The 57,671-nt window shown below is 60.0% G+C and carries 50 protein-coding genes and 1 pseudogene (2 of these 51 only partly in view); 24 read left to right on the top strand and 27 right to left on the bottom strand.

Annotation, left to right across the window (positions count from 1 at the left end; translation table 11 throughout):
- A protein-coding gene (locus tag PS14A_RS03950) for an FUSC family protein (protein ID WP_212615362.1) crosses the window boundary here: on the bottom strand, positions 1 to 1,309 show its 5' portion. It extends 884 nt beyond the left edge of the window; 1,309 of the gene's 2,193 nt are visible here — the first part of the coding sequence; it begins with the start codon at positions 1,307 to 1,309; the stop codon falls past the left edge of the window.
- A gap of 139 nt (positions 1,310 to 1,448) precedes the next feature.
- Positions 1,449 to 2,948, bottom strand: coding sequence for an efflux transporter outer membrane subunit (locus PS14A_RS03945; RefSeq protein WP_212615361.1), 1,500 nt, complete (start codon positions 2,946 to 2,948; stop codon positions 1,449 to 1,451).
- Between the two features lie 272 nt (positions 2,949 to 3,220).
- Here PS14A_RS03945 and PS14A_RS03940 point away from each other — a divergent pair, with 272 nt between their 5' ends.
- The 4 genes from PS14A_RS03940 to PS14A_RS03925 all read left to right on the top strand — a co-directional run bounded on the left by PS14A_RS03940 (position 3,221) and on the right by PS14A_RS03925 (position 7,394).
- Complete coding sequence (locus tag PS14A_RS03940; RefSeq protein WP_039759257.1) at positions 3,221 to 4,189, top strand: LysR family transcriptional regulator; 969 nt, start codon at positions 3,221 to 3,223, stop codon at positions 4,187 to 4,189.
- Between the two features lie 415 nt (positions 4,190 to 4,604).
- Positions 4,605 to 4,979: a DUF6124 family protein gene (locus tag PS14A_RS03935; protein ID WP_212615360.1), complete on the top strand. Its 375-nt coding sequence runs from the start codon at positions 4,605 to 4,607 to the stop codon at positions 4,977 to 4,979.
- 790 nt (positions 4,980 to 5,769) lie between these two features.
- Positions 5,770 to 6,744: a D-glycerate dehydrogenase gene (locus PS14A_RS03930; RefSeq protein WP_212615359.1), complete on the top strand. Its 975-nt coding sequence runs from the start codon at positions 5,770 to 5,772 to the stop codon at positions 6,742 to 6,744.
- 140 nt (positions 6,745 to 6,884) lie between these two features.
- Entirely contained in the window at positions 6,885 to 7,394 is a 510-nt protein-coding gene (locus PS14A_RS03925) for a DUF2165 domain-containing protein (protein ID WP_137215462.1), read from the top strand.
- Between the two features lie 18 nt (positions 7,395 to 7,412).
- Here PS14A_RS03925 and PS14A_RS03920 read toward each other — a convergent pair whose 3' ends face one another.
- The gene (locus tag PS14A_RS03920; RefSeq protein ID WP_212615358.1) at positions 7,413 to 8,315 is read right to left on the bottom strand and encodes a DMT family transporter; all 903 of its coding nucleotides are present in this window, start codon (positions 8,313 to 8,315) and stop codon (positions 7,413 to 7,415) included.
- Positions 8,316 to 8,455: 140 nt separating this feature from the next.
- Here PS14A_RS03920 and PS14A_RS03915 point away from each other — a divergent pair, with 140 nt between their 5' ends.
- The gene (locus tag PS14A_RS03915) at positions 8,456 to 9,331 is read left to right on the top strand and encodes an AraC family transcriptional regulator (RefSeq protein ID WP_212615357.1); all 876 of its coding nucleotides are present in this window, start codon (positions 8,456 to 8,458) and stop codon (positions 9,329 to 9,331) included.
- Between the two features lie 200 nt (positions 9,332 to 9,531).
- Here the strand turns inward: PS14A_RS03915 and PS14A_RS03910 are convergent, their stop codons facing one another.
- The 6 genes from PS14A_RS03910 to PS14A_RS03885 all read right to left on the bottom strand — a co-directional run bounded on the left by PS14A_RS03910 (position 9,532) and on the right by PS14A_RS03885 (position 15,939).
- Positions 9,532 to 11,961: a TonB-dependent receptor gene (locus PS14A_RS03910; RefSeq protein ID WP_212615356.1), complete on the bottom strand. Its 2,430-nt coding sequence runs from the start codon at positions 11,959 to 11,961 to the stop codon at positions 9,532 to 9,534.
- A gap of 212 nt (positions 11,962 to 12,173) precedes the next feature.
- Complete coding sequence (locus tag PS14A_RS03905; RefSeq protein ID WP_212615355.1) at positions 12,174 to 13,163, bottom strand: FecR family protein; 990 nt, start codon at positions 13,161 to 13,163, stop codon at positions 12,174 to 12,176.
- Positions 13,160 to 13,726 carry an RNA polymerase sigma factor gene (locus tag PS14A_RS03900; RefSeq protein WP_212615354.1) on the bottom strand — a complete coding sequence of 189 codons (567 nt, stop codon included), beginning with the start codon at positions 13,724 to 13,726 and terminating at the stop codon, positions 13,160 to 13,162. The genes PS14A_RS03905 and PS14A_RS03900 overlap by 4 nt, the downstream gene beginning before the upstream one ends.
- Before the next feature lies 1 nt (position 13,727).
- Positions 13,728 to 14,054, bottom strand: a complete 327-nt coding sequence (locus PS14A_RS03895; protein ID WP_212615353.1) for a DUF3325 domain-containing protein — start codon at positions 14,052 to 14,054, stop codon at positions 13,728 to 13,730.
- Entirely contained in the window at positions 14,054 to 15,637 is a 1,584-nt protein-coding gene (locus tag PS14A_RS03890; protein WP_212615352.1) for a PepSY-associated TM helix domain-containing protein, read from the bottom strand. The genes PS14A_RS03895 and PS14A_RS03890 overlap by 1 nt, the downstream gene beginning before the upstream one ends.
- The gene (locus tag PS14A_RS03885; RefSeq protein WP_212615351.1) at positions 15,634 to 15,939 is read right to left on the bottom strand and encodes a DUF3649 domain-containing protein; all 306 of its coding nucleotides are present in this window, start codon (positions 15,937 to 15,939) and stop codon (positions 15,634 to 15,636) included. The genes PS14A_RS03890 and PS14A_RS03885 overlap by 4 nt, the downstream gene beginning before the upstream one ends.
- A gap of 146 nt (positions 15,940 to 16,085) precedes the next feature.
- Between PS14A_RS03885 and PS14A_RS03880 the strand changes: the two genes are divergently transcribed.
- The 3 genes from PS14A_RS03880 (at position 16,086) to fecA (ending at position 20,027) form a co-directional block, all read left to right on the top strand.
- Positions 16,086 to 16,616 carry a sigma-70 family RNA polymerase sigma factor gene (locus PS14A_RS03880; RefSeq protein ID WP_249121153.1) on the top strand — a complete coding sequence of 177 codons (531 nt, stop codon included), beginning with the start codon at positions 16,086 to 16,088 and terminating at the stop codon, positions 16,614 to 16,616.
- Positions 16,613 to 17,545, top strand: coding sequence for a DUF4880 domain-containing protein (locus tag PS14A_RS03875; RefSeq protein ID WP_212615350.1), 933 nt, complete (start codon positions 16,613 to 16,615; stop codon positions 17,543 to 17,545). Before PS14A_RS03880 ends, PS14A_RS03875 begins: the two co-directional genes overlap by 4 nt.
- A gap of 148 nt (positions 17,546 to 17,693) precedes the next feature.
- Positions 17,694 to 20,027, top strand: a complete 2,334-nt coding sequence (gene fecA / locus PS14A_RS03870; protein ID WP_212615349.1) for a TonB-dependent Fe(3+) dicitrate receptor FecA — start codon at positions 17,694 to 17,696, stop codon at positions 20,025 to 20,027.
- 482 nt (positions 20,028 to 20,509) lie between these two features.
- Here the strand turns inward: fecA and PS14A_RS03865 are convergent, their stop codons facing one another.
- Positions 20,510 to 20,917, bottom strand: coding sequence for an HPF/RaiA family ribosome-associated protein (locus PS14A_RS03865; RefSeq protein WP_130910818.1), 408 nt, complete (start codon positions 20,915 to 20,917; stop codon positions 20,510 to 20,512).
- Positions 20,918 to 21,117: 200 nt separating this feature from the next.
- A complete protein-coding gene (locus tag PS14A_RS03860; protein ID WP_016771630.1) occupies positions 21,118 to 22,065 on the bottom strand; it encodes a LysR substrate-binding domain-containing protein in 948 nt (315 codons plus the stop codon).
- A gap of 135 nt (positions 22,066 to 22,200) precedes the next feature.
- Between PS14A_RS03860 and PS14A_RS03855 the strand changes: the two genes are divergently transcribed.
- Both PS14A_RS03855 and PS14A_RS03850 read left to right on the top strand, forming a co-directional pair.
- Complete coding sequence (locus PS14A_RS03855) at positions 22,201 to 23,577, top strand: L-serine ammonia-lyase (RefSeq protein WP_137215471.1); 1,377 nt, start codon at positions 22,201 to 22,203, stop codon at positions 23,575 to 23,577.
- 264 nt (positions 23,578 to 23,841) lie between these two features.
- Complete coding sequence (locus PS14A_RS03850; protein ID WP_016771632.1) at positions 23,842 to 24,159, top strand: DUF3509 domain-containing protein; 318 nt, start codon at positions 23,842 to 23,844, stop codon at positions 24,157 to 24,159.
- Here the strand turns inward: PS14A_RS03850 and PS14A_RS03845 are convergent.
- Entirely contained in the window at positions 24,156 to 24,656 is a 501-nt protein-coding gene (locus tag PS14A_RS03845; protein ID WP_016771633.1) for a phosphate-starvation-inducible PsiE family protein, read from the bottom strand. The two genes, PS14A_RS03850 and PS14A_RS03845, sit on opposite strands and share 4 nt — an antisense overlap.
- Before the next feature lie 347 nt (positions 24,657 to 25,003).
- Here PS14A_RS03845 and PS14A_RS03840 point away from each other — a divergent pair.
- Positions 25,004 to 25,243: pseudogene (locus PS14A_RS03840) on the top strand (YebG family protein); the annotation flags it as partial.
- Positions 25,244 to 25,427: 184 nt separating this feature from the next.
- Here PS14A_RS03840 and PS14A_RS03835 read toward each other — a convergent pair.
- Complete coding sequence (locus PS14A_RS03835; protein WP_130910820.1) at positions 25,428 to 26,447, bottom strand: Glu/Leu/Phe/Val dehydrogenase dimerization domain-containing protein; 1,020 nt, start codon at positions 26,445 to 26,447, stop codon at positions 25,428 to 25,430.
- A gap of 184 nt (positions 26,448 to 26,631) precedes the next feature.
- On the opposite strand from PS14A_RS03835, the gene PS14A_RS03830 reads away from it, so the two are divergent.
- A complete protein-coding gene (locus PS14A_RS03830; protein ID WP_130910821.1) occupies positions 26,632 to 27,435 on the top strand; it encodes a transglutaminase family protein in 804 nt (267 codons plus the stop codon).
- 90 nt (positions 27,436 to 27,525) lie between these two features.
- On the opposite strand, the gene PS14A_RS03825 is transcribed toward PS14A_RS03830, so the two are convergent.
- The 4 genes from PS14A_RS03825 to hmgA form a co-directional block, all read right to left on the bottom strand.
- Entirely contained in the window at positions 27,526 to 28,896 is a 1,371-nt protein-coding gene (locus tag PS14A_RS03825; RefSeq protein WP_212615348.1) for an aromatic acid/H+ symport family MFS transporter, read from the bottom strand.
- 160 nt (positions 28,897 to 29,056) lie between these two features.
- A complete protein-coding gene (maiA, locus tag PS14A_RS03820) occupies positions 29,057 to 29,692 on the bottom strand; it encodes a maleylacetoacetate isomerase (protein WP_212615347.1) in 636 nt (211 codons plus the stop codon).
- Positions 29,693 to 29,704: 12 nt separating this feature from the next.
- The gene (gene fahA, locus PS14A_RS03815; protein ID WP_212615346.1) at positions 29,705 to 31,009 is read right to left on the bottom strand and encodes a fumarylacetoacetase; all 1,305 of its coding nucleotides are present in this window, start codon (positions 31,007 to 31,009) and stop codon (positions 29,705 to 29,707) included.
- A 3-nt stretch (positions 31,010 to 31,012) separates the two neighbouring features.
- Positions 31,013 to 32,317 carry a homogentisate 1,2-dioxygenase gene (hmgA, locus tag PS14A_RS03810; RefSeq protein ID WP_130910824.1) on the bottom strand — a complete coding sequence of 435 codons (1,305 nt, stop codon included), beginning with the start codon at positions 32,315 to 32,317 and terminating at the stop codon, positions 31,013 to 31,015.
- Positions 32,318 to 32,480: 163 nt separating this feature from the next.
- Here hmgA and PS14A_RS03805 point away from each other — a divergent pair, with 163 nt between their 5' ends.
- The gene (locus tag PS14A_RS03805; RefSeq protein WP_130910825.1) at positions 32,481 to 33,260 is read left to right on the top strand and encodes an IclR family transcriptional regulator; all 780 of its coding nucleotides are present in this window, start codon (positions 32,481 to 32,483) and stop codon (positions 33,258 to 33,260) included.
- A 42-nt stretch (positions 33,261 to 33,302) separates the two neighbouring features.
- On the opposite strand, the gene PS14A_RS03800 is transcribed toward PS14A_RS03805, so the two are convergent.
- From PS14A_RS03800 to PS14A_RS03785, 4 genes are all read right to left on the bottom strand, one after another.
- Positions 33,303 to 36,758 carry a DUF6543 domain-containing protein gene (locus tag PS14A_RS03800; protein WP_212615345.1) on the bottom strand — a complete coding sequence of 1,152 codons (3,456 nt, stop codon included), beginning with the start codon at positions 36,756 to 36,758 and terminating at the stop codon, positions 33,303 to 33,305.
- A gap of 153 nt (positions 36,759 to 36,911) precedes the next feature.
- Positions 36,912 to 39,467, bottom strand: coding sequence for a LuxR C-terminal-related transcriptional regulator (locus PS14A_RS03795; protein WP_212615344.1), 2,556 nt, complete (start codon positions 39,465 to 39,467; stop codon positions 36,912 to 36,914).
- 139 nt (positions 39,468 to 39,606) lie between these two features.
- Entirely contained in the window at positions 39,607 to 40,974 is a 1,368-nt protein-coding gene (locus tag PS14A_RS03790) for a DUF1329 domain-containing protein (protein ID WP_212615343.1), read from the bottom strand.
- A gap of 23 nt (positions 40,975 to 40,997) precedes the next feature.
- Positions 40,998 to 42,791, bottom strand: coding sequence for a DUF1302 domain-containing protein (locus PS14A_RS03785; RefSeq protein ID WP_212615342.1), 1,794 nt, complete (start codon positions 42,789 to 42,791; stop codon positions 40,998 to 41,000).
- A gap of 645 nt (positions 42,792 to 43,436) precedes the next feature.
- On the opposite strand from PS14A_RS03785, the gene PS14A_RS03780 reads away from it, so the two are divergent.
- Together PS14A_RS03780 and PS14A_RS03775 are read left to right on the top strand one after the other, a co-directional pair.
- Complete coding sequence (locus PS14A_RS03780) at positions 43,437 to 45,584, top strand: S-type pyocin domain-containing protein (RefSeq protein ID WP_249121152.1); 2,148 nt, start codon at positions 43,437 to 43,439, stop codon at positions 45,582 to 45,584.
- A complete protein-coding gene (locus PS14A_RS03775; RefSeq protein ID WP_130911336.1) occupies positions 45,581 to 45,841 on the top strand; it encodes a hypothetical protein in 261 nt (86 codons plus the stop codon). Before PS14A_RS03780 ends, PS14A_RS03775 begins: the two co-directional genes overlap by 4 nt.
- A gap of 43 nt (positions 45,842 to 45,884) precedes the next feature.
- Here PS14A_RS03775 and PS14A_RS03770 read toward each other — a convergent pair whose 3' ends face one another.
- From PS14A_RS03770 to PS14A_RS03755, 4 genes are all read right to left on the bottom strand, one after another.
- Entirely contained in the window at positions 45,885 to 46,796 is a 912-nt protein-coding gene (locus tag PS14A_RS03770; protein WP_212615341.1) for an SDR family oxidoreductase, read from the bottom strand.
- A 154-nt stretch (positions 46,797 to 46,950) separates the two neighbouring features.
- Entirely contained in the window at positions 46,951 to 47,853 is a 903-nt protein-coding gene (locus PS14A_RS03765; RefSeq protein WP_212615340.1) for an alpha/beta hydrolase, read from the bottom strand.
- Positions 47,853 to 48,635, bottom strand: coding sequence for a class II aldolase/adducin family protein (locus tag PS14A_RS03760; RefSeq protein WP_016771646.1), 783 nt, complete (start codon positions 48,633 to 48,635; stop codon positions 47,853 to 47,855). Before PS14A_RS03760 ends, PS14A_RS03765 begins: the two co-directional genes overlap by 1 nt.
- Positions 48,636 to 48,810: 175 nt before the next feature.
- Positions 48,811 to 49,266: a flavodoxin gene (locus PS14A_RS03755; protein ID WP_130911338.1), complete on the bottom strand. Its 456-nt coding sequence runs from the start codon at positions 49,264 to 49,266 to the stop codon at positions 48,811 to 48,813.
- A gap of 153 nt (positions 49,267 to 49,419) precedes the next feature.
- Here PS14A_RS03755 and PS14A_RS03750 point away from each other — a divergent pair, with 153 nt between their 5' ends.
- Together PS14A_RS03750 and PS14A_RS03745 are read left to right on the top strand one after the other, a co-directional pair.
- Positions 49,420 to 49,896: a PAS domain-containing protein gene (locus tag PS14A_RS03750; protein ID WP_130911339.1), complete on the top strand. Its 477-nt coding sequence runs from the start codon at positions 49,420 to 49,422 to the stop codon at positions 49,894 to 49,896.
- 54 nt (positions 49,897 to 49,950) lie between these two features.
- The gene (locus PS14A_RS03745; protein WP_024011639.1) at positions 49,951 to 50,556 is read left to right on the top strand and encodes a hypothetical protein; all 606 of its coding nucleotides are present in this window, start codon (positions 49,951 to 49,953) and stop codon (positions 50,554 to 50,556) included.
- A gap of 3 nt (positions 50,557 to 50,559) precedes the next feature.
- Here the strand turns inward: PS14A_RS03745 and PS14A_RS03740 are convergent, their stop codons facing one another.
- Positions 50,560 to 51,519 carry a MerR family transcriptional regulator gene (locus PS14A_RS03740; RefSeq protein WP_130911340.1) on the bottom strand — a complete coding sequence of 320 codons (960 nt, stop codon included), beginning with the start codon at positions 51,517 to 51,519 and terminating at the stop codon, positions 50,560 to 50,562.
- A 211-nt stretch (positions 51,520 to 51,730) separates the two neighbouring features.
- Here PS14A_RS03740 and PS14A_RS03735 point away from each other — a divergent pair, with 211 nt between their 5' ends.
- The 5 genes from PS14A_RS03735 to PS14A_RS03715 all read left to right on the top strand — a co-directional run bounded on the left by PS14A_RS03735 (position 51,731) and on the right by PS14A_RS03715 (position 54,241).
- Positions 51,731 to 52,300, top strand: coding sequence for an antibiotic biosynthesis monooxygenase (locus PS14A_RS03735; protein WP_130911341.1), 570 nt, complete (start codon positions 51,731 to 51,733; stop codon positions 52,298 to 52,300).
- Positions 52,301 to 52,358: 58 nt separating this feature from the next.
- Entirely contained in the window at positions 52,359 to 53,069 is a 711-nt protein-coding gene (gene folM, locus PS14A_RS03730; RefSeq protein ID WP_130911342.1) for a dihydromonapterin reductase, read from the top strand.
- 72 nt (positions 53,070 to 53,141) lie between these two features.
- The gene (gene folX, locus PS14A_RS03725) at positions 53,142 to 53,513 is read left to right on the top strand and encodes a dihydroneopterin triphosphate 2'-epimerase (protein ID WP_016771653.1); all 372 of its coding nucleotides are present in this window, start codon (positions 53,142 to 53,144) and stop codon (positions 53,511 to 53,513) included.
- A gap of 99 nt (positions 53,514 to 53,612) precedes the next feature.
- Positions 53,613 to 53,906: a DUF1244 domain-containing protein gene (locus PS14A_RS03720; RefSeq protein WP_076565887.1), complete on the top strand. Its 294-nt coding sequence runs from the start codon at positions 53,613 to 53,615 to the stop codon at positions 53,904 to 53,906.
- Positions 53,903 to 54,241, top strand: a complete 339-nt coding sequence (locus tag PS14A_RS03715) for a HopJ type III effector protein (protein WP_130911344.1) — start codon at positions 53,903 to 53,905, stop codon at positions 54,239 to 54,241. The genes PS14A_RS03720 and PS14A_RS03715 overlap by 4 nt, the downstream gene beginning before the upstream one ends.
- 191 nt (positions 54,242 to 54,432) lie before the next feature.
- Here PS14A_RS03715 and trxB read toward each other — a convergent pair whose 3' ends face one another.
- The gene (trxB, locus tag PS14A_RS03710; protein ID WP_016771656.1) at positions 54,433 to 55,395 is read right to left on the bottom strand and encodes a thioredoxin-disulfide reductase; all 963 of its coding nucleotides are present in this window, start codon (positions 55,393 to 55,395) and stop codon (positions 54,433 to 54,435) included.
- A 312-nt stretch (positions 55,396 to 55,707) separates the two neighbouring features.
- Here trxB and cysZ point away from each other — a divergent pair, with 312 nt between their 5' ends.
- Both cysZ and PS14A_RS03700 read left to right on the top strand, forming a co-directional pair.
- The gene (cysZ, locus tag PS14A_RS03705) at positions 55,708 to 56,460 is read left to right on the top strand and encodes a sulfate transporter CysZ (RefSeq protein WP_212615339.1); all 753 of its coding nucleotides are present in this window, start codon (positions 55,708 to 55,710) and stop codon (positions 56,458 to 56,460) included.
- A gap of 40 nt (positions 56,461 to 56,500) precedes the next feature.
- Positions 56,501 to 57,671: the 5' portion of a glycosyltransferase family 1 protein gene (locus tag PS14A_RS03700; protein ID WP_212615338.1), read on the top strand. Its footprint extends 29 nt past the window's final position; only the first 1,171 of its 1,200 coding nucleotides appear in the window; its start codon is at positions 56,501 to 56,503; the stop codon falls past the right edge of the window.

Here is a 57,671-nt window from a genome sequence, read left to right as displayed (position 1 = left end):
CGGCGGAAAGGCCGACGGTGGCGGCGGCGATCAGGGTCATGGTCGCCCCGCTCGGCCACGCGGTGGCGACCCAATAACTGCCCAACACAATCAGGATGAACGAGGCACGAATCCCCGACGCGGCCGCCGCCCACCAGTTGGTTTGCGGGGTGAACGGCTCGTCCCAGCGCTCACGTTCGTGGCGGTGCTCGGCCAAAGACGCGTGGGTCTGTGCATAACTGTGCAAGTCATCGACGAAGCGGTAGAGCAATTCGTAGGCGGTGTGGAAATCCAGTTGTTCGGCTTCGCTCGGAGCAGTGTCCTGAAAGATCCCGCGCAGGGTTCGAACGCGTGCCGGCAGACCTTCCTTGTAGCTGGCCAACGCGGTCGCCAAACGAGCCGCATCGGGGCTGGTCAGGGCGCGACCGCTGAAGCCGTCGAGCACTTCGGCGAGGTCCTGCAAGCCCGGTTTGATCGCTGCCACGACGTGCTCTTCGCCATTGCCGTGCAGGCGTTCGAGCAACTGATGCAAGGCGTTGAAACGCGTGGTGATGCCCATGAACTCGCTGTTCAATCGGCTCAGACGACCGTTGCGCCGGCGCATGTGCGGGTCTTCGAACACGGTCACGCTACGCAAGCCTTCCAGGCCGACGGCTTCGGCAATGAAGCGCACGTTGCTGGCTTCGAACGCCTCGGCTTTGCTGCGCCCGCGCAAGCCATCGGTGACGAAGAGCGCGAACACACCGAAGCGCTGATACAAAGCGTTGCGCATCGCCGCGCTGGCGGTCTGCGGCAGGATCCCAGCGCTGATCAGGGTTGAGCAGAGAATCCCCAGCGAGATCTCCAGCACCCGCCACACCGCGGCCATGAAGGCGCCGTCGGGATGCGCCAGCGCCGGCAGACCGACCATCGCTGCGGTGTAACCGGCAAGGACAAAACCGTAGGCGCGAAAGTTACGGCAACGTGCGGCACCGGCCGAGCAGATGCCGACCCAGATCGCCAGCGAGCCGAGAAACAGCTCCGTGTTCTGCGCAAACAAAGCGATCAGCGTGACCATCATCGCCGACCCGGCCAGCGTGCCGAGGAAGCGATAGAAACTCTTGGCGAACACCTGACCGCTCTGCGGCTGCATGACGATAAACACGGTGATCATCGCCGTGCGCGGTTGCGGCAATTCCAGACGCATCGCCAGCCATAAGGTGAGAAAAGCGGCGAGCAACACCTTGAAGATATACACCCAGGTCACGCCGTCGCTGCGTGCCCAGTCGAAGAAACCGCGACGCCATTCAAGGGAGTGGAGCCAGCGCAGGGGGGCGGGCAAGGAGGTCATTGGAAATACTCAGGCATGCAATGCGGACTCGAAACCTGTGGGAGCGAGCCTGCTCGCGAAAGCGGCGTGTCAGGCAACATGTTCATTGACTGATACGCACTCTTCGCGAGCAGGCTCGCTCCCACAATGGAGGCTGTGTTCAACGCAAGAGAACCGGTGTTTTCGGGGCTTGGGTCTGCTCGGCTGTCGGCACGTCATCACCGGCACCAAGGCCGCCACCCAATGCCGTCACCAATTCGGCATGCGCACTCAATCGCGCCGCCTGCACCTGCTGCTGCACTTGCTGCTGTTTGAACAGCAATGTCTGCGCATTGAGCACGTTGAGGTAATCGGTGAGGCCGCGTTGGTAGGCGATCATCGCGATGTCGTAAGTCTTCTTTGCGGCAGCCACGGATTCGGCCGCGAAGTCCTGCTGCTTGTCGATCGACTCGCGGCGGATCAACTGATCGGAAATGTTCTTCAGCGCGTTGATCAGGGTCTGGTTGTAGTGCGCCACGGCGATGTCATAACCGGCCGCCGCTTCGCCCAGTTCGCCACGCAGTCGACCGCCGTCGAAGATCGGCAACGAGATCGCCGGGCCGACGTTGTAGTTGAGTTTCTTGCCAGTCAAAAACTCCAGCGCGCCGCCGCCAGTGGCCATGTAGCCGAGGCTGCCGACCAGATCTACATTGGGGTAAAACCCGGCGTGAGCGACATCGATACCGCGCGCCTGCGCCGCCACTTGCCAGCGACTGGCGACCACGTCCGGACGCTGGCCGAGCAGTTCGGCGGGCAATGCCGAGGGCAACTTCAACGGCGCCGCGAGGGACAGCGTCGGCCGCTGCAGTTGCGCAGCTGCGCCCGGGCCTTTACCGGCCAGCGCGGCAATCTGGTTGCGGCTCAGGGCGATTTCTTCGTCCAGCGCATCGAGCTGGCGATGGGTTTCCGGCAACGGCGTTTCGGCCTGGCTGACTTCGAAGTGCGTGCCGATCCCGCCGCTCAGGCGTTTCTGCGCCAGATCGAGAATCTGCTGTTGCTGCTGGAGTGTCGCCGCGACGATGTCGCGCTGGGCGTAATGCAGCGACAATTCGATGTAGGCGCGGACGATATTGTTCTGCAATTCCAGCTGCGCCAGTCGTGCTTCGGCGACGCTCACATGCGCCAGATCCACCGCCCGTTCGCTGGCATTACGCTCCCGCCCCCAGAGGTCGAGGGCGTAGCTGAAGCCGAGCGCTGCGTTGTTGTCCCATGTGGTGGTGTTGGCCAGATCGCCGGGGCCGTAGAACTGGTCGGTCGGCCAGTTGTGGCGCTTGAGGGTCGATTCGCCATTGATCTGCAACGCCTCGGCTGCTTCGGCAACACCGGCCATGGCCTTGGCCTGACGCACCCGCGCGGCGGCGATGGCCATGCTCGGGCTGCCCTGCACGGCGAGGTCGATCCAGCGATTGAGTTGCGGGTCGCCAAACGCTTGCCACCATTGCGCAGTGGGCCAATGGGCGTCCTTGGCTGCGTCGGCAATGGCTGCATCGGTGGCCAGTGAATCGGCCGCAAGCGTTTCGCCGTGAGGGGCAATGCCTTGGGTTGAGATGCAGCCGCCGAGAGCCAGGGTTAAAGCCAGAACACTGAGCGGCAAAAGCGCTCTGTTGATGCGACGCGGCACAGCTGCGAATTCCTGAGAAAGGGATCAATCGAGGGATTTGTGTAGGAGCTGCCGAAGGCTGCGATGTTTTGATGTTGTCTTTTAAAAGATCAAAAGATCGCAGCCTTCGGCAGCTCCTACAGGGATTGGCGCAATTCTATGGAGCTGCCCTGACGGCGATAAGTCGGGTTTTCTGTGAATCTTTGTTACGGTTAACGAGATAATCCCTTGGTCGGGGGTCTCAGCCCCTGAAACTTCGTGTCACAATTTGCCATCTCCCTTGAGAGCACACCATGGACACTTTGCAAAACATGCGCGCCTTCAGTTGTGTTGCCGAAGCGGGCAGCTTCACCGCCGCCGCCGTGCAACTGGACACCACTACCGCCAACGTCTCGCGCGCGGTCTCCAATCTGGAAGCCCACCTGCAAACCCGCCTGCTCAATCGCACGACCCGGCGCATCGCCCTGACCGAGGCCGGCAAGCGCTACCTGCTGCGCTGCGAACAGATCCTCGCCTACGTCGAAGAAGCCGAAGCGGAAGCCAGCGACGCCCACGCGCGCCCGGCCGGCCAACTGAAAGTGCACACCATGACCGGCATCGGTCAGCACTTCGTCATCGACGCCATCGCCCGCTACCGCAAGACCCACCCCGACGTGACCTTCGACCTGACCTTGGCCAACCGCGTGCCGGACCTGCTCGACGAGGGCTACGACGTGTCCATCGTGCTCGCCAGCGAACTGCCCGACTCGGGCTTCGTCTCGCAACGCCTGGGCATCACCTACAGCATCGTCTGCGCCTCGCCGGCCTACGTAAAAGCCAACGGCGCCGCACAGAAACCCAGCGACCTGCTCAACCATGCCTGCCTGCGCCTGGTCAGCCCGGTGATCCCGCTGGAGAAATGGGCCTTCGACGGCCCGGACGGCCAGGAAACAGTCACCATCAACAGCTCGCCATTCCTGGTCAACTCCGCCGACGCCATGAAAACCGCCATCACCAGCGGCATGGGCGTCGGCGTGCTACCGGTCTACGCCGCCATCGAAGGCCTGCGCAACGGCACCCTGGTGCGTGTTATGCCGAACTACCGCTCGCAGGAACTCAACCTCTACGCGATCTACCCGTCTCGGCAGTACCTGGATGCGAAGATCAAAACCTGGGTGGAGTACTTGCGTGGGTCGTTGCCGGAAATATTGGCGGCGCATCAGGCGGAACTGGTCGCGTATGAACTGACCGGGAGTTTGGCAGGCGTCCGGGTCGCCACCTAAGTTTTAAACACTCGAAGGTTTCGTGTAGGAGCTGACGAGTGCAACGAGGCTGCGATCTTTTGATCCTGCTGTTTAAAAATCAAAAGATCGCAGCCTACGGCAGCTCCTACGTTGGGGTGTTTACGGGGAAGTTTCCGACAGGTTTTGCAGGTTGTCCGTCGGAAGTGCGCTGGCTAGGATCTGGCGGTTGCTGACGAATCAGCGACCGGGTCTGGAAAACCCGCAGGATCACAGCGCATGACATAATGCCGCGCTCTTTCAGCGCCGGTATTCAGTTATGGCGGCTGTACGTGGGAGACCTTCGGGTCTGCCGGGTTTGATCCTTTGCCGGTTTTTCCAGTCCGCGTACAGCTGCCACCCCTTTCGCCTGGAAAACGAAAAATGGCAGCTCCATTAATCCAAAAGGATCTTTGCCATGTTCAAACCCACACCCAATCCCCCCGAATCCGCAAGCACCTCACCCTACCAATCCCCCGACTCGAACAAACTCCACGACGCCGCCGAGCGCGCGCTGGATCACTACCTCAAACCGGCCACCACCGCGCAGCAAAGCCACAAACCCAGCACCATGTTCCAGGTCGCCCCGGACCAGGACAACGAAAGCCTGCTGGCCCACGCCTGCGAATCCCTCGCCTCGGCGAGCATCATGAGCAGCGACATCGCCGCCCACGTCGACAGCCCACAGCGGCACACGATATTGGCCATCCAGCAGGTGATCATGCTGGCGGAACTGGCGGTGAATCGGGTACTGGATAATTACGAAATCCATCAGCCCCCGTCACGCAGCTGACCTTCCGGGAGCGAGCCCGACCGCGAGGGCTTCGGCACATTCAACATTCGAGGTGTCAGATAAACCGCCTTCGCGAGCAGGCTCGCTTCCACAGAAAGCAAAAGCAAGATCAAAAGATCGCAGCCTTCGGCAGCTCCTACAGTTTGAATCGAGTACATCAACGAGAAACAGGTCGGCTGTCAGGCCGCCTTCGCGAGCAGGCTCGCTCCCACAGAAAAGCAAAAGCAAGATCAAAAGATCGCAGCCTGCGGCTGCTCCTCCAGTTTGAATCGAGTACATCAACGAGAAACAGGTCGGCTGTCAGGCCGCCTTCGCGAGCAGGCTCACTCCTACAAAAGCAAAGGCAAAGCAGCGCAGCTGCCCGCGGCGAAGCCGCCCCACTCAACAATGAGCGCAAGCTCGAGTGCTCTTGATCTTGACTCACCGGCGACGTCGGAAGGCTGAGTGGAGGGATTGATCCGGGCGTGGGAGCGCAGCGACCGTCTGGCGCAGCCAGACACAGCGGAAGGAGGTGCAGCGAAGCAAACCGGAGCCGCTGCGCCCGGATCAGTCCCGGAGCGAAGGAACCCGAGCCTGCGAGGGCCGAACGTAGGAGCAAGCCTTTTGGGTTACCTTTTTGGCGTTTGAAAAAGGTGACCCGCCGTAAGGGCGGAACCGTAATCAGCAACACCCGAAGAAACGGATATTCACCCAAAACCCCAAGAACCTGGTCGGCCCAGAGGCCGCCAAGACAACCCGAGCGAGAAAATGTTAGCGTGCTTGCAATCAAGCCCCGACGAGCCTAAGCCCAATGAAAAAAACAGTCCTGGCCTTCAGCCGCATCACCCCGCCCATGATCGAACGCCTGCAAGAAGAATTCGACGTCATCGTCCCCAACCCCAAGACCGGTGACATCAACGCCCAGTTCGACGAAGCCCTGCCCCACGCCCACGGCCTCATCGGCGTCGGCCGCAAACTCGGCCGCGCACAACTGGAAAGCGCAACCAGACTCGAAGTGGTCTCGAGCGTCTCGGTCGGCTACGACAACTACGACCTCGACTACTTCAACGAACGCGGGATCATGCTCACCAACACCCCCGACGTGCTCACCGAAAGCACCGCCGACCTCGCCTTCGCCCTGATCATGAGCAGCGCCCGCCGCGTCGCCGAACTCGACGCCTGGACCAAGGCCGGGCAATGGCAGGCCAGCGTCGGCGCCCCGTTGTTCGGCAGTGATGTGCACGGCAAGACCCTCGGTATCGTCGGCATGGGCAACATCGGCGCCGCCGTCGCCCGCCGTGGCCGTTTCGGCTTCAACATGCCGGTCATCTACAGCGGCAACAGCCGCAAGACCGAGCTGGAACAGGAACTCGGCGCGCAGTTGCGCAGCCTCGATGAGCTACTGGCCGAAGCCGACTTCGTCTGCCTGGTGGTGCCACTCAGCGACAAGACCCGCCACCTGATCAGCCACCGCGAGCTGGCGCTGATGAAGCCGAGCGCGATCCTGGTCAACATCTCGCGCGGCCCGGTGGTCGACGAACCGGCACTGATTGAAGCCCTGCAAAACAACCGCATCCGTGGCGCCGGGCTGGACGTCTACGAAAAAGAACCGCTGACCGAATCGCCGCTTTTCCAGTTGAAAAACGCCGTGACCCTGCCGCACATCGGCTCGGCCACCACCGAAACCCGCGAAGCCATGGCCAACCGCGCACTGGCCAACCTGCGCAGCGCCCTGCTCGGCGAACGGCCGCAGGATCTGGTCAACCCGCAAGTCTGGCGCGGTTGAAAATAAGGGCCAGCGCAACATTGCGCTGGCCCTCACCTTACATAACTTGCAACCGAACAAGAACGCCAGACCCAGTAACTGCCATATAAGCTCTCGCAACTTATCAACTTATTGATTATTTGCTATGGAGAGCTGATCCCGTGAACACCCTGACCACCGACAAACTCATTCGTTACAGCAAAGTCATCCTGATGGCTTATATAAGTTTCTTTGGCCTGCTGGTGATGATCCACAACTTCACCGACTATGAGTCCAACTACACCTACGTTGCACACATCCTGAGCATGGACACTACCAACGCCAGTGAAAACATCATGTACCGGGCGATCGATTCGCCGATGATCCATCACCGGATCTATTGGTTCATCATCACCATGGAAGTGACTTATACGGTGCTCTGCCTGATCGGCACTTACCAGTTATATCGCTACATCGACGCATCAGCAGCGCAGTTTCATGAAGCCAAGAAATTTTCGATCATGGGCATATTGGTCGCCATTTTCATTTATTACGTATGCCTGCAAACGGTCGGTGTCGAATGGTTCGACATGGACACTTCGCAATCCTGGAATGCCAAGGACTGGGCAAGACACATTGTCGACTTCGTCTTCCCGGCAATGATTTACATCACTTTGAAAGTCGAGCGCTGACTATCAGCGCTCGAGTTATCAAGCCAACTTCCCATGCCCGGCAGGCACCAACGCTTTGGGTTTACGGAACACCAACACGTTGCCCAGCATCACCAGCACCAGCCCGACCAACGCCGGTGCTGTCCATTGATATCCTTCGGCAAACGCCGACACGTTCAGCGCCACCACCGGGAACAGCACCGTGCAATAAGCCGCCCGCTCCGGCCCCATGCGCCCGACCAGCGTGAGATAGGCAGTGAAGCCGATCACCGAGCCGGGAATCACCAGATACAACAGCGCCCCGACATAACGGGGCGACCAGTCCATGTCGAAGGGGATGCCTTTGAACAGACACCACACCGTCAGCATCGCCGCGCCATAAGCCATGCCCCAGGCGTTGGTGGTCAGCGGTCGGAGGCCGGCCTTCTGTTGCAGACTCGATAACATGTTGCCCGCCGAAAAACACAGGGTGCCGCATAATGCCAATCCAAGGCCGAGCAGGGTTTGCGGACTGGCCTGATGCCCGCCCAGTTCCGGCCAGAACAACAGCCCCAGACCCGACAGCCCCAACGCACCGCCCAGCAACACATTGCGGGCAATGCGCTGGCCGAAGAACACCCGCGCATTCAGGGCGTTCCACAGTGTTGCCGTGGAAAACACCACCGCCACCAGCCCGCTGGGAATCCACTGGCTGGCCGTCAGAAAGCACATGAAGTTCACGCAGAACAGGCACAAACCCTGTGCCACGCAGATCAAATGGCCACGGCGGTTCATCGGTTGCAGGCGTCGGCTGAGCAGCAACAACGCAAACAACACCAACGCCGCGAGGCCGAAGCGATAGACAATCGACACAGGGATTTCGACCACGCCCAATTGCCATTTCAAGGCAATCCAGGTGGTGCCCCAGATCAGCACGGTCAGCAGGTACAACGACAGGTTCATGGCACACACTCCTTAAGCAGGCCTTGAGTGTCTGCCTCGGGCGTCATTCGGCGCTTGCACAATCTTGCGCTTTTGTCTGGCGGCAGGCTGGCAGCGCTGCGTCTACGGAGTAGGATGCAAGGCGTTGGAGAGAACCGAACATGGCCGCTATCGATACCCTGCAAGTCTTTCAAGCCCTCAACCGCTCGCCGAATGCACGCCTTGTGCACAGCGCCGAGCTCGGTGACGGCATGTCTGCGGCCTTGTGGACCAACCACCACGATGCCCAGGAATACGAAGCGCCAAGTCATCACACGCTGTCGTGCTACGTCGCCGGCGGCACCGGCACCTTCCGTCGTGGCCAGCCGGGCCGCAAGGGCGGGCCGGACAAGCTGTGCATCCTGCCGGCCGATCATGAATCGGGCTGGGTGATCAATGGCGATATCCGTCTGGCGCACCTGTATTTCAGCGCCGAACAATTCGCCCTCGGTTGCGTCACTTTGCTCGATCGCGAACCACGCGAGATGCAATTACGCGAGCAGACCTTTCTCGAAGATCCGCAGCAGGCGCAGCGCTTCCGGCAATTGCTGAATCTGAACTGGCAAGAGCCGGCCGAGCGCTTGCTGACCAGCAGCCTCGCCCATGAATTGATCAGCCACACCTTGCTCAGCCAGGTGGGCGCACGACAGGGCCTGCGCCTTAAGGGCGGGCTGGCGCCGCATCAGCGCCGACAATTGGTGGAGTTCATCGACAACCAGTTGAGCGAAGCCATCAGCCTGGGACAACTGGCCGGATTGTGTGCGCTGTCGGAATATCACTTTGCGCGGATGTTCCGCGTCAGCTTCGGGCTACCGCCGCACCAGTACGTGCTGGCGCGGCGCTTGAACCGGGCGCGGGAATTGTTGCGCGGCACGGCGTTGCCGCTTGGCGAAATTGCGCTGGCGTGCGGGTTTGCCAGTGCCAGTCATTTCACTAATCGGTTCAGGCAGGTTTTGGGTGGGACGCCGGGAGAGTATCGGCAGGCGTTTTTGCGTTGACCCCTTTTCCCCTCACCCCAGCCCTCTCCCGGAGGGAGAGGGGGCCGACCGAGGTGTCTCGCACTGTACGTCGACCTGAAACACCGAATCGATTATGGATTCAAAGCAACACATTCAAGTCGGTGTACCTCTGGAATATCCCACGGTCAGTCCCCTCTCCCTCCGGGAGAGGGCTAGGGTGAGGGGCTTTTGATCTTGCCTCAAAACTCCAGAGTGCTGGAAAGCGAAACCTGCCGCGAATCCCCCATCGACACAAAGAAGCGGCTCGCCGACGAGGTGTAATAGGTGCGATCGAACAGGTTCTTCACGTTCAACTGAAACTTGACCTTCTGCCCTTCGACTTTTGTGTCGTAAGTGGCAAACGCATCAGCCACCGTGTAGCTCGGCAGGTCAAAATCATTCACCGCATTGCCTGCGCGTTCGCCGACGTACCGCGCACCGGCACCGACACGCAACTGATCACCACCAAACACACTGCCGAAGTCATACACTGCCGACAGCGAGCCGGAATTCTTCGCTACGTTTTGCAGGCGCTTGCCTTTGTATTCCGGGTCTTCGGTGACTTCGGCATCGGTGTAGGCGTAGCTGCCGATCAGGTTCCAGTGCTCGCTGAGTTGCCCGCTCAGGTCAACTTCCAGCCCGCGTGAACGCACCTCGCCTGCCGCACTGTAAATCGTTGTCGGGCCTTCGGAGTTGGCCACCAGCACGTTGCGTTTCTTGATGTCGAACAGCGCGATATTGCCGGTGATGCTGCCGGGCATATCCAGCCGCGCCCCCAGCTCCCACGACTTGGCTTCTTCTGGCGCAATGCTGCCGTCGAGCACGGTACTGCTGCCGCTCAGGGGGGCGATGGTCGAGTTGGGTTTGAACGATTCGGTGTAGCTGCCGTAGAACGACAGCGCGTCGGTGTAGCGATACACCAGCCCTGCGCGCGGCACCCACTTCTGCCCGTTGCTGTCGGTATTGGCCTTGAACGGCACGCCTTTGCCAGCGTACTGGTCGTACTCCTGAAAACGGCCGCCAGCGACCAGAATCCACTGCTCGTTGAGGTGAATCGAATCCTGCAGGAACAGCGAATCGCTGCGCAGTTTGTCGGTCTGCGCGCTGTCGGGCGCACTCACCGTAGTGCCCATCACTTCGCGACCATAGACCGGATTGAGATAGCTGAACGTGGTCAGGCTTTTCTGCCGGATCAGATCTTCGCGGTAGATCTTGCGGTATTCATCATCAACGCCGAACACCAGATCATGCTGCATGCCCAGCACATTCACTTTGCCTTCAAGGCTGGCGGTGGTGAAACGATCGGTGCTGATCGCGTTCTGGGTACCGTCCATGCTGCGGGTCAGTGTGCCTTTGTTGGTATCGATCGCCGTCACGCGGACTTGGCTGGCGTCGTAGGTTTCACGGTTCCAGCTGTAGCCGAAGTGAGCTTTCCAGTCGTCGTTGAGTTCGTGGTCGGCTTCGAAATGGTAGAGGTCCGAGCGCCCTTCCATGTCGTTGAACGGCTCATCGAGACGCTGCTTGCGCGAGATATCCAGCGGATGATTGGTGCGCGGATCGATCAAGGTGCCACGGTCGAACGGCGTGAGAAATTCGCGGTGTTCGTAGGCGAACAACAGCTTGGTGCGCTCGCCGTACCAGGCCAGCGACGGTGCGATCAGCGTCTCGCGGTGGGTGCCGAAGTTGCGCCAGTAATCTTCGTCTTCATGATCGACGACCATGCGATAAGCGAAGCCGGAATCGCCCAGCGCCCCGGTGCTGTCGAAGGCGCCGCCGCTGCCGTTCTTGCCGTCACCGTAGCTCGAACCGCGCACGGTCACGGCGTTGTACTGGGTCAGTTCCGGCTTCTTGCTGACCAGGTTGACCACGCCACCCGGATCCTGAATCCCGTAGAGCAACGAGGCCGGGCCCTTGAGCACTTCGACGCGATCCACGGTCGCGTTCATGCCACGGCCCTGCACCAGCGGCATGCCGTCGCGCATGATCGAGCCGTTGCGGTTGTCACCGAAACCGCGAGTCATCACCGAGTCTTGGGTACTGCCCAAGGTGTTGCCCTGGGTGATGCCGCTGACATTGGCCAGCGCGTCGTCGAGATTGCGCGGCGCCTGATCGCGAATGACCTGCGCCGGGATGACATTGACCGTCTGCGGAATTTCTTGCAGCGACGCCGATGAGCGCATCACCGAACTGGTTTCCGGTGGCTGATAACTCATTGATTCGTCGCGCGTGGACGTGATGGTGGTGGCGCCGAGATTGAGCGCGCCTGCGGTCGGCATCGGCTCCAGCGCCAGGGTATGACTGTCGGTGCGGCGAAAGCTCAGGCCGGAGTTGCCGAGCAGGCGTTGCAGGGCCTGTTCGGCGCTCATCTGGCCGTTGACTGCCGGAGCATTGAAGCCGTACGGCGCTTCGTCGGTGTAGACCACGCTCTGCCCGGTCACGCGGCTGAAGTCGCTCAGGGCCTGCGGCAACGGTTTGGCGGCGAGGGCAAAATTGAATTGCTGTTGCGCCTGACTGCCCACCGCTTCTGCCGCCAGCGCGATACTCATCGGCAGCAATGCCAACGCGGAAAAACTCAATGCCGACACGCTAAACCACTGTTTGACCGAACCGGATTTTGCCCTGGACTTCATTGCTCAATGACCTGTGTAGAACCGCAACGGATGCGAATGGCTCGCAGTTTCAGTCACTACACGGATGGGGCTCGGGGTTACCTCACCTTTAATTTGAAAATATTTTTCGGGGAATTTGTTGCCTGGGCTGACGCCTTCGCGGGCAGGCCCGCTCCCACCTTTGGAATGCGTTCCCTGTGGGAGCGAGCCTGCTCGCGAAGAGGCCGGCAGCCTTAGCGCAGAATAATCAGCTGCCCCAACACCCGATGCTGCTCAAACCCCAACACTCCCTGCAACGAATTGAGCACCGCCTGCGGGTCCTTGCTCGGAAAGCTGCCGCTGACCTTGCGCGCCGCCAGCTCATCGTTGAGCAGCACAATCCGCCCCGGGTAATAGCGGCGCAGATCCTCGACGACTTCGGCCAGCGTGGTCTTGTAGTAGGTCAGCCAACCCTGACGCCAGGCCAGTTGCGCTTCACTGTCCACGGCAAGCAGTTTTTCCGCAGTGCCGTCGGCATAAGCAACTTGCTGACCAGCAGTGAGAATCTGTTGTTGACCGTGCTCGTCCGCCGTCACCGCGACACGTCCGGACAACACCGTCACTTGCGCGCCATGAGGTTGCCGCCGTACTTCGAACTGCGTGCCGAGCACCCGCGCCTCGCCCTGTTCCGCCGCCACCACAAACGGATCGCCAGTGTGAGTGACGCTGAAGAAAGCAGCGCCTCTGATCAATTTCACGCGGCGCTGGCCATGACTGAAATCCACAGCAATCGCGCTGTCGGCATCCAGCGTCACTTGCGACTGATCGGCCAGTGTCACCGTGCGAATTTCGCCAGGCGTGGAGACATGATCGGCGCGCAGATCGTCGAGCCAGCGCTGCGCCTGCCACCCCGTGCCGAGGCTGACCATCAGCAGCAGACACGCGGCCAGCGCCAGCGCGCCCGACCAACGCAAAATCGGCGAGCGACGCGGGGCGTCCATCGCCTGCAGATAACCTTGCAGCGCGAGCGCATCTTCATCGGCCAGCGTGCGCGCGGGGCTTTCGCTGAGTTCCCAGATCACCTGCGCCTGCGCATACGCTTGGGCATGAGCCGGATCGGCGCGCAGCCATTGGCTGAAGGTGAGCTGATCGCCAGTGCTCGGGCGGTCATGCAACAGGCTCAGCCAGGCCAGCGCGGCCTGCTCCTGGGCCGGTGTCGGCGTGATCGGGTCTGATGGCTTCACGGTGCTTTCCCTGGCAGGCGTGGCGCGGGGTCGCGCAGGCTGGCCTTGCAGGCCTCGAGGGCGCGCATCATATGTTTTTCCACGGCACTTTGGGACAGGCCAATGGCCTTGGCGATCTCGGCGTACTTGCGTCCGTGAATGCGATTGAGCAGAAAGATCTGCCGGGTACGCTCGGGCAAGGCGCGCAATGCTGCTTCGACGTGGCGCAGATCGTTGCCCGCTTCCAGCGCGGCCTGAGGCTCACTGCCGTGGCTGTCGGGTTCGTCCGGCTGCCAGCCTTCGTTGACCCGCGTGCGCGTGCCTTCACTGCGCAAATGATCGATGGCGATGTTGCCGGCGCAGCGCAGCAGATAAGTGCTGAGCTCTTCGACCTGGACCAGCGGCCGCCGCCAGAAGCGCAAAAACAGATCCTGGACCAGGTCCGCCGCCGTCGCCCGACAACCGACGCGCCGATTCACCAGCGCCTCCATTTGCGCACGCTGGGACAGAAACACCTGAAGAAAATGCGCACGCGCGCCACGCGCTTCATCGTCACGCGATTCCGGCGGCAGACCCATCAGCACTTCAGCCCTGCGCCCAGGCGGCGACCGGGCTCGCCAGCAGGCTCAACCCGGCCAGGGCCATGGCCAGACGCGGGCGATACGGCAGCAACAGCACCAATGCCAAAGCGCTGAGCATCAGCACCGCGAACCAGTCGACCAGACCGAAACTCCAGCCACTGGCCGCGACCGCCGCCCACAGCGAAAGCGCCAGCAACAGCCATCCCGCCAACGCCAGACCCTGACGGCGGCGCGTCGACGGTTTGGCGCCGAGCAATTCGGCGTGATGACGTGGCATCGACAGGCACAACGCGGTGAAGCCGGCATAGGTGAGCAACAGGGCCAGCAGCATCAGTTGGCCCCCTGTTCGACTGTGATCGAGCGAGGCGAGGACTTTGTTTTGCCGACGCTGACGCGGTTGCCCGAACGCTGCATCTTGCGCGCAGCCCAGCCGAGGAAAAGCCCGGTCGCAAGGCAGGTCAGATCAAATCCTGCCAGTGCCCAATCACGCTGCATCAGGCTGGCGCCAAGATTCCACGGCGTAGTCAGCGCATTGATCAGCGGCACCGCGATAAACAGCGCAGCGCCGAGCGTCAGCTGTTCGATCCAGGCCTTGCGTCCCGGACGCAACACCGCATGCACCACGCTCAGGCCCCAGGCTATGAAGAATGCATTCACTTCCCAATCGGCCCGCGCTGCCAGACTCACCGGCAGCAGTCGATTGGCCAAAAAGAACACCGCCACCGCCGATACCAGGCCGGCCATGCTGGCGATATTCAGCACCTCGACCAAGCGCAATTCGAACGGCAGCGCCGCGCTTTTCACGTGCTTGAGCTGCCGCTTGCCGAGCCAGATCACCAGCCCGGTGCCAATCATCGCCGTGCCGGCCAATCCGCAAACGAAATACAGCCAGCGCAACAGCGGCCCGGCGAAATGGCCCATGTGCAAACCGTAAAACGCGCCACCCACCGCCATCGCTACGGGTTGATCGGGTGTACTGCTCAGAAGCTGCCCGGTGACGCCGTTGAACGTCACCGCCCGGCCGAAATCATGCACCACCCGATCGCCCGCGCGGGACAGCACCACCGTGGCGCTGGCATCGCCCGGATTGCTCACCGACAGGCGCGCGGTGTGGCCGCCCGACCATTGCTCGCTGGCCTTGGCCAGTAGCGGCGCCATGGCGGTCAGCGGTGCGGCGACATCGGCGCGCTCGGGCGTCTTCGAGGCGGGAAAGACTTCGTCGTAGAACTTGCGCACGTCGCTGCCGTAAGAGGCAACGATGCTCGCCGGCATAACCATCGACATGAAAATCACCAGGCTGCTGTAAGTGATCATCAAGTGAAACGGCAGCACCAGCACACCCACGGCGTTATGCCCGTCGAGCCAGGAACGCTGGCCCTTGCGCGGGCGGAAGGTGAAGAAGTCCTTGAAGATTTTCTTGTGGGTGATGATGCCGCTGATCAACGCAACGAACATCACCATTGCGGCGATGGTCGCCAGCCAGCGCCCCCACGGGTAAGGCATCTGCAACTGGAAGTGGAAACGGTAAAAGAACTCGCCGCCCATGCTTTCGCGGCCCTGCACCTCGGCCCCGGTCTGAGCGTCGAGAGTTCGGGATTCGAAGCGGCCGCGCTCGCCGGGTTTGCCCGGCGCCTGTTGCCAGCGCACCGTCAGGCCGGGGTCGCGGGCATCGGGCAAATCGATCAGCCAGCGCGAGGCACCGGTGGCGTGTTGCTGCAGATAATCTTGCGCCAGCGCCAGACTCGCTTCGCTATCAAGCGAATGTGCAGCGATTTCCGGCTGCATCCAGTGGCTGATTTCATCTTTGAAATAAGCGAGCGTGCCGGTGAGAAAAATCGCGAACAGCAACCAGCCGAACACCAGCCCGGCCCAAGTGTGCAGCCATGCCATCGCCTGCCGGAAGCCCTCTTTCATGCCAGCCCCAGACCGCGCGCGGCACCGGAAACGGTGGCGAGAATCACGCTCGGCACCAGCAGGCCGACCCACGCCGACCACGCGCTGCGGCAGGCAAAGCACCAGAGCACGGCAACCAGATAGACCAGAAAGGACACAGTCATGCCAGTGACCACCGCTTCGGCGCGGTTCAGCGGCAGCCACAACGTCAGGGTGACACTGGCCAGCGCCGCGACCAGATAGCCGCCGAAAACCGCCGCCAGCACTCGTGAAGTGACGGCCAGACGATAGGACATGGGGAGCGTGGCGAGTTTGCCTTTCATGTTTCGACCCTGAAACGAAAAACGTTCGGCCGACAAGCCGAATCTACTGGTGAGCAATATTAATGATAAATATTCTCATACGCAAAAGCATCTGATTGCCGGACACTGTCGTCAGCCTCTACAATGCGAAACGTTCTTGTTCTCTAATGCACGTTCTCTACGCAAGTTTTGCGTCCGGAGTCATTTCGTTGCCGCCCGCCCATCCCGTCGAATCGCTCTACCACGCTCATCACAGCTGGCTCACCGGCTGGTTGCGGCGCAAGCTCGGCTGCCCGGACAGCGCGGCGGATCTGGCCCAGGACACGTTCATCAAGGTGCTGACCGCCCGCGACCCACCGCTGATCATCGAACCGCGCGCCTTCCTTACCACGCTGGCCAAGCGCGTGCTGTTCAATCATTACCGGCGCCAGGATGTGGAACGCGCCTACCTCGAGACGCTGGCGCAAATGCCGGAAATGGTCGCGCCGTCGGAAGAGCACAAAGCGATCATCCTGCAGACGCTGGTCGAACTCGATGAGCTGCTCGACGGTTTGCCGCGCCAGGTCAAACGCGCATTCCTGCTCGCTCAGGTCGATGGTCTGACTTATCCACAGATCGCCGCAGAACTGGGAATCTCGGTGGCCACGGTCAAACGCCATTTGAACAAAGCGGCCATGCGCTGCTATTTCGCTTTATGAATCGCACCCCGGATTTCTCCGCGCAGGTCGCCGAACAGGCGGTGCACTGGCTGCTGGAAATGCAGCAGGGCACGCTGAGCCCGCGCCAACAACAGGCCTGGCAACAATGGCTGGATGCACACAGCGAACACCGCCGGGCGTGGGAACACATGCAACGGGTCAACCAGCGCCTACGCGGCGTGTCGTCGCCGTTGGCCCACGCCGCGTTGAACGGACCGAAGTCCGGCAGCCGCCGTCAGGCGCTGAAAATGTTGCTGATTCTCGGTGCCGGCTCAGCGGCGACCTGGGGCATGCGCGAGCACACGCCACTGCCGTCGCTGCTCGCCGATTACCGCACGCCGGTCGGCCAGCGGCGCAAGATCGGCTTGGGCGGTGCCGATTCGTTACAGCTCAATACCGCCAGCTCGGTTGATGTTGATGGTGCGCAGCGGTTGATTCGTCTGCTCGAGGGCGAAATGCTGTTGAGCGCTGCAAATCCGTTCGAAATACGCACAGCACACGGCGTGCTGAAAACCCAAGATGTGCGCCTCAATGTGCGGCAGTTTGTTGATCGCACGCAGATCGCCCTGTTTGAAGGACGTGTCGAACTCATCGCCGAGCACCGCGCGCCGATGCTACTGCCGGTCGCGCGGCAGTTGAGTTTTACGGCCAGCTCCGTCAGCGCGGCCAAACCACTGGACGCCAACAGCGGTGCCTGGACTGACGGCATGCTGGTCGCCGCCCATATGCGCCTCGGCGATTTCCTCGAAGAGCTTGGCCGTTATCGTCGTGGGCAGCTGCGGTGCGACAGCAAGGTTGCCGATCTACTGATTTCCGGGACGTATCCGCTGGATGACAGCGAGCGGATTCTTGACCTGTTGCAGATCAGTCTGCCGGTGCAAGTGAAGCGCTTTACCCGTTATTGGGTGAGCGTCGAAGCGCGGGGTTGAACAGCAAGATCAAAAGATCGCAGCCTTCGTGTAGGAGCTGCCGAAGGCTGCGATCTTTTGATTGTGAAAAAATAAATGAGCCGTTTTTCAGATCTGGCGTGACAGAGAAGGAAAGCCCCCTTGATTCCACCTTCTCAGGATCATCCACATGCAGCCCACCCGTCTTACGCCACTGGCCCGCAGCCTGCGCAATCTTCTGCTCGGCGCCAGCCTGAGTTTCACCGCCCTGCCCGCTGCGCTGGGCGCCGAGGCCAAGGTTTATCACATCGCCCCGGCGTCGCTGGAAACCGCGCTCAACCAGTTTGGCCGTGAAGCCGGCGTGCTGATTTCCTTCGGCTCGCAAGTTACCAGCGGCGTGCAAAGCCGTGGTCTGGAAGGCAATTACACCACGCAGCAAGGCCTCGATGCCTTGCTCGAAGGCACCGGCCTGCAAGCCCGCGCCGAAGGCGACAATGCCTTCAGCCTGCAACCGCTGGCTGACGCGGCGCTGGAGCTGGGCACCTCGACCGTGGTCGGCGACTGGCTCGGCGATGCGGCGCAGATCAACGTCTTCGAACACCCGGGCGCGCGCGATGTGATCCGCCGCGAAGAATTCGAACGCCAGGGCGCGACCCAGGCCCGCGATGTGCTCAATCGCATCCCCGGTGTGAATGCGCCGGAGAACAACGGCACGGGCAGCCATGATATGGCGCTGAACTTCGGCATTCGCGGTTTGAATCCGCGCCTGGCCGCACGCTCGACAGTGCTGATGGACGGCATCCCGGTGCCGTTCGCGCCGTATGGTCAGCCGCAGTTGTCGTTCGCGCCGATCAGCATGGGCAACATGGATGCGGTGGACGTGGTGCGCGGCGGCGGCGCGGTGCGTTATGGCCCGCAGAACGTCGGCGGCGTGGTCAACTTCGTGACCCGGGCGATTCCCGACGAGCCAACGGTCAAGGGCGGTTTGCAGACTGAAACCAGCCCATCGTCGAGCCACGACGGTTTCAAGACCAGCGCCAATCTGCTGGCCGGCGGCACCAACGCCAACGGCCTCGGTGGTGCGCTGTTGTACTCCGGCACCCGTGGCGGTGACTGGCGCGAACACAGCGATACCGAGATCGACGACCTGATCCTCAAGGGCAAGTACCAGCTCGACGAGGCCAACAGCTTCAACGCCATGGCCCAGTATTACGAAGGCAAGGCCGACATGCCCGGCGGTCTCAACGTCGCCGATTACGATGCCGATCCGTATCAATCGACGCGGCCGAAAGACCAGTTCTGGGGGCGCCGCACGATGTTCAACTTCGGCTATCGCTATCAGCAGGATCGCCGCGAATTCACCGCCAACACCTTCTTCACCAAAACCCTGCGCAGCGGTTATCTGGACCAGGGCACATTCCTTTCGTTGTCGCCGCGCGAGTATTGGGTACGTGGTCTGGAAACCCGTTTCGCCCAAGGCTTCGATCTGGGTCCTAGCAGCCACGAAGTCGGCGTCGGCTACCGCTACATCAACGAGGCCGGCCACGAACTGCGTTATCGCACGCCGATCAGCGCCAACGAATACCCGACCACCAGCAGCCGCAACGACCGCGACACTCGCGGTGGTACCGAGGCCAACGCATTCTTCGTCGATGACCGCATCGACATCGGCAAATGGACCATCACTCCGGGCGTGCGCTACGAGATGATCGAGTCGCAACAGACCAACAACCTGACCAACGTCAAATACAAGGGCGACTACAACACCGCGCTGCCGGCGCTGAACGTGCTTTATCACCTCACCGACAGCTGGAACCTGTATGCCAACACCGAAGGCTCGTTCGGCAGCGTGCAATACAGCCAGATGCCCAACCGCGTGAGCAGTGGCGAAGTGAAACCGGAAAAGGCGCGCACCTGGGAACTCGGCACGCGCTACGACAACGGTGCCCTGCGCGCGGAAATCGGCGCGTTCCTGATCAACTTCGACAACCAGTATGAAAGCAACCAGACCAACGACTCGGTGATCGCTCGCGGCGAAACCCGCCATCAGGGCATCGAGACCAGCGTCAATTACGCGCTCGACGACTTGAGCCCGGCGCTGGCCGGTTTCGATGTCTACGCCAGTTATGCCTATGTCGACGCAACCATCCGCGAGGACGGGCCGAACAAAGGCAACCGCGTGCCGTTTTCCTCCAAACACAAAGGCACGATCGGCGTCGGTTATACCGAAGGGCCATGGAAGCTGAATCTGGACAGCAGCTTCCAGAGCGACCAGTTTGCCGACAATGCCAACACTTCGAAGGAAAGTGCCGACGGCAGCACCGGCAAGATCCCCGGTTACATGCTGTTCAGCAGCCGCGCCGGGTATGACTTCGGACCGCAGTTGTCTGATCTGAACGTGGCGGTAGGAGTGAAGAACATCTTCAACACGCAGTACTTCACACGCTCGTTCGATGACAACAACAAGGGCAAGTACGCGGGGGAGCCGCGGACGGTTTATGTGCAGACTTCGGTGGCGTTCTGACCGCAACCCATTGAAGATCAAAAGCCCCTCACCCTAACCCTCTCCCAGGGGGAGAGGGGACTGACCGAGGTGTATTTACGATTTGCGCTCGCCTGCAATATCGAGCCGAACGCTGGACTTGAAAACAACCGGAATCGGCCCCCTCTCCCAGACGGAGACGGAACTGACCGAGGTGTATTTACGATTTACGCTCGCCTGCAATATCGAGCCGAACGCTGGACTTGAAAACAACCGGAATCGGCCCCCTCTCCAGACGGAGAGGGAACTGACCGAGGTGTATTTACAATTTACGCTCGCCTGCAATATCGAGCCGAACGCTGGACTTGAAAACAACCGGGTTCGGCTCCCTCTCCCTCGGGAGAGGGCTGGGGTGAGGGGCTACGATCTCAAACCCTGCCGCGAAACAACCAACAGCCCAAACAAAAAAAACGGGCCTGCATCAGCAGGCCCGTTCTCCTTTGGTGACTTGTGAACTCAGCGCATCAACTGTTGATCGCTGCCTGTTCGTTCTCGTCGAATTCTTCCGCCAACAGCTTGTCGTTGGCCTTGCCGGTAAACGGCACTACAGCGGCGCGTGGCTTACCTCGCAGTTTGCCGAACAGGTGCTCCAGTGCGTGCTCAAGTTTTTCGGCAGCGCCGTCGATTGCCAGTTCCAGCGAATCGGCTTTGTGGGTCACGGAAATCGGTTGGTGGCCTTTTGGCCGCGCTTCCAGTTGGCAGCGCAAGTCATGGGGACCTGGTTTGTCACCGTTCTCGTCGCTCAGGTGGACTTCGACACGGGTCAGGTCTTCTTCATAACGTTCGAGCGTGCTCTCAATAGTTGTACGTACCCACTCCTCCAGTCGCTGACTACTTTGAATATGGTTATCGCTGTTGACTTGGATTTGCATAGTTCATCCCTTATTTCAGCTAGCTCGCTGGAGGCCTTGAAGTGAATTTCCTGACCTCCTGGTTACAACAATCGGCCCGACTGCCGAACATTTCAACCCCTGAAAAAAGAAAAATATTCATTCGCAAAAAAAGCCGGACAACCGAGCGAGGCGCTGTTAATGTCGGGAGTTGGGTCGACCCGCTCCGCAGAAAAATCTGCTCACATCTGCTGCTCATTCAGCGGGTGAAGACTGCGGAAAATTCCCGCCTCCTCCACCAGCCAGTCATGCACAGCGCGCACGCCCGGATGGCTCAACGCCCCCGGCGCATACAGCAGCACATAGCGTTTATGGTTGGGCACCGACAAGCCGAACGGCACGATCAACGTGCCGCGCTCCAGCTCATCGTTGAGCAACGTGCGCCGGGCAATCGCCACGCCCATGCCGGCGATCGCCGCTTCGATGGTCAGGTGATTGCGATTGAAAGTGTGGCCGCGTCGCACATCGGCGCCTTCGAAGCCGATCGCGTTCAAATAGAACTCCCATTCCGCGTATTCGTAACTGCCACGCCAGGCGGTGATGTCGTGCAGCAGCGGGAAATGCACCAGATCGGCCGGCCCGTGCAACGGCGGGCGGCCGCGCAGCAGGCTCGGCGCGCACACCGGAAATATCTGCTCGTCGAGCAAGGCTGTGGATAACAATCCGGGGTAACTGCCATCGTTGAGATCGATGGCCAGATCGAAATCGCCCTCATGCAGCGGCACGCTGCTGTCCTCGGCCACCAGGCGCAACTGGATATCCGGAAAGCGTTGCTGCAAGCGCGGCAGGCGCGGGGTCAGCCACTTGCCGAGAAACGACGGGATCGAACGCAACCGCAGAGTCCCGCTGATCATCCCCGCGTCGAGTCGGCGCAATTCGGCATCGATGCTGCCATAGGCTTCGTTGACGGTAATCGCCAGCCGCTGCCCCTGCGCACTCAACTCAACGCCCCGCGCGCGCCGATGAAACAGGCGAAAGCCCAGGCGTTCTTCCAATTGACGAATCTGCTGGCTGACCGCGCCCGGGGTGATGTGCAGCTCTTCGGCACAACGGGTGAACGACAGGTGCCGAGCGGCACAGGCAAATACCTGCAGCCAGACATAGGTCTGGGCATGCAATTGACGACTCATTGTTTAGTCCTGCTAAAGGCTGTCTTAGGAGGTTTCGTTGGTCACCTCGAACCGAGGCAGGCAGTATCGCCGACATTGCGCTTGTCCGACAAAAAATGGCAGCGATTCCTACTCCATTGCTTGTGAGGGTTTAGCATGGCTATCAGTGTTTTCGATCTATTCAAAGTCGGCATCGGCCCGTCCAGTTCCCATACCGTCGGTCCGATGCGCGCAGCGGCGACGTTTGCCCAGGCTTTGATCGATCAGCATCTGCTCAACGATGTGCGACGAGTTGAAATCCGTTTGTACGGTTCGCTGTCGGCCACCGGCATTGGCCATGCCACTGACCGCGCCACGGTCATGGGCCTGATGGGCGAGTGGCCGGACAGCATCGATCCTTCGACCATCGATCCACGCATCCAGCAACTGCGCGAAACCGGGCAACTGTCCCTAGCCGGTCAACGTGCAATTGCTTTTGACTGGCAGAGCGATCTGCTGCTGCTCGACGAGAGCCTGCCCTACCACCCCAACGCCATGTCGCTGAGCGCCTTTGGCGCAAGCGCCGAGCTGTTCACGCAAACCTATTACTCGGTGGGCGGCGGTTTCATCGTCGAAGCGGCTGAAGCCGAGTCTGGTGTGGCGCCAACCAGCGACGTGGTGTTGCCCTATGATTTTTCCAGCGCCGCCGAACTGCTCGCCCTGTGCAAACAACACAATCTGCGCGTGTCCGAACTGATGATGGCCAACGAGCGCGCCTGGCGCAGCGACGCCGAAATCCGTCACGGCCTGCTGCACATCTGGTCGGTGATGCGCGAGTGCGTCGAACAAGGTTTGCGCCACGAAGGCATCCTGCCCGGCGGTCTGAAAGTACCGCGTCGCGCAGCGAAACTGCACCGCAGCCTGTTGGAAATCGGCAAACCGAATGTGATCAGTTCGACTCTGTCGGCGATGGAATGGGTCAATCTGTTCGCTCTCGCCGTCAACGAAGAAAACGCTGCCGGCGGGCGCATGGTCACCGCGCCGACCAATGGTGCTGCCGGGATCATTCCGGCGGTTCTGCACTACTACATGAAATTCAATCCGGATGCGTCTGATGATGATGTCGTCGCGTTCTTTCTCGGCGCAGCCGCTGTCGGCATTTTGTGCAAGAAAAACGCCTCCATCTCCGGCGCCGAAGTTGGCTGTCAGGGCGAAGTCGGCTCGGCTTGCGCAATGGCCGCCGCCGGCCTGGCCGACGTCCTCGGCGCGACACCGGAGCAACTGGAGAACGCTGCCGAAATCGGCCTGGAACACAACCTCGGCCTGACCTGCGATCCGGTCGGTGGTCTGGTGCAAGTGCCGTGCATTGAGCGCAATGCCATCGCGGCGGTGAAGGCGATCAACGCCACGCAAATGGCCCTGCGCGGCGACGGCAATCACTTTATTTCCCTCGACCGGGTGATCCGCACCATGCGCGACACCGGCGCCGACATGCACGACAAATACAAGGAAACTTCACGAGGCGGGCTGGCGGTGAACTGGGTGGAGTGCTGATCGGCCTGATTGCACTGTCAGCGATCATCGGCCCATTCCTGCCCTGAAAACGCGCCATAAAAAACGGCGAGCCCCGAGGCTCGCCGTTTTTTTTCGCCGTGTTTATTGTTCGACAATTTTTCCGGCATGCCCCTTGCTATATCACCCTTGAGGCAAACGGACATTGCAAACCTCAGCGAACGAGATGCCAGTGGTCTGGTGTTGCGAACCAAATCAGATCATGGCCGGTCAACAACTGCACGTTCAATCAGGCGGTGACGCATCATGGACAACCCATTTCAAATCATTACCGATGCTTTCGCGCCGGACTATCAGATCAATCTGAGCATTCAGGGCCTGGACGGCAGCATCATGCTGACCCTGTCCAATGCCGGCCGCATCGTGGCCAAGCGCATGATCAGCGCCGAACAGCGCAACGATCCCGAGCGTTTGAAACGGCTGGTACAAAGCATCCAGTTTGGCATCGCCATCGAACAGGGCCACAGCGCCATGTCGATTCTCGAGGCCATGACCAGCGGCGCCGGGCTGACCCCGCCACCGCCACGCGTCAAAGGCCAGCCGGGCCAGGCGGCGGGTCTTTAGAGCTCGCCCTTCTCCACTTCCGGATGCTCGCTGGAGCCCGTGCCGATCTTGCGCTGCGGGTTCTCGATCTTCACGGAAGGGAATTGCGACGAAGCGTAACGCACCACCAGGATCGCGAACGCCAGCAGCAGAATGCCGCCGCACAGGTAGATGATGCCCATGTCCGGCGGGTTGTGGTGCGAGACGTTGGAGATCAGCAGGCGCGTCAGCGCGGTGATCGCAACGTAAATCAGAAAGCGCACCGGCATATGGTTGGTCTTGAAATAAATCCCGACCATCGCGCCCAGTTCCAGATAGATGAACAGCAACAGAATGTCATCGATCTTGATGTGCCCGACTTCGAGCATGCCGAGGAACTCCATCACCGCCGCCCACGCCGTCACCGCACCGATGGCGAACAGCGCCAGATAGTGGAAGGTTTCGACGAACAGGTTGCCCAGGGACTCGGCCAGTTGATGCACGTTACGCCGCAGTTTCTCGGCCCAGTTTATTTTCACGATGAGTTTCCTTAGCCCGTTTCGGGCGGATGATGCGTATCGCACGTGACGGTTTTGCGCGCGCGCCTTGTTGCAATGGTTTTCATGCAGGTTCAGGGCCACGCATCATGGCGATCCGCCGCAAATCCCGCGCCGTGGCGTTTGGTCGCAGGCTCGCGGCTTCGCACAATCCCCGTGGGAGCGAGCCTGCTCGCGAATAGCAGCCACACCGTCGCCCTGACAAACGCCAAATCCGGTCTACATTGAAAAGCCACTACCCATGGCGCAGGGATTCGCTTATCCTTTTCGCTGTATATGGATACAGTAGTCGTCAAGACAACTTAACGTGAAGGCATGTGAGGTGGTGAATGGCCGTCGAAGTGGTATACCGCAGCAGCCGAGATCTGGAGCGCTTGTTCATGGATAAAGCCGAAGCTGATCGTCATGACAAAATGCTCGAACTGGCCGAATATCTGGCCGATGTGCTGCAAAAAGCCGTTCCGTCCCTGACCGAACAGCAAGTGGAAGAAGCCGGGATCTACATGGCGAAGAATCGCGATGTGTTCGCCCGGGCGTTCAAGAGCCAGCCCGATGCGCTGTCGGAGCTGATCAACGCGCCGGCCGAGCCTGTCGAAAAAGCTGAAGCGGCAGAACCTGACGAGGCGCCGGCGAAGCCCGCCAAAGCAGCGAAAGCGCCGAAGTAATCAGAAAGATCGTCCGATCGCGGCCCGAGCCTTCGGCAGCTCCTGCATTCCGAGTGCAGGAGCTGCCGAAGGCTGCGATCTTTTGCTTTCAGCGATACAAAACCTTTTCCGCCAACTCATCCGCCACCCGCGCCGGCGAACGTTTTTCCGCCTGCGCGTGAGCGAAGACCTCCGTGAGCCGCGAACTGATCTTCGACAGATGAGCCGTAATCGTCGGCAACTCCTCGCCACGATGTTTAAGCGAAACGTAAATAAGCCCGCCGGCGTTGATCACATAATCCGGCGCGTAGAGAATCCCACGCCGTTCCAGTTGATCCGCCACATCCAGATGGGAAAGTTGATTGTTCGCCGAACCGGCCACAGCGGAACAGCGCAGTTGCGACACCGAGTGACTGTTGAGCACACCGCCCAACCCACAAGGCGCGAGAATGTCGCACGGCGTGCTGAGCAATGCGTCGTTGGCGATCGGGTGAGCATTGAGCTGCTCCATTGCCAGTTGCACCTTGCCGTGGTCGATGTCACTGACGAGCAACTCGGCGCCTGCCGCGTGCAGTTGCTCTGCCAGCGCAAAACCGACATTGCCAAGCCCCTGGATGGCAACGCGCAGACCTTCGAGGTTGTCGCTGCCCAGGCGCGCCATCGCCGTGGCGCGAATGCCGGTGAACACGCCCATGGCCGCGTGCGGTGCCGGATCGCCTGCCGAGGTGGTGCTGGTGACATGCCGCGTCTGTTGAGCAATGCAGTCCATGTCCGCCACTGAAGTGCCGCTGTCGATGGCGGTGATGTAGCGACCGTCGAGCTGCTCGATGCAACGGCCGAAAGCCTCGAACAACGCGGCGCGATTCTCGACATGGGCCGGGCGCACGATCACCGCCACCCCGCCGCCCTGCGCAAGGCCGGCGAGCGCCGCTTTGTAGCTCATGTTTTGCGCCAGGCGAATGGCGTCCTCGACCGCAGATTCGTCGTTGGGATAGGCAAGGTAACGGCACCCGCCCAGGGCTGGCCCCAGGCGACTGTCATGAATGGCAATGACCGCCTTCAACCCGGTGACCGGGTCCACGCTCAGGTGCAGCGATTCCAGGCGAGTGCTTTGCATGAGAGCGAACATCGACAGGCTCCCGAATCACTTCTTGTAGAACGCCAGTATAGGCTTGCCCCTGAAAATTGCTGGCGCGCACCGGCATGAGCCGCCGAGCGGACAATGTTGCGCCGCTATAACTCGCGCTCAACGCGCCCGGTACTGGACGAACAACCCGGACGGGGCTAAAACGAGGCATTGGAGGGAGATTCAGATGAGTGCGCGCCAACGCTTTTTCGAATGCCTGCATCGTTCACCGCCAGCCCTGCTGGAAGCTGCGCTGTGGATAAGTGCCGAGCACGACAAAACCCTCGAGCCCGAGGCATGGTTGCGCACCTTCAAGGATCTGCAACTACGCGTCAGCTATGGCCTGCCGATGCTGCCGGTCAGCGAACTGGCGCAACCGTTGTTGCGGCGCATGGTCGATCTCGGTTTCGCACAGGATGATTTCCTGCCGCTGCGCCCACAGGCGGCGCTGCTGCACCGCGTGTTGCACACCCAGCGCGGTCAGCCGCTGGCATTGGCGTTGATCGCACTGGAACTGGCGCATGGCCTCGAGATTCCTTTGGTCGGGGTCAACTTCCCCGGGCATTTCCTGTTGCGGGTACCCGGCGCCGACCACTTGCTCGACCCTTGCGGCGGGCGACGCTTGTATCCCAACGACTGTCGCGAACTGTTGCAACGCCAATACGGGCCGAACATGCAGCTCAGCGCCGAACATTTGCTGAGCGCAACGCCAGTGCAGATGCTGCAGCGTCTGTCACGCAACCTGCGCCAATTGCACCTGACCCACGACGATTACATTGCCGCGCTGATCGACGCGGAACGAGTGCTCGAACTGGGCGGCGCCAAAGCCGCCGATTACATGGCCCGGGCCAGTCTGTATCAACGGCTGGACTGCCCAAACGCCGAGCGCTTCGACCTTGAGCACGCGTTGCTGCTCAGTGAAGACCCGATCCAGCGCCTGCGCCTGACCGAACGCCTCGGCCATCTGCCGCCCAACTCCGTCGTGCATTGACCACCTTCCGCAGGCTTGCCCCCATCCTTGAGGCCACACAAAGCTGTGTGGGAGCGAGCCTGCTCGCGAAGCAGGCACCTCAGTCTCCGGTCAAACCACGTTATCGTTCTTCGCGAGCAGGCTCGCTCCCACGGTGGCTCGGGAGGCATCAGTCGGCGAGCGCACCTGAATGATCAGCAGCGCGGCAATCACCGCCGGGATCGCGCAAAAGAAGAAAATCTGCTCCACCGGTATGTGCATCGCCAGCAGCAGGCTGCCGAACAGCGGCCCGAGGATCGAACCGAAACGGCCCACACCCAATGCCCATCCGGTGCCGGTGGCACGCACATGGGCCGGGTAGAAGTTACTGGCAAAGGCATTCAGCGTCAGTTGCCCGCCGATGATGCAGAACCCGGCGGCAAACACACAGGCCACCAGAAAACGCGGATCGTCGTGGTTGAGCCCGAGCAGAATCGTGCACAGCGCCGCCCCTGCCAACACCCCGGACAGCAGGCGCACCTTGCGTTGCAAACGGTCGGCGAACCAGGCCATGCAAATCGCTCCGAGGGTCCCGGCGAACAGGAACATCGACGTCACCAGATTGGCTTCGTTGAGTTTCAATCCGCTTTCCAGCAGCAGCGTTGGCAGCCAGCTGATCATGAAATACAACAGAATCAGGCTGACAAAAAACGTCGCCCAGATCAGCAAGGTTGGCCGCGCGTAGCCGTTGCGAAACAACTCGACCACGGTCAGTTTGCTGCCCTGCTCACGCTCGTTCTGCTCGACGCTGGCCAGCGGTGGCTGCCAATCCGGCAACATCTGCGCGCTGACTTTGCGCAGCCGGGCATACGGCGGTGCATCACGCAGCAAACGCGGCAGCGATTCCGGCAACATCCACCAGAGAAACGGGAACAGCAGCAACGGCGTCACGCCGCCGGCGAGGAACACAGCCTGCCAGCCGAACTGATCGATGAAACCGGCGGCAACAAAACCGCCCGCCGCCCCACCGAACGAGAAACCACAGGCAGCCAGCGTCACCATCAGCGTGCGCAGACGCGGTGGTGAATATTCCGACATCAAGGCCATGGCGCTGGGCATCGCGCCGCCCATGCCGATGCCGCAAATGAATCGCGCGATCATCAGCGTGTTCAGCGAATCGGCGAAAACCATCAGCACCGTCAGCGTGGCGTAGATCAATACGCAGGCAAGCAGAATGCGACGCACACCGAAGCGGTCAGCCAGCGGCGTAACCGCGAGCGACCCGAGGGTCAGGCCGAGCAGGTTGGCACTGAAAACCGGCCCGAACGCGGATTTTTCCAGCCCCCAGTCCTGGGCCAGCGCCGGCACTACATAACCGAGCACCTGGGCGTCATAACCGTCGGTGACCAGCAGCAACGCCAGCAGAATCAACAGCAACCACTGATACCGGGACACAGGCCGGGCGTCGAGCGCCGCACGGAAACTGGCAATCTGGTTATGCATCGCAAGGTACCTGTTTTTTGTTTTTATGATTATTTCGCTATTGCCACCTCGATCCCTGTGGGAGCGGGCTTGCCCGCGATGGCGGCGGCACATTCAACACAAGGGTGTCTGGACGATCGCTATCGCGGGCAAACCGCCCCCACAGGTTTTTGGTCTTCAGTTACGGGGTGTCCGGTTGATTGGCAGGATGCGCCTTGATAAACGCCGGATGTTCAGCCGCCAACGCAGCCACACGGCAAATCTTCGGATACGCCTCCAGGCTGACGTTGAACCGCTCTGCGGCATACAACTGCGGAATCAGATACACATCCGCCACACACGGCCATTCGCCAAAACAGAAACCGCTGTCGCCGATCAACTGCTCCACCGTCGCCAGCCCTTGGCTGATCCAATGCCCGATCCACTCCATTACCTGCGTTTCATCCTGCCCGGACTGGCGCAGGCGATTGAGCACGCTGACGTTGTGCAGCGGGTGCACATCGCAGCCGATCACCGCCGCCACACCGCGCACCCGCGCGCGGGCCAGCAGATCATCCGGGAGCAACGGCACCTGTGGATAACGCTCCTCCAGATACTCGATGATCGCCGGCGACTGAATCAGCAGCGCGCCGTCATCGGTGCGCAAGGTCGGCACCCGCCCCTGCGGATTGAGCGCCAGATACGCCGGTTGCCGATGTTCACCGCCCGACGGTGCGATCAGGTTGACCGGCAGCGCCTGGTAATCGAGGCCCTTCAACGCCAGCGCAATGCGCACCCGGTACGATGAAGTGGAACGGTAATAGCCATAGAGATCCATAAGCCGCTCCTGTCAGCGTGCAGCGATCACGGTGCCGCGACATTCGCCGAAGCCGATCGAGGCAAAACCTTCGCGGGCGCAGCGAGCGCGCAGGATGATTTCGTCACCGTCCTCAAGGAATTTGCGCACCTCGCCTGAGGCCAGTTCGATCGGTTTCTTACCACCCTCAGTGATCTCCAGCAGGCTGCCGAACTGGCCGTTTTCCGGGCCGGACAAAGTGCCCGAACCGAACAGGTCACCGGCCTGCAATTGGCAACCGTTGACGCTGTGGTGCGCGACCATTTGCGCGACGGTCCAGTACATGTAGCGGGTGTTGCTCAAGGTCAGGCGATGGGCCGGCAGATTCTGCTCGCGCATGGCTTCGGTGCGCAGCAGCACTTCCAGTTCGATGTCGAAGGCGCCGCCATCCTGATCACGCTTGTCGAGCAGATACGGCAACGGCTGCGGATCACCTTCAGGACGCGCCGGTTGCGCCGTGCGGAACGGCTCCAGCGCTTCGGCCGTCACCACCCAGGGCGAGACACTGGTGATGAAACTCTTCGACAGAAACGGCCCGAGTGGCTGGTATTCCCAGGCCTGGATATCCCGCGCCGACCAGTCGTTGAGCAGGCAGAAACCGGCGATGTGCTCGGCAGCGTCACCGATGGCAATCGGCTCGCCCATCTCATTGCCCTGGCCGATCCAGATGCCCAGTTCCAGTTCGTAATCCAGACGTGCGCATGGGCCGAAGACCGGTTCGGTCTGGCCGGCCGGCAGCGTCTGGCCTTTCGGCCGGCGCACGTCGGTGCCGGACGCTCGCACCGTGGAAGCGCGACCGTGGTAACCGATCGGCACGTGCTTGTAGTTCGGCAGCAGCGGGTTATCCGGGCGGAACAGTTTGCCGACGTTCTGCGCGTGCTCGATGCCGACGTAGAAGTCGGTGTAATCGCTGATTCGCGCCGGCAGGTGCATCTGGCAATCGGCAGCCAGTGGCAAGACTTTCGCGCCTTGCGCTTCGATGCTGCCGCGCAGGGTGCTGCCTTCACTGAACAGTTCGACCAGGCGTTCGCGCAGGGCAACCCGCGCCTCACGGCCAAGTTCAAAGAACGCGTTCAACTGCCCGCCGTGCATGGCTTCCACCGCACCGCGGGCGACACCGTCGAACAGCCCGGCCTGTAGCGCGACTTGCAAATCGAAGATGTGCTCGCCGATCGCCACGCCTGCGCGCGGACTGCAATCGTTGAGACTGAACACGCCCAGCGGCAGATTCTGCAACGGGAAATCGCTGTGACCGTTGGCCGAAGCGACCCAACTGCGGGGGATGGAATTCTGTGTCATGGGTTATCTCCGGGTCGGGTCGAACGTGGCGGGCAGCGAGGCCCAGCAAGCGTCATAACTGGATTGCAATTGAGGGCAGTCGAGGGCGAAACGGCTTGGGCGCAGCACCTGGCTGGTCTCGAACATGAAGGCCATGGTGTTATCGATTTTTGCAGGTGCAAGCTCGGCGTTGATCGCCCTGGTGCAGGTCTCGCCGTCGGGGCCGTGGGCGCTCATGCAGCTGTGCAACGAGGCGCCGCCGGGCACGAAACCTTCAGCCTTGGCGTCGTATTCGCCCTGGATCAGGCCCATGAATTCGTTCATCAGGTTGCGATGGAACCACGGCGGCCGGAAGGTCTTTTCGGCGACCATCCAGCGCGGCGGGAAGATCACGAAATCGAGGTTGGCCAGACCGTGCACGCTGGTCGGCGAGGTCAGTACGGTGAAGATCGAAGGATCGGGATGATCGAAACTCACTGTGCCGATGGTGTTGAAACGGCGCAGGTCGTATTTGTACGGCACGTTGTTGCCGTGCCAGGCGACCACATTGAGCGGTGAGTGATTGAGTTCAGTAGCCCACAGCTGGCCAAGGAATTTCTGCACCAGAGTGGTCGGTTGCTGGAGGTTTTCGTAGGCAGCGACCGGGGCAAGGAAATCCCGGGGATTGGCCAGACCGTTGCTGCCGATCGGCCCCAGATCCGGCAGGCGCAGCGGCGCGCCATGGTTCTCGGCGAGGTAACCGCGCGCCTGCGGGTCGAGCAATTCGACGCGAAATTTCAGGCCACGCGGCAGCACGACGATTTCCAGCGGCGCCACTTCGAGTACGCCCAGTTCGGTGGCGATACGCAGGCGACCGAGTTGCGGCACCAGCAGCATTTCCCCATCGGCGTTGAAGAACACCCGCTCCATCGAACGGTTGGCGGTGTAGTTATAAATGCTGATGCCGGACGGTTTCTCGGCGCCGGCGTTTGCGGCCATGCTGACCAGGCCATCGATGAAATCCGTCGGTTCGGTCGGCAGCTCCAGTGGATTCCAGCGCAGGCGATTGGGCGTCACTTCACCCAACGGTCCGCCGGCCAGTTGCCGTTCCAGTTTGACGAACGCCGGGTGATTGGCCGATGGCTGAATCCGGTACATCCAGGTGCGGCGCGCTTCGCTGCGCGGCATGGTGAACGCGGTGCCGGAGAACAGTTCGGTATACAGACCGTATGGGGCTTTTTGCGGGGAATTCTGGCCAACGGGCAGCGCGCCGGGCAACGCTTCAGTGCTGAATTCGTTGCCGAAGCCGGACTGGTAAACCAAGTCCTGCGCGGTTGAATCGAGGTTCATGGAGCCTCCTGAACAGGGAGTCGGCAATGGCCCATCGCTCTGGCTCAGAGGTCTCGGCACGCCGGGGTTGTTATTATCGTAATCTGATTACGCATAACGTAATTTGCTCGCTATCCAGCGTCAAGCTATAAAGACGCCCACTCGAACCGGAACCGCCAGCCCCATGGAAAAAACCAGCGACAGCAACGGCAAACAGAAAGTCCGCTCCGCCGAGGTCGGCACCGACATCCTCAAGGCTTTGGCCGAGTTGTCACCGTCGACTTCGCTGTCGCGTCTGGCCGAACACGTGCAGATGCCGGCGAGCAAGGTGCATCGCTATCTGCAGGCGTTGATTGCTTCGGGATTTGCCGAACAGAACGCCGCCACCAACCATTACGGCCTCGGTCGCGAAGCGCTGCGGGTGGGCCTGGCCGCGCTCAACAGCATGGACGTGCTGAAGGTCGCTGCCCTGCCGCTGTCCGAGTTGCGCGATGAACTCAATGAAACCTGCTTCCTCGCGGTATGGGGCAATCAGGGCGCAACCGTGGTGCACATCGAACCAGCGGTGCGCGCGGTGACGGTGGTGACGCAATTGGGTTCGGTGCTGCCGCTGCTCAGTTCGTCCACCGGGCTGGTGTTCAGCGCTTACCTGCCGCATCGGGAAACCGACGACTTGCGTGAGCAGGAAATCGCTGTCGCGGAGCATCCGCTCAAGGATGAAACAGCCTATGCAGCGCTGTGTGAACAGATCCGCGAACGCGGTCTGCATCACGTGCATGGTTTGTTGATGCCGGGTGTGGATGCGCTTTCTGCGCCAGTGTTCAACGCGGTCGGGCAGATCGCTGCGGTGCTGACCATCGTCGGCCCGACCTCGCTGTTCCACGCCGACGAAAACGGCCCGGCGGCGCAGCGGTTGCTGGCGGCTACGCGGGCCGTGAGTTGGCGGATGGGCTACGAACGATAACGCTCTTGCCCATTGAACGAGCGGTAACTATTCACAATACGATCAATGAACGGTGGTTTTGCTCAGGCTGGCATCAGCGCCTTCCATCAACGTGTTGAACAGTTCGACGAGTATCTCTTTCAAGTCTTCCTGGCCGGTGTAATACGTGACCAGTTCCGCAACCGTCCGCGCGTCCTCGAACAGGCTGAGAAACGACCGCTGTGCATGGGTGACTTCCTTGACCGGGTTACCCGCCGCCACGGCTTTGCCCAGGGTCAACAGGCCGGTCAGTGTTTCCTGCACATGTCCCAGCGCAGCGCGGTAGTCGCCTCGTTTATGCGATTGAGAGGCGTCGTAAATGCTTTTCATCATCTGCACAGCCACCACGACAGTGCCCACAGGAGGCACCAGCAGGCTCACGATGTTTGCCGCTTTCAACAGGTTGTCGTAAACCAGACCGACGATGATTTCATTGAGACTGGTGGTGCGCTCGTCGATATCACTCAATGCACGGCGCACTCGCTCGTCATGGAAAGTGAACAGATCCGGCAGTAACGACCGCTGCTGCGTGCGAATGACCGGTTTGGCATCGACCGTTGCAACCAGCTTGTCGAAATAGTCGTTGATCACCTTTTGGTCTACCAGCAGTATCCGCTCGCTGTAGTAGCTCCTGAACGGGCCGTTTCGAAAGCGAATCGAAGGAATGAACTCGGCGATTGGCCGGAAGCTGACCAGGTCCGGCGCATCCGGCGTATAGAGCAAATCGGCGAAGCCTGAAGACAGCTTCAGTCGGAAAATATAAACGCCGCCAACTGTACGATCCCCGGCAGTCGTCAGACCCAGCGCGCCGATATTGAATTTATACACACCGACGTCACCTTCGGAGACGCTATTGGAGATTGACTCATAGCCGCCGCTTTCTTTCAGATTATCGATGACCCGTTGGATGGCCGAGAACGACTCCGTGGATAACCTGCCGTTGGTAAAGTCGGCAAAAGCATTGCAGTACATCTCACAGCGGATTTTGCGGGCGTGCACTGCACGTTTGAATGCGTAACCGGGATGCGCCTTGTTCTGATATTGCTCTTTCAGCATCGCGGCATATCGATCACCTGGACGGAACGTTTTCGACAGCGAGGACAGGTCTCGGATATCCAGTTTTTCAACGAGGGGATGCCCATTCACCAAATAGTACTTCGGGCTGAATTTCGTTTCGTAAGCTGGGTTTACCGCGTCAAAAGCGAGCCCCTCAAGCAATAGGTCGGTAACGCTTTTACGGAAATCTTCGGTCTGAACAATAATCTGGTCAGGATTGACCGAAACGTTGCTGCCACGTGTACGCAAAATATCTTCTATCTGAGTTTTCACCGAGTCATAGGTGAACTGCTCAAATGTCGGGAAACCATTGTCTCGAGCATCAACCGTAGACAGCGCCTTGAGTTCGGTGGACAGGCGCGAATAGCGCTTGCGGCCTTCAACGCCAAGCGCTCGATAACCTACTGGTGCAATAGCCTTGTGCAGGGCAACTTCGGCTCGGTAGGCGGCATTCACGTAATCGGCAAGCGGTGCTTTGGGATCCAGATGAAGATCGGCCGGACGGCTATCGAGGGTGTAGCGATAGCTCAGTTGTGTGCGAGCGCTGCCGAGCAACTCGCCTGCTTCGTGCAGGTAGTCTGGATGGATCAGCAAGGCAGCGTATTCACGATCGGCGGACATTGCCGACTCCAGCCAACGGTTCGCCGCATAAAGATCGGAAAACTTCTGCAGCTCGAATTCACCGCCAGGCATTCTGACCAACATCAGCGAAGGTACATATTCTCTGGCCGAAATAACCAGGACGTCTTTCAATGCCGGCGCCTGCAATCTGATTCGCAAACCCTGGACAGTCACCGCAGGGTCATTGGCCATGGCGCGAGCAATGATATTCGCATCGGTGGAATCCAACTTCCCAGAATGTCGAGCAACGAAAACTGCAAACTCCATCTGGCTATACAGGCAGTTTCGATAAGCCTGCTGATAATCATCGGAAGGCGAGAATGCAAAACTTCCGGCAAACTCCAGTCGCAGGTTACGATGCTCCAGCCATTGTTCTAGCGCCTGCGTCGTCAGCCGGCTTCCGACAGGAGCGCCAATGATAGTCAGATTGGCTTTATAACCATTGTCGTGCAGACCGGAAACAATAAACTCTGTCAGCGTTCGTGTTTCTTCTTGCTCGATAGTTCGCCCGCCGATCTGCAAGGTGTAGGAACTGTGGACACGTATCACTTGCGCATCAAGATGTTCGCCCAGCACGCTGTCTGCCCATTCAGCGAACTTCCGCACCACATAATCCTTGAGTGAAAAACATGCATCGAACGCGTTCGAATAAATAGCCTGGTATTGGTCCTTGGACTTTTCCAGCTGGCTATATCGCTCTTGAATGTCGCTACCAGCGGTCTGCAGCCAAAGCGGCCAGTCGGTACGTTTCAGTTCAGCCCAGAGCAGTTCGAAGCGGCTATCGATACCGCGGCGCAGCACGTGCAGGCCCTGATTGTTATGCAGCGCGGATATGAGCGGGTTATCTCGGCTATTGACCAAGGACGACACGCTTTCAAGCTGGCCTTTGAGATGAGTCTCTACACTAAAGGCATAAGGACTTTGCGTGGCTTTCAGATATCTGATCTGGTCGCTACCCAGCAACAGCCGCTTCTGAAGTTCGCGATGCAAATCAACATTCTTGTCAAAATACTCGAAGCCTTTTTCCGGCGTATGCAAGAGGTAAGAGGTGGATTCATTTACCAGCGGCATCTCTGCGCCCGCACGCTCGGCGTTGTCCAGAACGAAACAGGGCTGGCGCGCCAGAAGGTAATTCTGCGGCGGTTGCAGGTTGACTTCAAACGCCGCACGACCGCTGTCCGAGCTGAGCAGAAGGGCGAATCGCTCACCCAGCCCGGCATCAAGCACATTGGCCATGACCGACAGCGACAGCTCTGCACTTGTGACCATGGCATAGGCTTGGATGAAAGCCTGCTTATTGGACAACGGTGCACTGTCAGCCAGAACGGCTTTCACGGGCGCCGCCCAGAACTTTGCGATCTCGGCGCGCAACGTTTTTTCCAGTCCGGCAGCTATGGCAGCAATCAGATCTTCGACAATAATGGTGTTGATGATCTTTACTTTGAACTGCTCACTGAACGTGTCCGGCAGATAAAAAACCCCATCGCCGCCCATAATGTAAGCAGGACTGACATTGTTATCGAGGCAGTAAACGGTGACTTCCCAAAGAGTGCCCGAAGGCCGGTCTGCACTGGCGGGAAAAGCAGGATCGGTATTGACATAGACCTTGTCGATATCGACTGTTTTGCCCAGACGTTTCAATTCACCTTGAAGCATGTTGCGCAGAATATCCATAACGCTCGGCACGGCGCCGATAATCTTGAACATCTCCGTTTTGACATGGCTTGCCTTTTTCCACTCTTCAGCCCATGAAACCTGTTCACCCAGCGAATCACGCATCAAACTTTTAAATAACTTGATCACAACTTTCCCTTACTTGACCATCCAGAGCCGCAAGTGCGGCCACTGCAGATAGTTGCAAGGTAGTTTCTTTTCCAAGCCACTTGAAGCTCGAACAATTTACAAAACATGCCCACAAATAACGCAAACCATTTACATTCAAAGCAAAGCAAAATACTAAACAAGTATTCCCAGCAACTTCGCCTTGGCCACAGCCTGAGTTCTGCGCTCCACACCCAACTTCCCATTAATACGTCTCGCATGGGTTTTTACAGTATGCAGCGAGATAAAAAGTTGTTCGGCAACTTGCTGGTTCGAAGCACCTTGGGCAATCAGCATCAGCACTTCGCGTTCGCGCCGACTGAGGCCTGGTGCCTGATCAACGTCGTCGCATTGCCAGTCAGGAACCTGCCTGGCAGACGTTGTGCCGATGTTGCCTCGGCGTAATTCCCACTCGCGCAGGGCTTGCTGCAACTGGCAGCGCTCCACCAGCATTGCGGCTCGCTGGAAAGCCTGCTGCGCCTGCACCGCCTCACCGCTGGATTCGGCCAACTGGGTGTAGGCCAGCAGCAACTCCGTTTCTGCCGCCAACATGCCTTTGGCCTGAACATGTTTCAACAATCGTTCAATGCCTGGCAGACCGGTTTCGTCCGGATTCAATTGCGCATGCGCGCAGGCCAGCAAGTATTCGATGCGAATAATCAGTTCGAACGTCGCAGGTGGCGCCTGCAACGCAGAGGGTCCTCGGTAATGCCGTAGCAGTCGGCCCAACGCTTCCTGGACAAGATGCGGTCGCCCCTGCTGCAACCAGAACTGGCTGCTGACCTGCAACACGACACCGCGATAGACCGTATCGGGAATCTGCCGCTGCTGCATGACCCTTTCGGCTTCGCGCAGGCGTTCGAAGGCGCACGCGTAATCGCCGCGATTGCCGGCCAGTTGCGCCTGCCCCAGATAACCATAGAGGACCCGCTTGTCGTGGCTGCGCAAGCAATCCTCAAGACCTTGGCTGAACAGCTGCGCAGCCTGCTCTTCAAGCCCCATGCACAGCGCCAGCCGTCCGCGTCGCAGGGCAATCCGCCCCAGCAGCGGCGTGGGCACCATAGTGCGCTGACGCAGCAATTGCTCGATGTCCACCAGCAGACTTTCAGCGCGTACAGGCGCTCCTCGCTGCTCAAGCCATTGCGCATGATCAAGCTCCAGCAACCCCTCGAACAACAGGGAGCCATGCGCGCGCGCCAGGCACAGCGCCTCGCGGTTAAGGGCGTGGGCCTGATCGAGTTCACCGCACAGCAACGCCTGCTGGGTCAGTCCCGACAGGCACATCACACGCGCCTGCCAGGCATCGTCAGCCAGCGCTGACAACGCCTCCTGAAAACAGGCGCGCGCCGGCTCCATTTGCCCTTGCAGGTGGCAAAGCCAACCCTGTTGCGCCTGCCAGCGGGCCAAGAGTTGCTGCTCCAGTTGCGCTGTCGGCTGCGGCATGAAGCGGCCGAGATGGGCCATGCATTGCCCGGCCTGTTGAAATCGCCCGGCAAACAATAAGGCGCCCGTGACCAGTCCGACCAGCTGCGGTGTCATCAGGGTCAGCTCCTGACTTTGCTGCTCGTGCAAGCGCAACAGCAGGACGACCGCCTGATCCTCGAACAAGTCTTCGAAGTTGAAATGCTGCAACAGGCTGACGGCGGTTTCGTACTCCTCGGCCAACAACGCTTGCTCGAACGCTGCTCGCCAATCCTGCGCCGCAGTGAACCACTGACAGGCGCGCCGGTGCCAGGAGCGTGCACACGGCCAGTGCGACGCCTGCATGATTCGCGACAGCGGCCGGAAGACCTGCAACCAATCGGCGGACTCCTGCCATGGCTCGATAAAGCAGCCCAGCACTTGCAGATCATGCAGCAGCCGGGCGCCTTCGCCGGGGCCGAACAAATGCTCGCACAACGACGCATTGAACCGTGGCAGGTGCGCCAGAACACGCCATGCCTCGTCCTGCTCCGGCGTCAGGTTGCTGAAGAGTTCGTGCTGCAGATAATCCAGAAGAGTGTCGACACGCTGCTGTGGTTGCGGGTTTTGCGACCAGTCACATTTTTGCAGGAGTGCCATGCGCGCCCCCGCGCACCAGCCACCGGTACGCTGAATGATGCGGCCAGCGACACGGTCCGCCTGATCTGGCGGCAAATGGCGCAACACCGATACCACCTCATCGTGAGTCAGCGCCAGGCTGGCGGGTTCGGATTCGTAGAGTTCATCATCGAGCAACAGCCGCGGCCAGTTGCACTGCGGCCGGCGGCGAGTGCTGATCCACCAGGTGAGCGCCGGGCTGCTGATTGCCAGCAAGCGATCAAACAACGCATCCAGAGCCGGATCCGGCAGACGACTGTAATCGTCAATAAACAGCGAAGTCGGTTTCGACCAATGGGCCAGCTCCGCCATCAGTTGCGTTTCGTCAAGGCCTTCGACAAGCCCGAGCGCCCGCCTCAGACGCAGGCAGAATTCTTCGGTGCTGAGCGCCGCGCCTGCCAGCGGCAGCCAGATTGCCTCGCACTCCGTACGCACCTGCAGAAGACATTCGGTGAGCAGTGCGGTTTTGCCACTGCCCGCGGGCGCGCACAACAGCTTCACCCGCGCGCTGGATGCCAGTAAAGGTGCGCTCAAACGGCTGCGAGGTTGATGATGCGAAGAAAGCCTGGGCAAAAATCCGGGTCGATCCAGGCACGGGGTCATGGCGGTCATCGGCTGAGCCTTCTTATCGTTGTGCGCTCACCCTAGCCCTCTCCCGCGCCCTTGTTGACGAGTATTCAGCACGCTGATTGATGGCCATAAAAAAAGGCGACCGTGCGGTCGCCTTTTGTCCAGCGGTGCAGTTCAAGCGTTAGCGCACACCCTCGGCGCGCAGGGCCGAGGGTGTGTAATCCGCGGCCTTGGCTTCAAAGCCGAATTCGAAGCTGTGCTTCTCTTCGTTCTTCATGCCCAACGCAATGTAGCGGCCGGCAATGATGTCGTAGAGCGCTTCCAGCGTGTAGGCCTGGGCCTGATGATCGTAGTAGTACTGCGCGTGACCTTCGGCGACCCGCCACAGTTGCCCGCGACCGTCGTAGTGATCGGCCAGTGCCACTTGCCAGCTGTCCTCGTCGATGTACATGTGGCGCTTGGCGTAGATGTGCCGCTCGTTCGGTTTCACCGTGCCGATCACTTCCCAGACGCGGTGCAGTTCGTAACGGGTCAGGTCCTGATTGATATGCCCGGCCTTGACGATATCGTCGTACTTGAGCTTCGGCGAGTCGAGTTTGTAGCTGTTGTAGGGAATGTACATTTCCTTCTTGCCGACCAGTTTCCAGTCGTAGCGATCCGGCGCGCCGGAGAACATGTCGAAGTTGTCGGAAGTCCTCAGGCCATCGGCCGCTGTACCCGGACCGTCATAGGCCACTTGCGGTGCCCGACGTACGCGGCGTTGACCGGCGTTGTAGATCCACGCCAGACGCGGTTCCTTTACCTGATCGAGGGTTTCGTGCACCAGCAGCACGTTACCGGCCAGCCGCGCCGGAGCGGTCACCGATTGCTTGAAGAAGGTCAGCACGTTGGCGGCCTTTTCGGGGTCGATGTCTTTCATCAGTTGCGGCACGGCGATCTCTTCTTCGAAGCGGATCGGCGTGTAGCTGCCGTTAGTCTGCGGCGTGACCTGGGTGATGATCCGCCGCAGATTGCCACCGTGATAACGGGTGATGTGGTTCCACAGCACCTCGACGCCGTTCTTCGGAATCGGGAAGGCGTAGTAGCGATTGCCGGTGAAATTGGCCAGGCCGTTGCCGTCGTTGATGCTGTTGACGTTGAGCGCACTGCGCTTGGCCGACTCATAGATTTCCGCTGGCGCACCCACGGTGCGGTGGGTCGGGTAGACCGGGATCTTGTAGGTTTCCGGGTAGCGTTTGAACATTGCCACCTGGCCATCGGAGAGCTTGCTTTTGTACTGCTCGACGTTCGCGGCGGTGATAGTGAACAGCGGTTTTTCGTTGGCAAACGGGTCGGCGAGGAAGCCCTTGCTGTCCACTGCGCCGGCGTTTTTCGGGATGCCGCCGGTCCATGCCGGGATCGAACCGTCCGCGTTGCCGGCCTTCTCGGCGCCGAGCGGGGTCAGGCTGGTGCCGAGTTTGTTGGCTTCATCCGGCGACACCGCCGCCATCACGTTGGCCGCCAGCAGACTCAAGGCCAGCACGCCACATTGCAGAATCGTTTTGCGCATTGCAGTCATCCTTCTCGGGCAGATCAGAAGTTCACGCCGAAGCTCAGGGCCACGAAGTCACGGTCTTCGAGGACGTTGTAGTCGCCACCGAAAAAGTCGGTGTAACTGAGGCTTGCGGTGTAGGTGTTGCGGTAGTCGGCATCGACGCCGACGCTGATGGCTTTCGCACCTTCGTTGAACAGGCCGTTGGGGCCGTAACCGGCGACGTCATGGGACCACGACAGGTTGGGCTTGAGGTTGATCCCGCCGATGACGTTGGCGTAATCGAGAATCGCCCGGGCGCGATAGCCCCACGAAGTCGAGGTGACGAAGCCGTCGGTATCGCCGCCGAAACCGTACTGGCCGTAGACCGAATCACGGCCATAACGCAGCTCACTGCGTGACTCCAGACCACCGACATGCACGACTGCGGCTTCACCGACCACGGTCAGGCGTTCGGCGCCCAGCACTTGATCGAAGAAGTGCGTGAGGGTGCTCTGGACCTGTGTGACTTCCTTGCGCCGGTAGCCTTTGTTGTCGGCACCCGGCGAAGTGGCGAGTGGCGATGCGGTGCCGCCGGCAATCGGGTTGACCAGCGCCAGGGTCAGGTCGTTGGTGTTGACCTGCACCGGCGCGTTCGGCCGGTAGCTGATCTCGCCGGTCCACGCGGTGCCGGTGGGCAGCGTGGTGGAGAAACTCGCGCCGTACAGACGAATGTCTTCCGGGTATTCGAGGTAATACTGACCGCGCCCGAGCATCACGCTCTGCGCCAGCCCCGCACCGCTGCCAGGCGCGAGGCCGTTGGCAATGCCGACCATGCCTGGCAACGCCGCCAGTGTCGACAGCCCCGCCGTGGTGGTGCCGACCGTCGGTGTACGGCTGTGGTAGTTCATGAAGTAGAGGCCGTATTCGGTGTCTTCGCCGAGCCAGCGCAGCGCCGTGCCCCACTGCCCGGAATCGCGCGCATCGCGATCGCCGCCACGGGGGATCACCACGCCCTCGCGGGTGACCTGAATGCCTTGGCCGAACGCGGTGGTCAGCGGCACCAGTGGCGCCACCGCCGGACTGCCGACGGTGTAGCTGTTGTTGCAACCGTCCGCCGCGACGTCGACGCCAAAGAACGTGCCGCAGTTGTCGAGAACGGTCTGGTCCCACTCCAGTTGGTAGAAGCCTTCGACCGAAAGTTTGTCGGTCAGGCTCTGCGAGCCAAACAGCATGTTTACCGGAATCAGGCCTTCCTTGATCTCGGCACCGGGACGGCGGAATGCTGAGACGTCAACCGGGTTGATGCTGTTGATCGAGTTGCCGATGAAGGTACTTTCGCCCCAGCTCACCACCTGCTTGCCGGCCCGCACGGTGCCGGGCAAATCGGCGATGGCGTAGTTGTGATAGACGAATGCATCGAGGATCTGCGCGCCGGAAGATTTGGCGCCTTCCTTGCGGCCGCTGTCGCTGATCTGTTTGAACTCGCGGTCTTCGTCCTTGAGTTCGAAGTCGTACCAATATTTGCCCCGCACGAACACGCCGGTATCGCCGTACTTCAGTTCGAGGTCGTGGATACCCTTGAAGATTTTCGAGAAGGTTTCGCCCTTCTTGAAATTCAGGCGCCCGTCATCACCGGTGGACGATTGTCCGCTGCCGCCATTGACCGTGCCGACCAGCGAACTGTCGGCATCGCGCAGGCCCCAGCTCGCGCCGACCGAAAGTGACGAGTCGAAGGTGCCTTCGATTTCGCCGATGTTGAAGGCGACCGCGTGCGCCTGGGCGCAGCAACCCAAAGCCACCGCAGCGGCCAGCGCCTGCGGTGTGAAGATGGCGCGCATTGTTGTTTTTGTCATGCGTCTTCCCCGGTGAGTGACAGAAGGCCCCACCCTACTGCCGGGCGCTGCGGTCGATAAGCGCACCAAGGAGGTATTTGCGTTGTCGCTCGAAAGGATGAATGGCCTTGCCCGGCGTGGGCTGGAGCGGTTCATGGACTGGCTGGATGGCGCATCATCAGCGCCATGCATGGGCACGCCACTGTTGCGCGCCCCGTAACAGTGCATGTCCGGAATCGGTATTTTTCCTACAGGCTCAAGCACTTATTCTGAGCGCGCTTTCCCGGACATTGCGGAAAGCGCTGAGCCCGCTCCGCTGCATGCGGCTGCGATTGGCTACAGGTTTCGGATAAATCGATTTTCCGGTTTATCACCCCGGTGTTCACTGACGTTGATTTGTAGCTCCTTGATCCAACGTCTTACCTTGGCCGCTGCGTTTGCAGCGGCCTTTTTTATGGGCGTTTAAAAAGGCTGGATAGCGGTTCGGCAACGCTTCCGATCAGCGCGTCAGACATTTCTTCGAAGCTCGGAGGAATTCCTTCGGCATCGATGAAAACCCGCGAAAACCCTTTCGACACAACGCCCTGTTACTGACGGGCTTCTCGGATTTGATTACCGCCACTCTGATGTAACTTGAAACACCTCAACCATTCGCTGGTGACACGGATGTCATCGCCATCCGTGCGCACTTTCAAGCGAGTGAAAACGCACATTCAAAAGGATATGAATATGCCAAAGCCTCCACCGTTGGAACTGGATCCGGTACATATCAGGGAGTTCGGTCCTGAGGGCTTCGAACCATTCAAAGAACGCGACATGAATTACTCCTACAGCGGCATGTTCGGCCCTGCCGGCGCCAATCCGCAGACGCGTGAATTGATGCATGAAACGCAAGTCGCCGTGGAACAGGAATTCAACGCAAGAACCGCCTCGATTCCACAAACCATTGAGGTCGAACTGGCGGCGACCAGGCTGGAAGGGCCGACGAATCCTCTGCTACCTGCCGCGGCACTGGCCCGCGAAGTGGGCGTCAGGAACACGTTTATTCAACGCAAGAGCGCCGAGTTTCAACGGCAGACTGCCATCGCCAACCGCTTTTATGGCAGCGATCCACTGGGAAAAACCTTCAAGGATTACCTGAATCAGGCATCGGCCAATCGGCGCGCGCATGGCGCAGCGGTCCGCAGCAGAGCGTTGTGGAGCGAGTCCTTTCGGGCCGCCCACGAAGCGCGGCTGCTGGGCCAGACATTGGCGCTGCTCAACCAGCAACAGGCTGGCGTACTCAATTGGCTGGCCACCGTGCAGGCCCAGGATCAGGCCCAGGCGGCAGCGGCAGAGGCGCAACGCCAAGCTGCAGAACATGCCCGCATTGCCGCGGAGCAACAGCGCCAGCGTGACATTGCCGAAGCGGTGCGCCGGGAGCAGGAAGAAATCCGCGCACGCGAACAGGCACGTCTGGCCGCGTTGGCGGAGAAACAGCGTCGCGATGCCGAACAGGCTCGACTGGCGGCTGAGACCGCGCGCCTGAATGCTGAGGCTGAAGCTCGGGAGAAAGAGCGGATGGCTGCGTTGAAAATCGCCCAGGCCGAGGCAGATGCCAAAGCTGAAGCAGCGGCGCTGGCCCATGCGGCAGAACAGGCTCGGTTACAGGATGAAAGGAAACATGTCTTTCCGGCTTCTGGAGCAGTGGCAAGCAACGGCCCGGCCGTTTCTTTCGCTTCGACAGCCGTCCCGCTCAGCCCGGCTATCTCGGCGGGAATACTCAATGCGCTACGTACGGCAAAAGCGACCCTGACAGCGACGGGCACGGCGCTATTCGGCAGTCCGGTACTGATGGGATTCGCAGCGCTGTTGATGCCGTCACCTTTGGGCAACGGCGAACGCTTCGCCATGAGCGTTCCACTGGCCGAGTTGTCGTCCGAGCCGGCCGAGACGCTACGTGACATCGCAGACCGGCAGGGTACTTTGGAGATGCAGGTCGGGCTAGGCGTCAGGCGAATCGGGGCTGGCACGCAAGTGTTCGCCGCTACGAGTGATGACTTCCATATTCGCTCAAGTGTGCTGGTCTTGAATGCCGCTTACGATTTGCTCAAAGACGTATACAAGGTCGCGCTATCGGACTCGCCCACCGATTTCCTGACCTGGACGCCGGCAATCTCGCCGGGTGACCAATCGACCGCTTTGCCAATAGTGGATACCGGTTCTCCCGCCTATTCCGGCGCTTCTATTGTTCCGGTTGAAGGGCGGCTGGATCTGAACCCGATTCTGATTGAAGGCTGGGATCGATTCATCATCGTGTTTCCGGCTGATTCGGGGATAGAGCCGCTTTATGTGGTGTTCAGTAGTCCTTATGAAGGGGCGACCGTAGAAGGGAAGCACAGTGGGCGTAGTTTCAACCCTGACGAGATTGGAGATGAAATATCAGATTTGCAGTGGGCAACAGCCGCTGTTTCATCGGAAGGAACGGACATTGTGAAGTTACACATTTCAAAGTTTCCGCAATCAGCTGCCAATGACGTAATGCTTGATCGCCTGGAGCGAATCGCTCGTGGAGAACTCGAAGCTACCGACACTGACAGACGTTTCTACACTCACGAGATAAGGGAGTTCGAAAGATTCAGAGCTTTAGGCTTTGGTGATACCGAGATGCCTGAAATCGGGTCACCGATCTGGAATAACGTGCATACAGCAACGTTGGAAGATTTCCAGCTAAAAGATGATCCGGCGCTTCTTTACACGCCCGAAGCACTGGCTGCCGCAATGGAGCAGGAAGAACGTGATTATCAGAAGTTGCTGAAGGAGATGTGGCAATGAGCACCGTTGAGATGATTGTTAAAAATGAACCTCTGGATGACATTGTCACGGTGTTCGCGTTACTTCAGGCAACGCCACATCTGGACATGATGATCAGACGCCACAATCGAGACCTGATCAACGAGTATGGGACCCTGGAAGCATCGTACTCTCGGCTCTTCGCTGCAGGAATCTTGCTGGAGGGAGAAAAGGGCCTGGCTATCAAAGGACCTAACTGGAAGCCGCCCAAGTTCATGACAGAAAAAAGATACATTTGACAACTGGAGCCACCAGCCGCGAGGGCTGGTGGCTCCGTTACCTTCAAATCGAATATTTCTGCAAATTCGCCATCATTTCCTTCAACGCTTCAATATTGTCCTTGGGATGCGCCGCGCCCTCGAAATTACAAATCTGCTGCCAGTGCGCCGCCACATCCTCTGGCGAGAACCCCTCGCGCGGATCGAAGCCGGCACCGAGGCTGCGCTCCCAGCGCACCTTGCCCATCCAGCCGCCGCCGACTTCGAACAGGCCGGACGTTTCATGGCATTGCTCGCTGGCCAGATATACGACCAATGGGCTGACCAGTTCCGGCTTCAGTTGCTCGAATACTTGCGGCGGGATCAGGCCCTCGGTCATGCGCGTGCCGCCGGTCGGGGCGATGGCGTTGACCAGAATGTTGTTCTTGCGCCCTTCGATCGCCAGCGTTCGGGTCAACCCGTACAGCCCAAGCTTGGCCATGCCGTAGTTGGATTGACCGAAATTGCCGTAAATGCCAGAAGTCGACGCAGTGAAAATTACGCGACCGTAGTTTTGCTCGCGCAGATGCGGCCAGGCGGCACGGGTGACCTTGTAGGCGCCTTCGACGTGGACGCGATAGACCAGATCCCAGTCGGCGTCGTCCATCTTGTGAAACGATTTGTCGCGCAGGATCCCGGCGTTGTTGACCACGACGTCGACGCGGCCGAAGGCATCGAGGGCGTTCTGTACCAGTTTGTCGCCGTCAGTCACCGAGTCGTGGTTGGCTTCGGCAATACCGCCAGCCTCGCGGATCTCCGCCACTACGCGGTCGGCAGCCGAGGCGTTGGCGCCCTCGCCCTGTGTCGAGCCACCGAGATCGTTCACCAGCACCTTGGCGCCCTGTCTGGCGAACAGCAGCGCATGGGCACGACCGAGGCCACCACCGGCGCCGGTGACAATCACGACTTTATCTTCGAAACGCACAGGTTCATTCATCGCGGCAACTCCAGCAGGCCAAGGGATATTGCCCCGAGTGTCAGGCACGGCGCTTTGGCTCACAACGAACACGGCTGCGGCTGAATGGTGCGCGATAAGGCTGGGGGATGATCGAGACTGTCAGGTCGCCGAGAGCTTGTGCACTCGGCGAAAATCAGGAGTACGCCACCTTGCGCTGAGGCAAAACCAGACGATCGCGAAACGCCAGATAGTGCTTGAGCACCTGTACCGGCGCCTCGGTCTGCGGATAGTGGCCGATGCCCGGCAACAGCACAGTGTCCGGATCGGGGATCAACTCGTGATAACGCTCGACCATGTGTACGCCGGAAATCGGATCGACCGCACCGTCGATGACCCGCAAAGGAATATCACCACGCTGCATGGCCGTCACCCAGCGCTCGCGCTGCACCCGGCGCTCAGGAATGTAAGTGATCAATTTGTGCATGATGCGCGGGCCATGGTTGCTGTCGACCAGGCTCCAGTAATCATCCAGCTCGCTTTCAGTCGGCTGGGTCTGCGGGCCGAAGATCTGCCGGAAACCTTTGACCAACGCCTCACGGCTGAACGCGCGGCCGAGCAACCAGCCAATCGGACTGAGCAGCAGTTTCTGCATCAGCAACGGACGATGGGTTTCCGGAAACAGACCGCCATTGAGGAACACGCAACTGGCAACTTCGATGCGTTTTTCGTAGTGCCGAGCGAGCAGCTCCTGAGCAACGCTGTCGCCGTAGTCGTGGGCGAGGATGTGCACGGCTTGTTCAACCTGCAGATGGGCAAGCAGTGCCTGTTGCAGATCGGCCTGTTCCAGCAGGCTGTAGGTGTGATTGCGCGGTTTTGCCGAATCGCCGAAACCGAGCATGTCGCAGGCGATCACCTGATAACGCTGGGCCAGTGGCTGCCACAGGTAGTGCCAATCCCAACTGGCGGTGGGAAAACCGTGAATCAGCAACAGCGGTTCACCCTGCCCGACTGTCCAGTAGCGGATCGACTGGCCACGAAAGACAAAAGTCCGGCTGCGCTTGCGCCAGACACTCAGAGGAATCTCGGCGAGTGGCATTAGAATTTATACCCCGGATCCTGTAGATCGAGTTTGCGCAGCAGCGCCGGCCACGCCAGCGCGCCGCCCATGCCCTGCGCGCTCTTGGTGACGCCGGCAATCATCGCTTTGGCGCCGGCGAGAATCTGCGGTTCGATGGCGATCAGTTCGGCACCTCCCGTCTGCGCCATGACCTGAATGTCGCAGGCGCGCTGGAAGGTGAACATCATCAGAAAGGTATCGGCAATAGTGCCACCACAAGTCAGCAGACCGTGGTTGTGCAGCATGAGGAAATTGTTGTCGCCGAGGTCGGCCTGAAGGCGCGCCTTTTCTTCATGGTTCAGTGCCACACCTTCATAGGCGTGATAGGCCAGGCTCGACAACACAAACAGTGACTGTTGACTGATCGGCAGCACCCCCTGCCTTTGCGCCGACACCGCAACGCCTGACGCAGTGTGCGTATGCAGCACGCAAACCACATCGTGGCGCACTTCGTGGACGGCGCTGTGAATGGTGTAGCCGGCGGGGTTGATTTCGTACGGGCTGTCCATGAGTTTGTTGCCGGCCTGATCGACTTTCACCAGGCTTGATGCGGTGATCTCGTGGAACATCAGGCCAAACGGATTGATCAGGAAATCTTCGGTGCCGGGCACCTTGGCCGAGATATGCGTGAAGATCAGATCGTCCCAGCCGTGCAGCGCGACCAGGCGATAACAGGCGGCAAGATCGACACGGGTCTGCCACTCGGCAGCGCTGACCTGATCTTTGACATTCGGCGACGATTGGACGGGGGCTACGCTCACTGTATGCACCTCTGCGTTCTTCTTGTTCTGCTCGTGTCAGCAGTCTAGTCAGGCGCAGGGCATCGCGTAGTTGCATTGGCAGCCAGCTTGATGACTGAACGGGTCAGCCGGGCAAACATCCTGGATCCGTTGCAATGCAACAACGCTTAGAAGGTGCAGCGATTATTGCCCGCGATCAGCCCTTGAGCGCTTCAATCAACTGCGCCAGCCACGGCTCGGCATCGGTTTCCGGCGTGACGCTTTCGCTGGCGTCGATGCGCAGCATTTCCTGAACCTCGTTCACGCCCAGTTCGGCAAACAACTCCCGCATCTGCTCGCCACCGCCGCAGAAGGTGTCGCCATAGCTGGCATCACCCAACGCAATCACCGCGCCGGGCAGACCGCGCCATGCCGCAGGCAATTGATCACGAATAGCCGAATACAACGGTTGCAGGTTGTCCGGCAGCTCGCCCATGCCAGTGGTCGAAGTCACAGCCAGAAGCGCCTCGGGGCCGAACGCCTGGATATCGGCCAGCGTGGCGCGCGAGTTGTAGAAGGTTTCAAAGCCGGCGGCTTTCAGCAGGTCCTGGGCGTGGCGGGCGACTTCTTCGGCGGTGCCGTAGACTGAACCTGAGAGGATGGCGACTTTCATCAATCTGATCCTGGAACTGAAAAAAAGAGCCGCGATAGTAACAGCCCATGCCGCGAAGTTGCGATTGGCTCTCAATGCAAGCTGCTGGCCTATAGACAGCCTGTGGCTTTCTTCTAGAATGCCTGCCACTGACATAACGGAAGGGATTCTCGGATGATCAACGCCAGCCTGCTGCAAATGGTGATCAACGCATCAAACGACGGAATCGTGGTCGCTGAAAAGGAAGGCGAGCAGGACAACATCCTGATTTACGTCAACCCCGCTTTTGAACGGCTGACCGGCTACAGCAGTGAGGAGATTCTTTATCAGGATTGTCGTTTCCTGCAGTCTGGAGACCGCGACCAACAGAGCCTGGAACTGATTCGCGATACATTGCGCGAGGGCGGCTCATGTCGTGAAATCCTGCGTAACTACCGCAAGGATGGCACCCCGTTCTGGAACGAACTGTCGCTTTCGACCGTTAAGAACGCCGATGACGGGCAGACTTATTTCATCGGCGTGCAAAAGGATGTGACGGTTCAGGTCAAGGCGCAGCAGCGGGTTGCGCAGCTGGAAGCGCAAGTGGCGGCGCTGCAAAGCGAGCTAGCGGCGTTGAAAGCGACGAACGGCGCAAACAAAACCGCGAACTGATGGTCATTAACTACAATCACCAATGACTTTGTAACTATCCACTTCGAGTTAGCCATGCAGCGCGACGCCCTCCTCACTCAGGACGAGCTGGATTTCATCCAGACCATGCAGCACAACCCGCAATTGAACGTGCGGGATGCGACGTCGAGTCTGCTGGTTAATGGCGGTTCGCAGATCCGCGATCTGCTGACGCGCCTTGCAGCACATGAGCAAGTGACGATCCAGGCCAACTTCGAAAATCAGCAGATGACCTTCCCTCTGCATCTGGTTGAAGACGAGTTCCACGCCCTGCATCTGCGTCTCGGTGTGCCGAGCATCTACGAAGACGGCCCGATGGTGCGCCCATGGCGTCTGGTTCTTGAAGAGCCGGTGGCGCTGGAAAACGCCAAAGGCCAGCCCGGCACGCTGTGGGTACACGAGGTATCGCACAAAGGCGTGTTGCTGGAAGTGCGCAACAAGACCAAACCACCGAAACATTTCGCCCTGTGGTTCAGCCCTTCCGGTTATGAGCGCATCTCGTTGCGCGGCCATTTCGAGCGTGAAACCGAGCAAGGTTTCTTCGCCTACGAACTGAGCCAGACCGATGCCGACGAAACCGAGCGCTTGCGCCAGTTCATTCTGCAACAGCATCGTTTGACCCACCCCGCCCTGCACGCCTGAGTTTCAGGTATCCAGCGTGCCTGCCATGAATTGTTTCATGCGTTGACGCATTGTTGCGCCCTCATTCCCCAGACATGCCACGGATGAACCGGCCAGACTGTCTTCTGCAAGTTCGGAGGCATCGCCGGCCAGCATCAACTGACAGTCGAGGCTAAGCGCGAGGCGATTCAGACGCCGTGGCAGTTCAGCGCCAGGCGCATGATTGGAAAATAGCACCAGTGCGTCAGGTTTGACCTTTTCGCAGACCAGCGTCAATTCATCGAATGGCTGGCCCGTGGTCAGCACCCGCACGCCAGAGTCGTTGCCACTGAGAAACAGCGCCGCGACCAGCAACTCAAGCTCTCTGCATTGCCCCGCAAGCGCACTGACGACCACCCGGCGCGGTTGAGCCCCCCGCAGCATGACGATGCGCTGCAGCACTCGCGCCCTGAGAAATCCGTCGAGAAACAACCATTCGCTGGTTTGCCCGAAAGCGTCCTGGCGCTGCAGCAATTGCCGCCACAACGGCATGATGATGGCTTCGAACACCACTGGCAGCGTGTACGACGAGAAAATCTGTCCGTAGACGCGATCCAGCTGCTGATCGTCGAACTCACTGACCGCCTGCTGAACCTGCTCCTGCCATTGCTTGTAATCGGCCTGCACATGATCATCGGGGATAAAGTTTGCCAGCACCTTCAGAGGCTCTGTTTTCGCCAGGATCTTGCCGACTTTGCTCACGGCCACGCCGCGATCGATCCAGTCGACGATGCTGCGAACACGCTCGATATCGTTCATGGAATACAAACGATGCCCGCTTTCGGTGCGGGTCGGCTGGATCAATCCGTAGCGACGCTCCCAGGCCCGAAGGGTCACCGGATTGACGCCGGTCAGGCGCGCCACTTCGCGGATGGGGAACAGCTCTTCGCGTTCGAGCGTGCCGGGTGCTGTTGAGGCCGGGCGAGTATCCGTGATTACAGGCATCTGGCGGTCAACTTCCATGTCGGTTTATTGGATCCCATTTTAAACATGATGGACTGGAAACCTTCAAGTAGTGATCTGCGACGAATATGGCTGGTTTAATCGACAAAATCAGGAATAATCCTTGCTTGTTGTAAAGCGCAGGCCTCTACCCCGGCCTGCGTCAGGCGAAGTTCCTACCCGGAACGACGCGCTCGAAATACGGAGATACAAAATGTCTACTTCCCCCGTCACGCTCATGGTAGCGCGTCGCGTCGCCGATGGCCGTTATCACGATCTGATCGCCTGGCTTCGCGAAGGCGAACAACTGGCGACCGATTTTCCCGGCTACCTCGGCTCCGGCGTCCTCGCGCCACCACCGGGTGACAACGAATTCCAGATCATCTTTCGCTTTGTCGATGAGCAGACGCTGCATGCTTGGGAATATTCGGCGTCGCGTACCGCCTGGCTGAACCGCGGCAGCGATTTGTTCGAACATCCCAAAGAGCACCGAGTCAGTGGCATCGAAGGCTGGTTTGGTGCGACCGGGCAACGTCCACCGCGCTGGAAACAGGCCGTGGCGATCTGGCTGGCGTTTTTTCCGGTGTCGCTGATATTCAATTTTGTACTCGGCCCGTTGCTCGCTGAGTTGAGCCTGTTGCCACGCATATTGATCGGCACGGCATGCCTGACGCCGCTGATGGTGTACTTCTTCATCCCGTTGTCGACGCGCCTGCTGGCGTCTTGGTTGAACAGCACACCGACGCGGCCACTGGCAGCCACACCGTCAGCGCAAAATCGCTGATCTGCAGCGGGCGGCGAGCCTGTTATAGTTTTCGCTTCAACCGCGAAGCGAGCCGCCCATGCCAGATTCCGCAGCCCCGATCCTCATCACCGGCGCCGGTCAGCGTGTCGGTTTGCACTGCGCGCAGCGCTTGATCGAGGATGGCCACCCGCTGATTTTCACCTACCGCACCGAACGCCCGGGCGTGCAGGCCCTTCGCGATCTTGGCGCGACAGCGCTGTTCGCGGACTTTTCCAGCGAGGCAGGAATACTGGCCTTCATTGATTCACTGAAAGCGCACACCGACAGCCTGCGCGCCATCGTGCACAACGCCTCCGAATGGCTGGCAGAAACCCAGGGCAGCGAAGCACAAGCCTTCAATCGCATGTTCAACATTCACATGCTCGCGCCTTACCTGATCAACCTGCACTGCGCCGAGTTGCTGCAGCGCTCGACACCTGCCGACATCATCCACATCAGCGACGATGTCACCCGCAAAGGCAGCAGCAAGCACATCGGTTATTGCGCCAGCAAGGCCGGGCTCGACAGTCTGACCCTGTCGTTTGCCGCGCGCTTTGCGCCGGCCATCAAGGTCAACGGCATCGCCCCGGCGCTGTTATTGTTCAACCCAGACGATGACGCGGCGTACCGCGCCAAGGCGCTGGCCAAGTCCGCGTTGGGTATCGAGCCCGGCAGCGAGGTGATCTATCAGAGCCTGCGCTATCTGCTCGACAATCCCTATGTCACCGGCACGACCCTCACCGTCAACGGTGGACGGCACGTCAAATAGGCCGTCCCGCTTCGGCCGCGAGTCGAGTAAGATCCACCAGAACGCCTGCAATAGACTGGACGGAGCAAATCAATGCCACAACTTCAACCGGGGATGGCGCGCATCCGGGTCAAGGATCTGCGCCTGCGCACCTTTATCGGCATCAACGAGGACGAAATCCTCAACAAGCAGGATGTGCTGATCAACCTGACCATCCTGTACGCAGCGCAGGAGGCGGTGCGTGACAACGACATCGACCACGCGCTGAATTACCGCACCATCACCAAAGCGATCATCGCCCACGTTGAAGGCAACCGCTTCGCGCTGCTCGAACGCCTGACCCAGGAATTGCTCGACCTGGTGATGACCAATGCATCGGTGCTGTACGCCGAAGTCGAAGTCGACAAACCGCACGCCCTGCGCTTCGCCGAGTCGGTATCGATTACGCTCGCGGCAAGCCGCTGAGCTTCAAGCTTCAAGCTTCAAACGGTAAGCTAACAGCCGACCCCGATCCATCTTGCAGCTTGCAGCTTGCCGCTTGAAGCTGTCTCGAAGAGACCCCCCATGACTGATCAACAACGCCTTGAACTCGAAGCCGCCGCCTTTCGCCGACTGGTCGCCCACCTCGACAGCCGCAAGGACGTGCAGAACATCGACCTGATGAACCTTGCCGGGTTCTGCCGCAACTGCCTGTCGAAGTGGTACAAGGCCGAAGCCGACCAACGCCAGATCGAGGTCAGCCTCGATGACGCCCGCGAAGTGGTGTACGGCATGCCCTACGCCGAGTGGAAAGCTCAATACCAGCAAGAAGCCAGCGCCGAACAGCAAGCGGCGTTTGCCAAAGGAAAACCCCAATGACTGATCTGAACACCCTGCGCGCCAGCCTCAAGAGCGGCGAACATGCTTTCGCCGACACTTTGGCGTTCATCGCCGCCGGTTACGACTACCAGCCTCAGGCGTTCAACAACGGTGGCGTGGAAAATGCTGCCGGGCAGAACGAAGGCTCCTGCAAGACACTGGGCCTGGCATTGCTTGAGGGTCTGAGTGATGAAGAAGCGCTGCTGGCGTTCGGCGAGCATTACCGTTCGGTACTGGCGACGCCTGAGGGCAGCGATCACGGCAATATTCGCGCGTTGATCAAGCACGGCCTGGCCGGGGTGAAATTCACCGCGCAACCGCTGAGCCGCCGCTGATCCCAATAGCCACACCTATCCCCTGTGGGAGCGAGCCTGCTCGCGAAGACGGACTGACATTCTTCGATGATGTCGACTGATACACCGCTTTCGCGAGCAGGCTCGCTCCCACACTGGATGCGTGGCGGCTGCGAATCTCGGGCACAAAAAAACCGGCCAATCTCTGGCCGGTTTTTTTGTGCCCTGCGGTCTTAGAACGTGGCGTTCTGCAGGCCGTCCAGGTAGCGCTCGGTGTCGAGTGCCGCCATGCAACCGGCGCCGGCCGAGGTGATGGCCTGACGATAAACGTGGTCGGCCACGTCACCGGCAGCGAAGATGCCTTCGACGCTGGTGGCCGTCGCATTGCCTTCGCGGCCGCCCTGCACAACCAGGTAACCGTCCTTCAGAGTCAGCTGACCTTCGAACAGCGAAGTGTTCGGGGTGTGGCCGATGGCGATGAACACGCCGTCGACTTTGATCTCGTCGAAGCTGCCATCGTTGTTGCGCAGACGCGCGCCGGTTACGCCCATGTTGTCGCCAAGGACTTCGTCCAGATTGGCGTTCAACTTCAAGATAATCTTGCCTTCGGCCACACGGGCGTTGAGCTTGTCGATCAGGATCTTCTCGGCGCGGAAGGTTTCGCGACGGTGGATCAGGGTTACGGTGCTGGCGATGTTGGCCAGGTACAGCGCTTCTTCGACAGCGGTGTTGCCACCGCCAACCACGGCGACCGGCTTGTTGCGGTAGAAGAAACCGTCGCAGGTCGCGCAGGCCGACACGCCTTTGCCCATGAACGCTTCTTCCGACGGCAGACCCAGGTAACGGGCACTGGCACCGGTGGCGATGATCAGAGCATCACAGGTGTAAACCGCGCTGTCGCCGGTCAGAGTGTACGGCTTGGCAGCGAAGTCCACGGCGTTGATGTGATCGAAGACGATCTCGGTCTCGAAACGCTCGGCGTGCTCGCGCATGCGCTCCATCAGCACCGGGCCGGTCAGACCGTGGACATCACCCGGCCAGTTGTCGACTTCGGTGGTGGTAGTCAGTTGACCGCCGGCCTGCATGCCGGTGATCAGCAGTGGCTTGAGGTTGGCGCGGGCCGCGTAGACCGCAGCGCTGTAGCCGGCGGGGCCGGAACCGAGAATGATCACTCGCGAATGACGGACTTCAGACATGAATCTGCTCCTGTTGGCCGGCCATGAAAAATCTGGCACGGACGCCGGACGGCCGGCGGAATAAAAAAGGACCGTGGACACCTTGGGGAAGGCTTGAACTCGACAGTCCTGTAAAAAGTTGGGTGCAGCGTATCGAGGGGGGCAAGATTAAGGAAATACGGTTTAACAATCCAGCTCATAGGTGGTCTCTATGCCGAGACGCTGACGAGATAGACCTCTTTGTTACAGTGAATGTCGATTGCCCTGCCGCGCTTTCGCCGCTGTGGCAAAGCCGGTAACGTCGGCGCGTTTTCCCTTGCTTCGGAGCACCTTATGCCCGCCCCTGTTCTGTCCGGCCCGCAATACCTGCGCGAAGGCCTCAAACTGGTCCTGAGCCCTGGCCTGCGCCTGTTCGTGTTGTTGCCGCTGGCGATCAACCTGGTGCTGTTCGTCGGATTGATCTATCTGGCCGGCCACCAGTTCAGCCTGTGGGTCGACACGCTGATGCCGTCGTTGCCTGAATGGCTGAGTTTCCTCAGCTATATCCTCTGGCCGCTGTTCGTGGTCCTGGTGGCCTTGATGGTGTTTTTCACCTTCACCATGCTCGCCAACATCATTGCCGCACCGTTCAACGGCTTCCTTGCGGAAAAAGTCGAAGTGGTGGTGCGCGGCACCGATGATTTCCCGGCGTTCAGTTGGGGCGAACTGATCGCGATCATCCCGCGCACCCTTTCCCGGGAAATGCGCAAGCTCGGCTACTTCCTGCCGCGCGCCATCGGCCTGTTCATCCTGTCGTTCATCCCGGTGGTGAATATCGTCGCCGCGCCGTTATGGCTGCTGTTCGGCGTGTGGATGATGGCCATCCAGTACATCGACTACCCGGCGGACAACCACAAACTGGGCTGGAACGAGATGCTTGCCTGGCTGCGGCAGAAGCGCTGGCAGAGCATGAGTTTTGGCGGGATCGTCTATCTGGTGTTGCTGATTCCGGTGGTCAACATCCTGATGATGCCGGCGGCGGTAGCCGGGGCGACGTTGTTTTGGGTGCGTGAGCGTGGCGCCGAAAATCTGGTGATCCAACACTGACCGCGTCACAAATCCATCATCCGACCGTAACAAGCTCGACATGGCCTCAGCGGACACTGAGGTCATGACGACAGCTCTACATATCACTCTCATCAGCGAAACCTTCCCACCGGAAATCAACGGCGTGGCCAATACCCTTGGCCGCTTGTGCGAGGGTTTGCGCGCACGTGGGCATCAGGTGGAGCTCGTGCGCCCGCGCCAGGCCATCGATCCGCAACGCAGCGAAGACGATGCACTGTTGCTGTGTCGTGGATGGCCACTACCGGGCTATCCGGGGCTGCAATGGGGCCAGTCGTCGATGCATAAACTGCTGCGCCGCTGGAAACGCCAGCGCCCGGATGTGCTGTACATCGCCACGGAAGGCCCGCTCGGGTTGTCGGCACTGCGCGCGGCACGGCGGTTGGGGATTGCGGCAGTGAGCGGCTTCCACACCAACTTCCAGCAATACACCAGCCAGTACGGCCTCGGCCTGCTGACGCGAATGCTCACGCATTATTTGCGCTGGTTTCACAATCGTTCGGCAATGACTTTGGTGCCGAGCGCCAGTCAGCGCCTGGAGCTGGAGCGGCGGCATTTCGAGCGGCTGGCATTGTTGTCGCGGGGTGTGGACAGCCAGTTGTTTCATCCGAGCAAACGTCAGACCGCGTTGCGTGAGCAATGGGGACTCTCTGAGACGGATATCGCGGTCATCCACGTAGGAAGGCTCGCCCCGGAGAAAAATCTGGGCCTGCTCAAACACTGCTTTGAAGGTCTGCGCGAAACTTATCCACAGCGCCATCTGAAGCTGATCGTGGTCGGAGATGGCCCGCAGCGTTCGGCGCTGGAAAAAGAACTGCCGGAGGCGATCTTCTGCGGCGCGCAGCGGGGAGAAGCACTGGCGGCGCACTACGCCTCAGGGGATCTGTTCGTATTTCCCAGCCTGACCGAAACCTTCGGCAATGTGGTGCTGGAAGCCCTCGCCTCGGGGCTCGGCGTGGTGGCTTATGACCAGGCAGCGGCGGCGCAGCATATTCGCCACGGCTACAACGGCGTGTCAGCCATGCCCGGTGATGAGCAGGCGTTCTGCGAAGCGGCGGCGTGGTTGCTGGAGGAGGATGAGCGGTTGCGCTGTGTAAGGCTGAATGCGCGGCAGCATGGCAGTCGCCAGGGCTGGGCGGCAATTATCGAGCAGTTCGAAGGGTATTTGCGTGGGGCTTGTGTGGGGGAGCTGG

It is taken from the genome of Pseudomonas sp. 14A (genome assembly GCF_018132745.1).
Taxonomy (GTDB): domain Bacteria; phylum Pseudomonadota; class Gammaproteobacteria; order Pseudomonadales; family Pseudomonadaceae; genus Aquipseudomonas; species Aquipseudomonas mercuritolerans.
Note: the sequence above shows the minus strand (reverse complement) of the source record. Positions and strands in the feature narration are given on the sequence as shown.

Coding starts and splice junctions, on each gene's coding strand:
- fecA (WP_212615349.1), top strand. CDS start 17,694: ATGCAGCCCACCCGTCTTACGCCACTGGCCCGCAGCCTGCGCAATCTT.
- PS14A_RS03910 (WP_212615356.1), bottom strand. CDS start 11,961: ATGAAGTCCAGGGCAAAATCCGGTTCGGTCAAACAGTGGTTTAGCGTG.
- trxB (WP_016771656.1), bottom strand. CDS start 55,395: ATGTCTGAAGTCCGTCATTCGCGAGTGATCATTCTCGGTTCCGGCCCC.
- PS14A_RS03885 (WP_212615351.1), bottom strand. CDS start 15,939: ATGAAAGGCAAACTCGCCACGCTCCCCATGTCCTATCGTCTGGCCGTC.
- PS14A_RS03940 (WP_039759257.1), top strand. CDS start 3,221: ATGGACACTTTGCAAAACATGCGCGCCTTCAGTTGTGTTGCCGAAGCG.
- PS14A_RS03805 (WP_130910825.1), top strand. CDS start 32,481: ATGGAAAAAACCAGCGACAGCAACGGCAAACAGAAAGTCCGCTCCGCC.
- PS14A_RS03770 (WP_212615341.1), bottom strand. CDS start 46,796: ATGAATGAACCTGTGCGTTTCGAAGATAAAGTCGTGATTGTCACCGGC.
- PS14A_RS03780 (WP_249121152.1), top strand. CDS start 43,437: ATGTCATCGCCATCCGTGCGCACTTTCAAGCGAGTGAAAACGCACATT.
- PS14A_RS03825 (WP_212615348.1), bottom strand. CDS start 28,896: ATGCATAACCAGATTGCCAGTTTCCGTGCGGCGCTCGACGCCCGGCCT.
- PS14A_RS03765 (WP_212615340.1), bottom strand. CDS start 47,853: ATGCCACTCGCCGAGATTCCTCTGAGTGTCTGGCGCAAGCGCAGCCGG.
- PS14A_RS03865 (WP_130910818.1), bottom strand. CDS start 20,917: ATGCAAATCCAAGTCAACAGCGATAACCATATTCAAAGTAGTCAGCGA.
- folX (WP_016771653.1), top strand. CDS start 53,142: ATGCCACAACTTCAACCGGGGATGGCGCGCATCCGGGTCAAGGATCTG.
- PS14A_RS03785 (WP_212615342.1), bottom strand. CDS start 42,791: ATGACAAAAACAACAATGCGCGCCATCTTCACACCGCAGGCGCTGGCC.
- PS14A_RS03715 (WP_130911344.1), top strand. CDS start 53,903: ATGACTGATCTGAACACCCTGCGCGCCAGCCTCAAGAGCGGCGAACAT.
- PS14A_RS03860 (WP_016771630.1), bottom strand. CDS start 22,065: ATGAGTCGTCAATTGCATGCCCAGACCTATGTCTGGCTGCAGGTATTT.
- PS14A_RS03915 (WP_212615357.1), top strand. CDS start 8,456: ATGGCCGCTATCGATACCCTGCAAGTCTTTCAAGCCCTCAACCGCTCG.
- PS14A_RS03795 (WP_212615344.1), bottom strand. CDS start 39,467: ATGACCGCCATGACCCCGTGCCTGGATCGACCCGGATTTTTGCCCAGG.
- hmgA (WP_130910824.1), bottom strand. CDS start 32,317: ATGAACCTCGATTCAACCGCGCAGGACTTGGTTTACCAGTCCGGCTTC.
- PS14A_RS03880 (WP_249121153.1), top strand. CDS start 16,086: ATGCACGTTCTCTACGCAAGTTTTGCGTCCGGAGTCATTTCGTTGCCG.
- PS14A_RS03720 (WP_076565887.1), top strand. CDS start 53,613: ATGACTGATCAACAACGCCTTGAACTCGAAGCCGCCGCCTTTCGCCGA.
- PS14A_RS03855 (WP_137215471.1), top strand. CDS start 22,201: ATGGCTATCAGTGTTTTCGATCTATTCAAAGTCGGCATCGGCCCGTCC.
- PS14A_RS03935 (WP_212615360.1), top strand. CDS start 4,605: ATGTTCAAACCCACACCCAATCCCCCCGAATCCGCAAGCACCTCACCC.
- PS14A_RS03930 (WP_212615359.1), top strand. CDS start 5,770: ATGAAAAAAACAGTCCTGGCCTTCAGCCGCATCACCCCGCCCATGATC.
- cysZ (WP_212615339.1), top strand. CDS start 55,708: ATGCCCGCCCCTGTTCTGTCCGGCCCGCAATACCTGCGCGAAGGCCTC.
- PS14A_RS03850 (WP_016771632.1), top strand. CDS start 23,842: ATGGACAACCCATTTCAAATCATTACCGATGCTTTCGCGCCGGACTAT.
- PS14A_RS03895 (WP_212615353.1), bottom strand. CDS start 14,054: ATGCTGCTGGCCCTGTTGCTCACCTATGCCGGCTTCACCGCGTTGTGC.
- PS14A_RS03740 (WP_130911340.1), bottom strand. CDS start 51,519: ATGCCTGTAATCACGGATACTCGCCCGGCCTCAACAGCACCCGGCACG.
- fahA (WP_212615346.1), bottom strand. CDS start 31,009: ATGACACAGAATTCCATCCCCCGCAGTTGGGTCGCTTCGGCCAACGGT.
- PS14A_RS03745 (WP_024011639.1), top strand. CDS start 49,951: ATGCAGCGCGACGCCCTCCTCACTCAGGACGAGCTGGATTTCATCCAG.
- PS14A_RS03835 (WP_130910820.1), bottom strand. CDS start 26,447: ATGTTCGCTCTCATGCAAAGCACTCGCCTGGAATCGCTGCACCTGAGC.
- folM (WP_130911342.1), top strand. CDS start 52,359: ATGCCAGATTCCGCAGCCCCGATCCTCATCACCGGCGCCGGTCAGCGT.
- PS14A_RS03735 (WP_130911341.1), top strand. CDS start 51,731: ATGTCTACTTCCCCCGTCACGCTCATGGTAGCGCGTCGCGTCGCCGAT.
- PS14A_RS03750 (WP_130911339.1), top strand. CDS start 49,420: ATGATCAACGCCAGCCTGCTGCAAATGGTGATCAACGCATCAAACGAC.
- PS14A_RS03920 (WP_212615358.1), bottom strand. CDS start 8,315: ATGAACCTGTCGTTGTACCTGCTGACCGTGCTGATCTGGGGCACCACC.
- PS14A_RS03755 (WP_130911338.1), bottom strand. CDS start 49,266: ATGAAAGTCGCCATCCTCTCAGGTTCAGTCTACGGCACCGCCGAAGAA.
- PS14A_RS03830 (WP_130910821.1), top strand. CDS start 26,632: ATGAGTGCGCGCCAACGCTTTTTCGAATGCCTGCATCGTTCACCGCCA.
- PS14A_RS03875 (WP_212615350.1), top strand. CDS start 16,613: ATGAATCGCACCCCGGATTTCTCCGCGCAGGTCGCCGAACAGGCGGTG.
- PS14A_RS03890 (WP_212615352.1), bottom strand. CDS start 15,637: ATGAAAGAGGGCTTCCGGCAGGCGATGGCATGGCTGCACACTTGGGCC.
- PS14A_RS03790 (WP_212615343.1), bottom strand. CDS start 40,974: ATGCGCAAAACGATTCTGCAATGTGGCGTGCTGGCCTTGAGTCTGCTG.
- PS14A_RS03775 (WP_130911336.1), top strand. CDS start 45,581: ATGAGCACCGTTGAGATGATTGTTAAAAATGAACCTCTGGATGACATT.
- maiA (WP_212615347.1), bottom strand. CDS start 29,692: ATGGATCTCTATGGCTATTACCGTTCCACTTCATCGTACCGGGTGCGC.